The sequence below is a fragment of the Kitasatospora sp. NPDC048298 genome, from assembly GCF_043201465.1.
Classification (GTDB): Bacteria; Actinomycetota; Actinomycetes; order Streptomycetales; family Streptomycetaceae; genus Kitasatospora.
This window is the reverse complement of record NZ_JBICYZ010000039.1, coordinates 1-50,112: the sequence shown is the minus strand read 5'-3', so window position 1 is coordinate 50,112 and position 50,112 is coordinate 1. Positions and strand designations below refer to the sequence as shown.

Here is a 50,112-nt window from a genome sequence, read left to right as displayed (position 1 = left end):
GCGCCCGCATCGCGGGGGGCGCGTCGCGGCGCGCCGTCCCGTTCGCCGCCCGGGCCCGGATCCGGGCCCGGGCGGCGAACGTGACGGATGCCGGTGTCCGGTGCGCTGTCATCGAGTGGGTCATGGAGTATGTTGAACGCGTTCAAATAGAACCGGACGGGCCCGACGGCCCGTCCGGCGAGGCGTCTTGGGGGAAACGCGATGAAGGTGCTCAGGGGTGTGGCGGCGGCGGCCCTGCTGCTCGGGCTCTGCGGCTGCCAGGCGGCCGCGGGGGCGGGGGCGGGCTCCGCCGGGTCGGGATCCTCCGGATCGGACTCCGCGGAATCGATGGCGGAAGCGGTCTCGATCAACCCCCTCGACGGCAGCCGCCTACTGGAGACCGCGACCGAGAACGCGATGGCGGCCGGATCGGTCACGGCCGAGCTCCGGGCCTCGGTGATGGGCCAGCCGGTCACGGGGAGGGTCTCCGTGGACGGCTCCCGCCACTGCGTCGGGTCCCTCGAACTGTCCAAGCTCGGCCCGGTGGACTTCCTCTCCGACGGGACCCACGCCTGGCTGAAGGCCGGCGAACGCCTCTGGGGCGCCGAGCGCGGCGCGGTGATCGGCGACAGGTACGTCACCGGCCCCGAATCCGACGGCGTGTTCCGGTCCCTGACCGTCTTCTGCTCCGCCGCCGACCGGGCCCTCACCGGCGACCTCGGCCTCGGCGAGGTGACCGGGCAGAGCCGTCGGCGGACGGGCGGAACCACCACGGTCACCCTGGTCGACCGCGACGGCGCCCAGGCCGAGGTCAGCGAGACCGGGACGCCGTACGTCACCCGGCTCCGCTCGGGCCGGAACGCGGAGCCGTTCGACTTCACCTACCGCGACTACGGGAAGGCGCTCGCCTTCACCCCTCCCCCGGCCGACGCGGTCGTCGACGTCGCGACCGCGCTGCCGGCCCCCGCCGAGCGGGCCGACGGCTGACCCGGCCGGCGGCGTGACGCGGCGGCAGCGGCAGCGGCGCGCAGGCCCGGGGCCGGGCTCGACAGGACCGGTGTGGCGGTCGTGGTCCGATGCGCGGCCTCCGCCATGGACGCCTGGGCGAGGACGATGACGTCCGCCCCGTCCACGGCGTCGACGGCGGCGGTGATCGCGGACAGGTAGCCGGCGTGGTCACCGCTCTCGAACCAGTCCCAGGCGCCCTCGACCACCGTGGCCGTCACCGTGACCGGCCGGCCGGACCGGGCGGCCTCCTCCTCGACGAGGGCCACCGTCGGGCCCACGGTGCCGGCCAGGGCGGCGATCACCACGACGCGCGTCGTGGTCCGGCCCCCGCCGGGCGCGGCGGCGACGGCGGCCGCCGCCATCGGACGGTCGACGCGCAGCACGGGCACCCCCAGCGCCTCGGCCCGGGCCTCCGCGACCCCGCCGATCGTCGAGCAGGTGCACAACACCGCCGCCGCCCCCTCGGCGACCGCCGAGGCGAGCACCCGGTCGATGTCCCCCGCGACGGACTCGGGCCCGTCGGCCCGGGCCCCGGCCAGCAGTTCCTCGGACACGACGTGCCGCAGGGGCAGCCCGGGGTGGTCGCGGTCGCGCAGCGCGTCGAAGACCGGGACGTGGACGGACGAGGTGTGGAGCAGCGCCAGCATGCGCGCGATGCTAGCCGCCACGGTCGAACGCCCGACCGGCCGGGTGGGGCGGTGTGCGGGTGCAGGCTGCGCACCTGCGGCACGGCCCCCACCCCCACCGCTCCGCCGCTTCCGGCCGGCCCCGCTGGAGCACCTGCGGGACGTTCGGCGAGGGCAGGGCCAGGGGACGGCCCCGGGGGCGGGCGGCGGCGACTCAGGGGGCGGTGAAGAGCCCGGGGAAGGACGGGGCCAGCCAGGGCCGGCGGCCCCAGGCGAGCACCTTGCCGCGGGCGATGGCGCCGGTGGTGGAGTAGCGGCCCAGTGCGAGCAGGAAGAACGCCACCGGTTCGATGAGGATCGTGCAGTCCGGGCGGCGCGGCGGTTCCTGGCCCACCACGACGGTGCCGTCGGTGAAGGTCACCGTGAACCCGCCCTGGCCGCGCAGCCGCAGCCGGTAGCAGGCGCTGTGGCCGGCTGCGGTGCGGGCGTCCGTCACCAGGGGCATGGCCGTGCGCAGGAACGGCATCGTCAGGGCGACGCGTCGCCGGTCGATCGGGTGTGGCCGGCCGAGGGCGACGGCGATGTCGTAGAGGTGGGCCAGCATGTGGGTCAGCAGGTAGGAGCCGAGGGTGTCCAGGTCCATCGGGCCGAGTGGGGTGAGCATCGGTTCGGTGCCGGTGCGCGGGCCGGCCGCCGTGGCGAACTCCCCTGCCTGCCGGGCGATCTGCTCCGCGAGTACGGCGGGGTCGCGTTCGGTCCGCTCGGCCAGTGAGGCGGCGTTCGCCGCGGCCAGCGCGCCCGGGGTGCCGTCGCCGTACGGCCGTTCCTCGCCGGCGGCCAGGGCGGCCATCAGTTCGTTGGCCATCGCCAGGTGGGCGGCTGCCTCGGCGACCGTCCACTGGGCGCCGGGGATCCGGGTGTCGCCGCGGCAGCCGGCGAGCAGGGGGACGGCCTCGTCGCCGACCGCGGTGACCGCCTCGAACAGCGTGGTGCGCACGGCACCGGGAGAGTGCTGGGGGAACGTCATGGTGGTGAAGACTGGTCGAGTTGCGCACCGGTGTCCAGTGAAGTTGACAGGGCCGGGAGAACATGCGTTCCAGCGGCTCCTCCCCGGGCGGGGAGGGGCCGGTTCCGGGGCGAAGGGCCGGGCCGGTTCCGGGCCGGTTCGCGAGTTCGCGTCCGCAGGCAACCCGAACGGCCTCCCATCGCGTCGAGCTGCCGTGAGAGGAAGAACGACACTGCGGCCGGACCGGCCGCCACGGCAGACGGGGACGGCACGGGCACCATGGCGGGGACGACGGCAGGATGACGAACGCGATACCTCCGGACTTCGAGGAGTTCGTCGCCGCCTGCGGGCCGAAGCTGCTGCGGACGGCCTGGTTGCTGACCGGCGACCCGCACCAGGCCGAGGATCTGCTGCAGACGGCGCTCGCCAAGGTCTGGCCCAAGTGGGCGCGCATCGCGCCCGACCGGCCCGAGGCGTACCTGCGGAAGGTCCTGGTGAACTGTCACGTCTCCTGGTGGCGGCGTCGCTGGACCGGGGAGCTGCCGCACGGGGAGATGCCCGAGCCGCAGCCGGAGGAGGACCCGTTCGAGGGGGTGGTGCTCGGCCAGGTGGTGGCCGAGGCGGTACGGTCGCTGCCGCCGCGCCAGCGGGCGGTGGTGGTGCTCCGTTTCTTCGAGGACCTGAGCGTCGAGGAGACCGCCGAGGTGCTGCGCTGCAGCACGGGCACCGTCAAGAGCCAGACGCACCGGGCGCTCGCCGCCCTGCGCGGACGGCTGCCGGCCCGGGAGCTCCTGCTGAACGGGGGACCTCGTGACCGGAACTGACCTGCTCGGCCCGTACGGGCCGGGCGACGGCGGGCACGACGAGGATGAGCTGCGGGTCCTGCTCCACCGGGCCGTCCCGGCCCTGGCCTCTCCGAAGGACCGGGTGGAGCGTGTCCTCGCCCGGGTGGAGCGGTCCAGGCGCCGCCGGCGGGCGGCCGGTCTCGCGGCCGGGCTCACCGTCGGCCTGGCCACGGCCGTCCTGGCCGCGGCGCCCGCGCTCGCGCCGGCCCCGGTGCGGGGGGTGGGGCTGGGGCCCGCGGGCTCCGTGTCCGCCCCGGCGCCCACGGTGCCGCCCGCCCAGGCACCGACGGGAACTCCGTCCGCCCTTCCCGGGCCGCCGGTCTACTTCCCGCAGTTGCCGGAGATGGTCGTCGCCCTGCCGGTGAACTGGCACATCCTGGCCCTGCCGGCCGCCACGCCGAAGGACAAGTTCGGCTACCTCGGCACCCAGCCGCTGGGGCCGTCGTGCACCTCGGGCGCCGCCTACTGTCCGATCTCCGGGCTGCTGCCCGTGGACGGCGCCGTCGTCGGGTTCCGACTGGTGGACGACGGCAGCCGGGGGCTGGCCGAGAAGCTCGCCCCGAGCCCGTCCGGGCTCAACGAGTCGGGCTACCTCGAGCAGGAGTGCGCCACGCTCGGCGGCAACCGCGAGCTGGGCGGCCGGCGCGCCGTCGACCGTGCCGGCTCCCGGGTCGTGGTCGAGGTGACGGCCTGTCTGCGCCAGCCGTCCGAGTCGACGCTGCGGCAGGTGCGGCAGGTGTTCGACACCATCCGGTCCGCTCCGGCCGGCCAGCCGCCGACCACCACCGCCGTGAGCCCGGCGCCGACACCGTAGGGGACGGGCCCGGGGGTAGCCAGGCCGGGCCGGCCTGACTACCCCCGGCGGCGAACCGCCGGGTGTTCGCCGCCCTTCGGGGGTCGTCGGGGGCGGGTTCGGGCAGGCGGGTGCCCGTCCCGGGGCCGCGGTGGGCACAGCGCGCATGGCTGCGCCGCGGCCCGTCCCCCTCGACGGGCCGCGGCGCAGCGGCTTCACCGGGTGTCAGCGCGTACCGGTCACACGGCCTGCCACAGGGCCGGGACGTTCGGCGGCTCCCAGCCGACCTGGGCGGTGTGGCCCTGGAGGCAGCGGTAGCCGACGCCGTTGTAGGTCACGGCGTCGCCGGCCTGGTAGGTGGTGCCGGCGGCCCAGGTGCCGCCGGGGTTGGGGGTGCCCCCGCCGCCGACGGTGAGGCTGTACTGGGCGGTGTGGGTGGTGGTGCCGGCGGTGCCGGTGACGGTGATCTGGTAGGTCCCGCCGGCCGCGGTCGCGGAGGCGGAGAGGGTCAGCGTCGAGGACGAACCGGCATGCACGGAGGAGGGGTTGAAGCTCGCGGTGACGCCGGCGGGCAGGCCGGAGGCGGTCAGGGTGACGCTCTGGGCGGTGCCGGAGGTGACGGCGGTGCCGACGGTCGAGGTGGTGGTGGCGCCGGGCTGGACGGAGCCGGAGGCCGGGCCGAGGGTGAGCGAGAAGTCGTTGCCGCCGTTGCTGCTGCAGGTGGGGTCGCCGGCCTGGGCGGGGACGCTGACGGCGTCCCAGGCGGCCTTGGTCCGGTTGAAGAAGGTGCAGGTGGGGTCGAGGTTCTTGGCGGCGGTCAGGGTGGTGGTGCGGTAGCGCTTGTAGGTCATGCCGCTGGTCTTGAGCAGCATGCCGCCGTAGAAGACCTGGCCGGCCTGCTTGACGCCGATGCCGGTGACGGTGGAGTTGTTGCAGGTGGGGCTGGTGGGCTTGCCGCCGCCGGGGTTGGAGCCGTTGGACAGCAGGTAGAACCAGTGGTTGAGCGGGCCGGCCGCGGCGTGCACCTCGGTGCCGGGGATGGCGGAGGAGTAGCAGTTCGGGTCGTTGTTGACCAGGGACGGCTGGTAGAGGTTGCGGATCGGGCCCTGGCCGACCAGGTTGATCATGCGGCCGACCTGGTAGTCGGGGTAGTCGTAGCGCGCGGGCTCGTTGTTGTACTCCTTGGTGAGCGCGCCGAAGATGTCGCCGGTGCCCTCGCCGAGGCCGTTCTCGTTGTTGGCGCCGCCGGGGGTGTACTGGTCGATGCCGTGGCCGAACTCGTGGCCGACGACGTCCTGGGCGGCGATCCACTCGCCGCTCTGGCTGTGGCCGATGGAGACGGAGCTGCCGTCCCAGTAGGCGTTGACGTCGTTGAGGCCGACCTTGATCGGCCAGCTGCCGCCGTTGCCGTCGTGGCCGTTGCGGCCGAGCCAGTCGCGGAGCATGTCCCATTCCTTCTGGGCCGCCCACATGGCGTCGCCGCAGCCGGTCTCCTTGGTGGAGGGGCTGCCGTTGCCCCAGAAGTCGCTGGACTTGGAGAAGACCTGGCCGGTGCTGTAGTCGGAGCAGCTGAGGCCGGGGCGGTTGGGGTCGCGCAGCGAGTAGGAGCCGCCGGAGTTGGTGGTGCTGATGGTCAGCGGGCCGGGGCCGTTCCACTTGCTGTTGACGGTGCCGGCGCGGGCGTCGTCGTAGCTGTCGACGACTTCGCCGGTGGTGGCGTCGACGAAGACGTGCAGGGTGCTGGGCGCGGCTTCGGTGTGGCCCTTGAGGACGGTCTCCCAGGCGAGGCGGCTGCTGCCGTCCTTGACCCGGACGACCAGGCGGCGGGTGTCGACCGTGTCCACGGCGGCGAGCTTGGTGCGGGCGGTCTTCTCGGCGTGTTCGGCGCTGACCTGCGGGGTGGTCGGGGCGCCGAGGGGGCCGGTGGTGGCGGACTGCTGGGCGCGGACCCTGCCCTGGGCGTCGGCGAGGACGACGGCGTCGCCGCCGACCACGGGCAGGCCGTGGTAGGTGCGTTCGTAGGACACGGAGTAGAGGCCGCCGAGCCAGGGGGTGACGGTCTTGCGCTGGTAGGTCTCGTCGGGGCCCTTGGCCAGGGCGTCGAGGCCGGCGCTCGCGGCCGCGTCGGCGGCGTTGACGGCGGCGGCCGGAGCGCTCGGTGCCGGGGTGGGGGCGGGCGCGGCGGTGGCCGGCCCCGCGGTGGCGGCGATCATGCCGGCCAGCACGGTCAGGGTGGTCGCGGTGGTCAGCAACCGGCCTGCGGTGACTCTGTGTTGCATCGAGGCTCCTCGCGTGTGGGGGTCCTCGACCGCGGACGGCACAGGGGCCGGTGGCGCGCCGCGGGGCCGTGTGTGGGGACGGCCGTGCGGGCCGTCCGCGCTCGGGTGCCCGAACACTCACACGACGTCATGCCCGGGTCAATGCCTGGTGCGGGTGGTGCGCGGGGCTGGCGAATTCCGTCAAGCCGGCGGGTCCGGTTTTGCGCCAGGCTGCGGTTTTCCTGCAGTGGTTGAGACCACATCAGGTGTCGGGCGGCGGCGGGGCGGGGCCGCGGCGGGTGGGCCGGTTCAGCCGTCGCTGCCGATGGAGCAGTTGGCGTCGGGGGCGTGGACGAGGGGCCAGGCGAGGGTGTCCAGGACGGCGTTCCTGGCGGCCGGGTCGAGGTGGACGATGGGCACGGCCTTGTTGTACGGGTTGCCGTACTGGTCGAGGCAGATCCAGCCGCTCGCGCCCTCGACCCGGTTGTCGCCGTGCAGCCGTCGCCAGCTCTGGACGACGTCGTCGGTCGAGGGCACCTTGACGTCCCCGACCGTCTGGTTGCGGATGCCCGCGATGGCGGTGGAGACCGAGTCGTAGGTGATGATCACGCGGCCGTCGCGCAGGTCGGCGGGGCCGATCGCGTCGGGTGCCTTGGTGTCGGGTTCGCCCAGCAGGTCGGCCAGTTCCTTCGAGGCGGCCTTGGAACCGCCGGGGGCCTCGGTGCTCTTCTCCCCGAAGGTGTCGGGGTGGGCGAGGGCGGTGTAGCGCACGGTGATGCCGGCGCCCGTGGTGAGGGCGTCCCACTTGTCGGCGAACTTCGCGTCGACCATCAGGGTGGAGGCGTGCGAGCCGCTGATGACCGTGTAGTGCTTGTTGCACCTCCGGTTGCCCAGTTCGACGAGGAACTGGCGCAGTTGGACCGGGCGGCCGGCGAAGTAGAGGGTCGTGGCGGCGGAGGTGCAGATGCTCGGCACCATCTGGTGGAAGTCGTTGGCGAGGTTGCCCTCGTCGTTGAAGTCGGGCGGCGACTGGTAGGTCTCCGGTGCGTTGAGGGCGCCCTTGGTGAGCTTCTCGAAGGTCTGGCGCAGGGTGGCGAGGTAGTTGTCGTTCTCGCGCGTGTCCTCGATCACCAGGGCCTCTTCGGGCTTGATGGCCGCCCCGTACGAGCCGAGGGCGCCGGCCTGGTCGGAGTTGCCGGGGGCGATGCGCGCCAGTCCCGGGTAGCGGCGCGGGTCGGCGGGGGTGTTCTTGATGTCGTCCGCGGTCATGGGGCCGGCGACGACCGGGATGTGCTTGTCCGCGGTGAGGTAGCGCACGGCCTGTTCGGTCTCGGTGATGCTGATGTTGATGCCGGCGACGGCCCGCAGGTTCTGCTGGTCGTCGGCCGCGGCCCGGGCGAGCTGATCGGCGACGGGGCGCCACTCCTTGTAGCCGCGGCCGGGGTTGGCCAGCACCAGCCGGATCGGGGGCTGCCTCCTGTTCTTGTTCCGCTCGTCGTTGGCCCAGTGCTGGGCCAGGTAGGCGCCCTGCACCTGTTCGACCAGCTCGCGCCGTTCGGCGGGCGCGGCGGAGGTCATGGGGATCATCAGTGCGACGGTGACGGGCGAGCTGCCGGCCACGCGGTCGTTCTCGGCCTTGATGCGGGCGCTGACCTGCTTCAGGTCGTCGGTGAAGACGTAGGCGCCGTCGGTGACGCCGACGCACTCGTGCTGGTCTCCGCGCTGTTCCACACCGGGGGCGCAGGAGGGGTCGTCGACCAGCCATGCCTCGTATCCCAGGTAGCCGCCGGTGGCCAGGACGGCGACGGCCACGGCGGCCGCCAGTGCGCGGTTCAGGGGCCCGTCGGGCAGGAACCTCATGGTCGGGGTCTCCTCAGATCGGGAGGTGGGGGGCCTGGACCCAGCGCCGCAGGAGCTGCGGCCAGGTCTCGTACGCCCGGAAGAACACCGTCTGGTGGGCGGCCCCGGCGTGTTGGGCCAGGGTGAGCAGGTGCAGCCGGACGCTGCCGATCAGCTGCTCGTCGGGTGGTGCGAGCGGGTGCGACTGCCGCCACAGCGCGTCGACGAGGGACGTGACCGCCTGGTGCACGAGGCCGCCGGCGCCGGCGCTCGCGCAGGCCGGGCAGTCCTCGGGCCGGGCGGCGAGGGCGGTCAGGTTCCGGGGCGGGTGCGGCGCGGCGCAGACCAGGTTGAGGGCGGTGAGCCAGGTGGCCGTGGACTGGTCGGCCAGGCGCCGGTGGAGGGTGCGGGCGACGGTGCCGGTGTCGAGGACGGCGAGCGAGTGGTGCAGGAAGCGCTCGTCGGGCGGGTCGGCGTCCGGCGGGGCGTAGCGGTCGCAGAGGGTCTCGTGGATGTCGTGCCACCGGTCGGCCCCGGGGGTCTCGCCGAGCAGGGTGACCAGGTGGTGGCCGAGCAGGGCGCGCAGGGTGGGGTCGCCGACGAACGGTGCTCCGGTGCCCGGCCACGGGCGGGAGCCCCAGTGGTCCTGCGTCAGCAGCTGTCTGGTCGTCTGGACGCGCAGGAGGTCGTTGTCGCCGGGCGGGTGGTGGGCGGCGAGCGCCTGGGCGGCCTCCTCGTCGAGGGCCGGGGAGAAGTGGGCCAGGCGGGCCCGGGCGGTGTCGTCGGGGACCAGCAGGCGCAGCAGCCGCTCGTGCACCCGGGTGTCCGGCTCGTCGTCGGCCGGCAGGTCGAGCAGGGTGCGGGGGTCGGGGCTCTGCCCGAGGCGCACGGCCCGTCGGCCGGCCTGGACCAGGGCGTGGGCGATCCCGGCCCGTCCCGCGCTGAGGCGGTGGATCAGCTGGGCGGTGTCGGGCCCGGGGTGGTCCGTGCCGAACATCCACGTGATCTCGTCGAGGGTCAGCTGGGCCAGGGGCAGCCGCAGGGTCCAGCCGGCCGGCGTCTGCGGCCGGTCCGTACGCCAGAACGGGCCGGCGGCGTTGCGGGTCGTCGGGTCGACGTCCTCCGGCTCGGGGGTGGCCGGTTCCGGTGCCAGGACGGTGACGACCACGCCGGGCCGCGTCCGCACGTCCTCCTCGTGCCAGACCCGGGTCAGCGTGTCCAGGACCGGCCGGCCGAGCGGGGTGTGGGCGTTGTCCAGGAGCAGCAGCGGGCGTGGCAGCCGGTTCTTGCGGCGCGCCCAGGTGTAGTGGTCGTCGATGTCCGCGAGGAGGGCGGCCGTCAGGTGGCGCTCGGCGCGCTCGCGGTCGTGCGGGTTGCCGCGGAAGCCCCGGGCGAGTTCGGAGAGCTGGACGTTCGCCTCGCCCTGGGCGCTGACCCGGCGTTCGGCCCACCAGCGCAGGCCGTTCCTGTTGGCGCGGGCGCCGAGCAGTTCGGTGGCGACGATGTCGGCGAGCGAGGCGACGAGTTCGTTGACCCCGGGGCCCAGCCCCGCCGCGGTGCCGATGTTCGGGGCGACCTGTCTGGTCCAGCCCGCCACCTTGTCCCGGCGCGCCTGGGCGTCGGGCTGGCTCTCGCGCAGCAGGCTCTCCAGGCGCCGGCCGGCGGCCTCCAGTTCGCCGAGCCCGACGGTCTGCCAGCTGGTGACCGCCAGCAGGCCCTGGGTGAGCCGGGGGAAGGACAGGCCCGCGCCGAACCGGTTCGCCTGCCGGCTCAGCTCGTACCGCAGGTGGAAGAGCAGGTCCGAGGTGTGGGAGGCGTTGCTCAGCCGGGGGCCTCGTTCTCGGCGGGCAGGGCCAGGCCCGGCCGGCCGAAGTCCGCGCGCCCGAGGTCCGCGTACGCCTGGGGCAGTCGTTCCGCGTACCGCTCCTCCAGGGTCTTCAGGAGGGTGGTCTTGCCGGTGAGGCGCCCGCCGGCGCACTCGATCAGCAGGGGGATCCCGGCCGGGACGGGCAGCCGGGTGCCGTTCCCGGGAGCGGGCCCCGCCAGTTCGAGGCCGACCAACGAGGGAACGACGGCCCTGAACACAGCCGCTCGTCCGTCCAGAACCACCGCATCCCCCCGTCCTCCGGCGCGGCGGGAGTGCGCCGCGCCGGATGGAGGATAGGGGAGCCGGCCGGTCCGTCACAGGGGTATCGGCGCGCGACCGGGCCTCGGTTGCCGATTCGTGATGTTTTCCTGATAGGTCATCACATCCCGTGTGGGGAACGGACGGTGGGGCCGGTGGCGCCTGTGGGGCCGGTGGTTCCGGTGGGGCCGTGCCCGATCCGGATCCCCTCCCGCGCCGGGCTCCCCCGCGCGGCCGGACGCCGCGGCCGGGCGGATCCGCGCAACGCGCGGGATTCACCCAGGGCAGAACGCCGTGCTCTTCCCCCGGGGCCCGGGGTGCCTAGGCTGAAGGGGTGAGCACTCATGCGTCGAACGAAGCCCGCGTCATCCCCCTGCGTCCGCAGGCCTCGCCGCCCGCGTCCGGCGAGCGGCCCCGCGCCCGGCGGGAGCCGCTGTGGCGCGATGTCGTCGGCGACGTGCTGCGGCGTGAGCGGCTCGCCCAGGAGCGCACGCTGAAGGATGTCGCCGAGGCGGCCCGGATCTCGATGCCGTACCTGTCGGAGTTGGAGCGCGGGCGCAAGGAGGCCTCCTCCGAGGTCCTCGCGGCCGCGGCCCGGGCACTGGGGCTGGGCCTCGGGGACCTGCTCTCGCTCGCCCAGGACGAACTGACCCGATACGCCCCGAGCCCGGCGGGCCGGGTGGGCCAGGCGGGCCGGGGCCGCACCTCGCCCACCGGGCGCTACGACGGCCTCGCCCTGGCCGCCTGACCGGCCCCGGTCGGCTCCGCGGCCGAACGCGGGTCCGGCCGGGTCCGGCGGGTGCGTGCGGGTCAGGCGGGTGCGTACCGCCGGTCCAGCACCTGGTCGGCGGTGAGCACCTTGTCCCGGTCCATGTCCGCGCGCAGCGTCGCCGGGTCGTGGCGGGTGTGCCGGGCGAGGACCTCCTCCACCTGCGCGCGGATGCGGACCATCTCCTTGGCCGCGAGGCTGAGGTCGGAGACCGTGCCCTGCCGACCGCCGCTGGCGGGCTGGCCGAGCAGGACCCGGGCGTGGCGGAGCACGAAGCGCCGCCCCGGGTCCCCGCCGGCCAGCAGCACCGCGGCCGTGGAGGCCGCCTGGCCGACGCAGAAGGTGGAGATCGGCGCCTGCACGAAGTTGACGTCCTCTCGGCCCTAACGGACCGAGACTCCTCCTACGGTCGGCTGACCGTCTCGGTGGGTTCCTGCTTCAACGCGCTGTGCCGGAACGGGTCCGGTCTTACCTGCGCTCTGCGAGGCGTTTAGCCTGTCCGCCCGTCCGGCGGCCAGGATGTTGCGTGCGGCGTTGACGTCGCGGTCGTGGACGGTCCCGCATTCCGGGCAGGCCCATTCCCGGACCCGGAGGGGCTTGGGGCCGTCCTTGACACCGCAGACCGAGCAGACCTGGGAGGTCGGCTCGAAGCGGCCTATACGGGCGAAGTACCGGCCGTGCTTGACGGCCTTGTACTCCAGCATCATGACGAACTGCGACCATCCGGCGTCGTGCACCGACTTGGCCAGGCCGGTCCGCGCGAGGCCCTTCACCGCGAGGTCTTCCACGTACAGCGCTTGGTTGTCGCGCACGAGTCGCGTGGATTCCTTGTGGTGCCAGTCCCGGCGGCGGTCGGCCACGCGGGCGTGCTGCCGCGCGACCTTCTTGCGGGCCTTGGCCCGGTTGTTGCTGCCCTTCGCGCACCGTGAAAGGGTTTTCTGCAGCCGCTTGAGCTTGCGCTCGGCTTGTCGCAGGAACTTCGGCGCGTCGACCTTCTTCCCGTCCGACAGGACGGCGAAGTGCGTGAGTCCGAGGTCGATCCCGGTCTCGGTGTCCAGCGGGCCGCCGAAGTCCAGGTCTTCGATGACCTGCGGTTCGGTGTCCACGACGAAGGACGCCCAATAGCGGTCGGCGGCGTCCTTGGTGACCGTGACGCTGGTGGGTGCGGCCGGGAGCGGCCGGGACCAGCGCACGTCGAGATCCCCGACCTTCGCCACGTACAGGCGCCCGTTGTCGCGCAGGCAGAAGCCGTTGGCGGTGAGCCGGATGCTCTGCCGGTTGTCCCGCTTGGACTTGAAGCGAGGCGGCGCGACCTTCGGTCCCCTGCACTTGCCGGTGACGGAGGAGAAGAAGTTCCGGTAGGCCGCATGCAGGTCCCGAAGGGACTGCACCAGCACCACCGACGACACGTCCGCCAGCCATGCCCGTTCCTCGGTGCGCTTGGCCGCGGTGATGACCCGCTTCTGAAGGTCGGTGTCCTTGATGTACGGCAGCCCGTGCGCGTGGGCCTCCTGACGGGCACGAAGAGCGTCGTTGAAGACCACCCTCGCACACCCGAACGCCCGAGCCAGCGCCATGCGCTGACCGGACGTCGGATACACGCGGAAGTTGTAGCGGAGCTGCACAACCGAGATCGTATCGATTGGTCCGTGGGATCCGAAACCGACTACAGGCCCGGCCGTAAAGTCGTTACGGCAATGCCCGTTCACTTGGCCTTCGGGTCGTCTGACCTCTCCTCGTCGGAGCAGAGTTGCCGTCGACTCCATTGTCGGCCCGGGCAGACGGCGGCCGGTGGGCGCTCAGCCCGGGAGGACGGGGAGGGCCGGCAGAGCCGGGAGGCGGTCCAGTGCGATCCCGAAGTGGGTGCGGTAGGCGGCGAGGGCCTCGTCGTCGGTGAGGGCCTGCTCGGTGCGCCCGCCGGCCGGGGTGGTGGTGATCAGGCGGCTGCCGGTGATGGTCACCCGGCCGCCGTCGTCGGTGGGCAGCGAGCAGGTCGTCGAGCGGGTGAAGTGGGAGTGCGGCGAGGTGGTCTGCCACCAGCAGGTCGGGGCGAAGTCGGCGAGCTCGTACGGGCGCGGGCCCAGGCGGTACTGCGGTGTGCCGTCCCGCAGGACGTCCAGGTCGCCGTGCCCGCCGGTCGGGACGACGGTGAACGCGCCGTCGGGGTCGGCCTGTTCGCCGCGTTCGTCCAGGCGCAGCGGGTGGCGGCTGAAGCGGCCGAAGCCGACGTCGACCAGCCACGGCTCGTCGAGGTCCACCCGCAGGGCGAGGTGGTCGAACGGCGGGCCGAGCCGTTCGCCGTCGAAGACGCGGGCGGCCAGCAGGCTCACCCGGTAGCCGAGTGAGGTGAGCAACTGGGCGAAGGCTCCGTTGAGTTCGTAGCAGAAGCCGCCCCGGCGGCGGGCGACGACCTTCTCCTGCAGGGCGGCGGGTTCGAGGTCGACGTGTTCGCCGAGGTGGATGCTCAGGTTCTCGAACGGGACGGTGCGCAGGTGCGCGCGCTGGAGCCGGGCGAGGGCCTGCGGGGAGGGTGTTCCGGGGTCGGGCAGGGCGATGCGGTCGAGGTAGGCGGAGCGCTGGGCGGCGGTGAGGCCGGCCGGCGGCTGCTCGGGGTGCGGTGCGTGGTTCATCCGGCCATTCCACCGGGGTGCGGGGCGGGTGGGCATCGGCTGTTGGTCCTACGCCCAGCGGGGCGGGTGGCCATCGGCTGTTGGTCCTACGTCTCGCGGGCCGGGCCGGCCGGTGGGGCGCCGACCGGTGCCCCACGGCCTGCCCTTTCGGCCCTCGCGGGGGCCGTGCCGGGGGCGTAGGGTCGGCGTGCCGGGCGGTGACGGAGGAGGGCCGGGAGCATGCGAGAGACCGTGAGGGGCTCGGCGGCGCCGACGCCCGGGGCCGCGCCGAGGAGGCGTGCGGCCCAGGGCCCGGCCCCGGTGCCCGCCGCGCCCGGTCGGGCCCCGCACCCCGCCGAACTCTCCGCCCTCCAGCGGACGGTGGGCAACGCGGCCGTGACGCGGCGGCTGCAGCGCCTGGAGGATCCCGGGGTCAGGGAGCAGGCGAGAGCGCACGCCGCCGACCCCGTCTCGCACGGCGAGTGGGGCACGTTCCGCGAGGACATGGCCCAGGCGGGATTCTCCCGGGACGTCACGGAGATCGCCTGGCAGCTCGTCCTCGGCGGCATCGCCGAACAGGGGCAGCTCAACGACGAGGCCATGGCGCGGTTCACCGAGCGCCAGGCCCAGCGCGACCACCGCGCGTCGAACAGCTGGTACCAGGAGCTGGTGAAGGTCGTCGGCGACTACCTGGAGATCGACACGCCGACGCTGGCCCTGTGGTCGGGCGGCCGGGAACTCAGCGACTACGCCCGCGGCAAGGGCCACACCCCGCTGGAGGCCACCGCCTTCGGCGCGGTGGTCGACAGGCTGGCCCTGACCCCGGACTGGATGCTCAAGACGCCGATGTGGAACGTCCTGTCCAAGGCCTTCGTGAGCCGCGCCCGCGGCCCCGTCCACATCTTCCTGCGGGCGTACAACCCGGAGAGCGTCCTGATCGCGCAGGAGGTGCCGCAGCTGCGCGTGGTCATGGCGCTCGACCCCGCGGTGCGACTCGTCTGGCACCCGGTGTACGCCACGGAGGACGGGAGCCTGATGGAGATCACCGGGCGTCTCGGCCTGGCCCCCGACGCGCCCTGCTCCGGCCGGGACGAGTGCGTGCGGATCCTCTACGACTACCTGCGCCTCGTCCACGACCCGGCCAACCCCCACTCCCAGCGCGCCCACGCGGAGATGAGCGCCCACCTCGCCGCCAACGGCACTCCGCAGTAAGGGCCGTGGGCTTCGGGGACAAGTCAGTAGGGTGGGTCGGATTCGGTACCGGAGTGGGGAGAGCGATGACCGACCCGAGGGAACACCGCGGCTGGATAGGCCGGTTGCTCGGCGGCCGCCGTGCGCGCGCCGGGCAGGGCGCGCCCGTGCGGCCCGTCGACGAGGACCCCAGGGCGTGGGCGCGCCCCGGGGAGCTGGTGGACCTGTCCTCCCTGCCCCCGCGGGTGGCCGAGGGCCTGGTCGAGGTCGCGGCGGCGATCGACGCGGCCGACCGGGCGCGCTTCGACGGCGACCGGGCCGAGGCCCACCGGCTGCTGCGCGGCGCCGTCACCACGGAGATCGAGCCCTACCGCCAGCTCGCCGAGGAGCGGCTCGGGGTGATGGTGAGCGAGGACGGCGACGTCCGGGAGGCCGTGGAGCTGTGGCTGCGCGCCGCCCGGGGCCCGGATCCCGAGCTGCGCCGTTCCGTCGCGGTCTACCTGGGCTCCATCCCCTTCGCCGACGGCGCGTTCCTGGTGAACGCCGATCCGGCGACCGTGCTGGCCCTGCTCCCCGAGGCGTGGGGCTTCGGGCGGGTGGGCGCCGCGGTGTACGAGGCCTCCTCCCACCGCCACCGGGAGGCCGGCCCCGCGGTGCGCCGCCAGCTGCTGGCGCTCGACGCCCTCCGGTACCGGGACGGCAAGCTGGCCGCGCGGATCGAGGCCGTCCCGGTGGCGGACGAGCGCTTCCCGCGCCGGCGAGCCGAGTGGGCCAGCGGCGCCCAACTGGGCGGCTGCCGCTGGAGCGTGGCCGGCCACCGGGACGGGGTGTCGGCACTCGCCGCCGTCCCGGTGCCGGTGGACGGCCGCGAGGTCGTGGTCACCGGCGGGGACGACGGCACCGTGCGCCTGTGGGACCTGGCCACCGGCGAGGCGGTCGGCGAGCCGATGGCCGACCACGTCGGGCAGGTGCGCGCCGTGGCCGCGGCCGAGCTGGACGGCCGGGCGGTGGCGGTGTCGGTCGGGACCGACGAGGCGGTACGGGTCTGGGACCTGACGACGCGCCGGCTGCTGTACCCGCCGCTGGCCGGGCACTTCGACTGGGTGACCGGCGTGGACACGGCGGTGGTGCGCGGCCGCCCGGTGGCCGTCACCTGCGGCGACGACCTCAGCGTGCGGGTCTGGGACCTGGCCACCGGCCAGCCGGTCGGCAAGCCGATGCGCGACCCGGCCGCCCCCGCCGACCGCCGGACGGGCCGGCCGACGGCCCTGGTGACGACGGTGGTGCTGCGCCGGCCGGTGGCGGTGGTCGGCGACTTCCAGGGGGTCGTACGGGTGTGGGACCTCGCGAAGGGGCGTGAGTTCCTGGCGCCGGTGAAGACCGGGGGCGGCGCGGTGCAGGCGCTGGCCGTGGTGGACGTCGACGGCCGCCCGGCCGTGGCCGTCGGCGCCTGGGACGGCGCGACCAGCCTGTGGGACCTGGCGAGGGCCCGCCCGGTGGGCGAGCGCCTCGTCGCCGCGCACGAATGGCCGCAGGAGGTCGCGGCGGTGGCCACCGGGGCCGGGGCGGCGCTCGCCGTCAGCGACGACTCCGGCATGGTGCGGCTGCGGGACCTGGTCGGCGGGCGGCAGTTCGCCCAGGCCTTCGCCGGGCCCCACGGCCGGACCCGGGCGCTGGCCTCGACCGTGACGCCGGACGGGCGGCCGGTGGTGCTCGTCGGCACCGACGACGGCCGGGTGCACCGCTGGGACCCGGCCGTCGACAGCGGCTCCGTGGGCGACCCGCGACCCGGGCACGGCGACGAGGTGACCGCCGCGGCGACGGTCGAACTCGACGGCAGGGCGCTGGTGGTCAGCACCGCCCTGGACGGCTCGGTGCGCCTGTGGGACCTGGCCACCGGCACCGAGGCGGACACGCCCTTCGCCGAGTCCGGGGAACCGGTGGAGGCGGTGGCGACGGCGGTGGTCGGGGGCCGGCCCGTGGTGCTCACCGTCGAGCCGTACGACAAGGCGGTCCGGCGGTGGGATCCGGCCACCGGGGAGTCGGCGGGCTCGCCGCTGGCCCACGACGACACCGTGGGCGCCGTGGCGACGACGGTGCTGGACGGCCGGCCGCTCGCCGTCACCGGGAGCGCCGACGGCCTCGTCCGGGTCTGGGACCTCACCGCCGGGAAGGTCCTCCACGGGCCCCTGGCCGGGCACGAGTCCGAGGTGACCGCGGTGGCCACGGCGGTGCTGGACGGCCGGCCGGTCGCCGTCACCGCGGACGAGGTGAAGCTGCGGGTGTGGGAGCTCGCCACCGGCGCCGCGCTCGGCGAGCCGATCGACCTCCCGGGCGCCTCGCCGCGCGGCGGGGACGAGGCGGAGGACGAGGACGACGAGGCGGACTGGGACGAGGCGTCGGCCCCGGACGAGGCGGACGGCGAGGAGGACTGGGACGACGACGAGGACGAGGACGAGGACGACGAGGGCGACGGATCGGTCGTCGAGGCGCTGGCCACGGCGGTGGTCGACGGCCGCCCGGTCGTGGCGGCGGCCTGCGACGACGGCCTGGTGCACGTCTGGGACCTGGCCACCCGCACCCTGCTCGGCCCGCCCCTGCGCGCCTCCGACGACGACACCCCCGCGCTGACCACCGCCCGGGTCGCGGGCCGCCCGGTCCTCGTCACCGGCGGCGACGACGGCACTGTCCGGACCTGGGACCTGACCACCCTCGCCCCGGTCGGCCCCGACCTGGTGCTGCCGCTGCCGGTCGGCGCGCTGGCCACGGCCGCGGCGGACCGGCTGGTGGTCGGGTTCGGCTGGGAGGTCGGGGTGTTCCGCCTCGTGGAGTCCGCCGAACCCGCCGAACCCGCGGAGTCCGCCGGGTCGGCCGGCGCCGCCGGGTGAGCGCGAAGGTCCGGCCCCGCGGGGCCGGACCCTCCTGCGGCGCGGGGGGCGTCAGGCGGCGAGGTGCTCCAGCGTGAACAGGGTCGCCCGGTAGGAGTACTGGGCGATGACCGAACCCGCGGCGCCGTTCGGGTCGGAGACCGCGGCGAAGGACCCGCTGTGCCCCACCCGGAGGATCACCTGGTTCGAGCCGGGCGCGACGGGGTGGATCCGGAACTGCTGGTTGCCCACGATCCACCCCGAGCACTCGGACGCGGAGAAGTTGGCGCCGTCGGCCAGCCCCTCGTTCGGGTCGTTCGGGTCCTGCTTCCAGATGCCCAGGCAGGAGTTCTCGTTCGACCGGTTGCGGAAGATGAAGAGATCGGCGTCGTTCTCGTAGTGGCACATCTTCCACTGCTGGTTGTAGCCGCCGGTGTCGGGGTTCTGGACTGCCTGGCTCCAGGCGCTGAGCAGGTTCCGCTCCACGAGCTGTCCGTACGGCGTCTTGATCCGGTAGTAGCCGTCGTCGCAGATGTAGTGGTGCCAGGCGGTCGAGGACAGGCCCTGGGGCGCGGCCGACGCGGGGGCCACGAACAGGGTGAGGCCGGCCAGCGGGGCGAGGGCGGCGGCACCGAGGGCGCGCAGTGCCGTGCCCCGGCGGGTGGTCGCGCGGCGCAGCGGGTTCGTCACGGGTTCCTCCGTCGTCGTCGGGTCGGTGGGCACGGTCAGCAGCTGCTGATGAGGAGTTGGGCGGCCCGGCGCACGGTGCCGGCCGGCTGGGCGGGCGCGCAGCCGACGGAGCCGATCTCCGGGGACTCGTAGGTGGTGAACGTCCCGGGGGTCGGCGAGGAGGTGACCCAGATGCCGGTGGTGGGGCCGGTCTGGGCGCAGACGCGGTTGACGTACTGGCCGGTGACGACGCGGGTGCCCCGGTAGAGGCCGTACCGCCCGGGGTCGTTGAGGTTCCAGACGTCGCTCACGGTCTGGCTGGTGGTGCTGGAGGTGGTCTTCTGGACCGAGAAGCCGACCTTGGCCTCGACCTTGAGCCACAGCGGGCCCGCCGAGGCGGAGATCTCGGTCCTGTTGTCGACGGTGGTGGTCACCGAGCTGATCTTGGTCAGGGTGTCGCTGTGCTGTCCGGTGGTGCCCGGGGCGACGTTGACGATGAGGAAGTCGGTGACCGTCGGGGTGACCTGGACGTTGAAGGGTTCCTTCGCGGTCTGGTCGACGGCCGGGTTGCAGAACGTCGGGAGGGTGTCGGCGTGGGCGGCCGGGGCGGCGCCGAGGACTGACAGGCCCAGGGCGACGGCGGCGGTGGCCGAGGCGGCGAGGGTCCGCCGGCGCGTCCTGTGGACAGGGGTCATCTGTTCTCCTCCGTGGTCTGGCGGACGGTCCGCACTCCTGCGACCGGAACCGCGCGGGTGCGGGCGGGCGCGGTGGCGCGATCCGTCGTGCGGCGGACGCCGCCCGGCCCGGTGACGATCCTGCGCAAGGCCGTCACGATTTCCTCACGACCGGCTCACGGTGCGGGCGGGTTCGGGCATGCCGGACCGCCCGGCCACCATGGCGGCGCCGGTGGCGGGCGGTGCGGCCGGGGCGTCAGGCGGGGAGGTGGGAGGCGACCAGGGCGGCGAACTCCTCGGGGGTGAGGATGCGGATGCCGAGTTCCTCGGCCTTGGCGCGCTTGGAGCCGGCCTTCTCGCCGGCGACCAGGAGGGTGGTGCGCTTGGAGACGGAGGAGGAGGCCTTGCCGCCGGCGCTTTCGATCAGTTCGTTCATCTGGTTGCGGGAGAGGTCGGCGAGGGCGCCGGTCATGCTGCCGGTGACGACGACGGCTTCGCCGGCCAGCGGGCCCGCCTCGGTGGTGCCGCTCTCCCCCGCCGCCGCGGCGGGGGCCGTCGGGGCGGTGACGGCGGTGCCCACGCCGAGGTCGGCGAGGCGGTCCAGCAGCGGGGCGAGGTCGGCGAGTTCGGCGGCGACGACGCGGGCCTTCTCGGTGCCGATGCCGTCGACGCCGGCCAGGGTTTCGGCGTCGGCGGCCCGGATCGCCGTCATGCTGCCGAAGTGCGCGGCGATCCGGCGGGACATGGTCCGTCCGGTGCCGCGGATGCCGAGGGCGCAGAAGACCCGGTTGAGCGGCTGGGTGCGGGCGGTGGCGATCGCGGCGAGCAGGTTGTCGGCGCTGGTCTCCCCCATCCGGTCCAGGGTGAGCAGCTGCTCGCGGGTGAGGGTGAACAGGTCGGCGAGGTCGGCGACGAGGCCGGCTTCGACGAGTTGGACGGCGCGGGTGCCGCCGAGGCCCTCGATGTCGAGCTGGTCGCGGCCGGCCGCGTAGAGGACGGAGGCGACGGCCTGGCAGTTGCGGCCGCGTATGCAGCGCCAGCGCTGTTCGGTGGTGTCGATGGCGTCGCCGCAGCGCGGGCAGGCCTCGGGGAAGGCGATCGGCTGCTCGTCGCCGGTGCGGGCGTCGAGGACGGGGGCCTCGACCCGGGGGATGACGTCGCCGGGTATCGCTGCACAAGGCGTGTCCCGCAGCGGCTATGTCTCGTTGAGTGGCAGCTCTCTGAGCCAGAAGCAGAACGTTGGCCTTCCTGCCCGTGTCGCATTCTAACCGGGTACTCGCACTGACTGAGTGTCCGAGATCACATGCCTGCGATTCGCCAGGGCTTCGACCGGCAGCCGGTCGAGGCGCGGCTGGCAGGCCAGGACGGGACGGCGGGTGGGCGGGGCGCCGGTAAGGTTCCGGTGCGGCACGTCCACGGTGGAGGGTGGGGGCATATGGGGTCCGGCGGCGAGCAGCGGTTACCCGTTGAGGACTTGAAGGAACAGCTTCGCCGGGCGCGGGCCGAACGCGGTCTGTCGATGGACTCGCTGAGCCGCCGGGCAGACCTGGGCCGGACCACCGTCAGCCAGGCCCTCAACGGGCCCACACTGCCAAGCGAAGCCACCGTGGTCCGGGTCGCCCGTGCCCTGGGGATCACCGCCGATCCACTGCTGGCCCTGCGCGGGCATGCCCTGGCGACGGCGCCAGCAGTCGCACCCGCCCCAGCGCCTGAGCGGCCGGAGAGCGAGTCTGCACCCGATGCGGCCTTCGAGCAGCGGTACCGCCACTACGTGGCCGAGCGGCACGCCCGGCTCTCGGTGGTCGGCCTGGACCTCTCCCAGCCCGAGTACGCCTGCTGGCCGTTGGACACCGCCTACCTCAGCCTGGAGTTCTCCGCACCGAGCGCCGACCCGCTCACGGTGGCTCTCGAGGGTCCGGTACACGCGGCCCCGGTGGCAGCCGTGAATCGGGCCGAGCAGGCGCTGGCCGACCTACGACGGACCCTGGTGCGGGGCCTGGCCGGCAGCGGAAAGACCACGCTGCTGCAGTGGTTGGCGGTCTCCGCCGCGCGCGGCGTGCTGCCCGCCCCGATGGCGGAGCTGAACCGGTGTGTGCCCTTCGTCCTGCCGCTGCGCTCGCTCGTCCGCCGCGGGCAGCTGCCCGGTCCCGAGGAGTTGCTTACCTCGGTGGGCTGTCAGCTGGCATCCGCCCAACCGGCGGGCTGGGCCGACCGCGTGCTGCACGGCGGGCGGGCGCTGCTGCTGGTCGATGGGCTGGACGAGGTGCCACAGGCGCAGCGGGCACGGACCCGGGACTGGCTGAGCGAGCTGCTGGCCGCCTACCCGCGAGTCCGCGTGCTGGCAACCACCCGTCCCTCGGCAGTCCCGGAGGGCTGGCTTGCCGACCACGGGTTCGACGACCTGACGGTCCATCCGATGAGTACCCGGGACGTCGGGGTCTTCGTCGGCCGCTGGCACGCCGCGGCGGCGGAGGCCGGCGCACGCACCGGCCACGAGCGGTCCCAGCTGGCTGGGTTGGGCGAGGCGCTCACGGACACCGTGCGTTCCCAGCGTCCGCTGGCCCAGCTCACCACCACCCCGCTGCTGTGCGCCCTGGTCTGTGCACTGCACCGGGACCGGCGCGGCCACCTTCCCCAGGGGCGGATGGAGTTGTACGCGGCCGCGCTATCGATGCTTCTGGTTCGCCGCGACCGGGAGCGGGGCATCGAGCACCCCGAGGGCGTCGTACTGTCCGAGCAGCAGAGCATCCAGCTGCTGCAGCGGCTGGCTTACTGGCTGGTCGTCAACCGGCAGACCGAGATGGACCGCGACACGGCGCTCGCCCAGATCGCCAACCTCTTGTCAGCCATGCCCGAGGTCGCGGCACAGGGCGACGCCGCCACGGTTCTGGATCACCTGGTGGGCCGCAGCGGCCTGCTGCGCACGCCGGACCCGGACACGGTCGACTTCGTGCACCGTACCTTCCAGGACTACCTGGGTGCCAAGGCGGCGATCGAGGCGATGGACCTCCCGTTGCTGGTACGCAACGCCCATGACGACCAGTGGGAGGACGTCATCCGGATGGCGGTCGGCCACGCCCGTCCGCAGGAGCGTGCCAAGTTGCTGCGTCGGTTGGTCGCCCGCGGGGTACGCAGCCAGCGCCACCGGGTCCGGCTGCACCTGCTGGCGATGGCCTGCCTGGAGAACGCCACCGAGCTGGACCCTGAGGTACGGCAGGAGGTGACAGAGCACGCGGCGGCTCTCCTGCCGCCGAGGAACGGCGAGGAGGCCGCAGTGCTCGCTGCGGCGGGGCCGGTCATTCTTGATCTGCTCCCCGGTCCCGACGGGCTGGACGAGGACGAGGCGGCCGCGGTGGTGCATACCGCTGGCCTGATCGGCGGCGAGGCAGCGATGGGGGTGATGAAGCGGTTCCGGCTAACCACTGAGGATCGGGTGGCTTGGGAACTCCAGTCCGCCTGGGCCCGGTTCGACGCCGCTGACTACGCCGAGAAGGTCCTCCGGTATGGGCCAAACCGTCGTCTAACGACGGTCACCACGGCCGAACAGTTCGCTCTCCTCCGGTCGATGGAAACGACGCCCGAGGTGATTGTCAGCGGCTCCTTCACGGGTAGTGAGATAGCTAACGCTCTCGCCCCAGAAAGGCTGGAGTACCTCAATATTCAAAACAACCCGACCTTGCGCGAGGTCGGGTTTCTCTCCGCATTCACCGAGATGGCCACCCTCAGCCTGCTCGGCTGCACCTCTGTCCGCGACCTCGCAGGACTGGCCGACTCCGCCGTCACAAACCTGACCCTCGACATCCCTACTCAGGCACTCGACAGCCTCGCGGCGCTCACCCGATTGCGGCGGCTGGACCTCTTCATGCCGCTCGGTCTCCGAAATATCGAAGCCCTGCCCACCACGGCCGACCTGACGAGCCTAGTCCTCTCCTCCACGGCAGCCGCTGGGCTGTCACTGACCGGAATTACTCGTTGGCCGCGGCTCGACACCCTGCAAGTCAACGGAAAGGTGCGGGACCTTTCTGCCATCGAGGCGCTCACCGAGCTGCGCCTCCTTATATTGTTCGACGCTGCCCCCGCATCTTTGTACGACGAAGGGCTGCCAGCCTTGCCTCAGGTGACATCCCTCAACCTCGATTGCCTCTCTTACTGGGGCCCGGAGAACCCGCTGGTTACGGTGCCATCCGTCTTCCCGCGCCTGAAGCAGATCGCCCTCTTCTGCCAGGCCAAGGGCGACCGCAGGGTGGACCTCTCGCCCCTCGCCGACCTTGTCGATCTCACCAAGATCCGCCTCTACAGCGCCCGCGAGGTGGCTGGCGCCGAGCTCTTCCCCGAGGGGACGGTCTTCGGCCTCCCCCGCCCCCGCTCTTGACCTGCGCCCTCATACCACCAGCGCGGCCGCCGCGCCGGTCAGCGCGGCGACCAGGGTCAGGGTGGCGGCGAAGGCAGTGGCGCCCCTGGTCACGGCCGCCGGGTAGGTCGCGCCGTCCAGCCTCGCCAGGTAGGCGGCGGCGGAACCCGCCAGGACGGCGACAAGCACGGCCACGACGAACGCGAGGGCGAGCAGGGCAGTAGTGGTCATAGTCAGGTGCATCGGGCGCTCCCTCGTCAGGTGGTTGATGGTGACGAAGTAAGCCTGCCTGCCGGGCTGTTCACCGGCGTTCGGCTGAACGAAGATGAACAACTTCGGTTGGAGCGGCTGATAGCCACGGACGTGCTCGATGTGTCTCGGGTGATCGTTGATTCGGCACACGTACGCGCCTGCACCCGATCCTGCCGCGGGGAGACGACCCGATTACCACGTCGGACACACCGTTAGCGGTAGCCCCTGCCGATCCGAGCGTCGGCCAACGCGTTGGCGGCTCGCTGAGCCTTGTCTGCTGCCAGGGCTAGAGCCTTGGCCTGACCTTCAAGGCTCCCCAACTTGTTGGCAGCGGAGTACAGCGTGGTCGCACTGTCCTCGAGGTTGGAGAACGCGCGCGCTGACTTGTGCAGCATCAAGATCCCGTCCTCGGAGATGCCGAAGCCGTGGACCCGCGGGTCTGCCAGCTCGTAAGTGAGAACCTTGAGTAGGGAGGCGAGTTCGGGGGCGGTCTTACTGAACTCTTCCAGTGCGGGTCCGAGGCGGTCCAGGAGTTCGCCTTGGGCGGTGGCGATCATCGCGCTGAGCCTGTCCTCCGTGAGGTGGCTCAGGCCCTCCAGGGCGTCCAGGCCATCAGCCTCGCGCGCAGACTTCCAACCCAGAAGGACCCCCACCGGGTACTTGTCACTGCCGGCGCCATCGACGACCTTGTGATGGGCGGTGCACAGCAGGATCAGGTTCGCAAAGGTGTTGCGTTCCTCCTCCGACCACTCCGGGTCGAATCGCTTGCCACCCTTCTCGAAGGCCCGGATGTGGGCGATCTCCAGGTTGAGCACAGGAGCGCCATTGATCATACGAATGGTAGGGACGTCGCAGCCGGGCGCGTAGCAACCCCCTCGGGCCAGAGTCATGAGCGCGGCGATGGTGGCATTGCTGTAGCTACGACGCGGCCTCTTATCCATGGGATCGCTCCTTGTCTGACTGGAAGTCATCAAGACAGTACCGGCAGCTACTGACGACACGACAGACAAGTCCGATACCTGGCCGGGACGTTGGGTGCAATCATGCGCATATGACCTCGAACATGGCGCCTCCTGCCGCTCTGGTGAGAGCAACAGTTCGAGGTCAGGCCCACCGCTAAGCGTCAGCGGGTCCCATACTGGCCAGGTGAATCCTCTCGGTGGGCGCAAGACCAACACGACGTACTCAGCTCCGGTGGGGTCGATCGACCTCTTGGCCACCACGAGGATGGGACGCCGTACGAGATCTGGCCGTGTCACGACTGCCTGCCTTGGCATGCGGAGGTCGTCCGCGACGACGACGAGATCTTCGTCCGGGAGTGGCATGCTGTGGACTGCCCGGCGTTCCAGGAACTGCTAAGCGGGCAGCCGGACTAGCGTCTATAGCGGCAGGCCGGCCGCTACAGGTGCCTAATCAGCCTCAGTAGGTCCAGGTGGAACCGGTGCCACGGTACTCCTCAACAGGGATTGGCTGGATGCCGGAGCGCATGCGGTCGGTGTAGAGCAGGCCGTCGAGGTGGTCGATCTCGTGCGCGATCAATCGTGCGAGGCCGAACTCGTACGGCACCGTGGTCTCGGTGCCGTCGAGGGCTGTGGAGGTGACGTCCATCCGCAGGGGCCGCGGGACCATGCCGCGGACGTCGAAGAAGCTGAGGCAGCCTTCGTATTGCTCGTCGGCCTCGTCAGAGACAGCGATGACCTTTGGGTTGAGCAGGATGATCGGCTCCGCATCGGGGGCGGGCGGCAGCACGATCGCGGCGGCGCGGGGGATGCCGATCTGCGGGGCGGCGAGGCCCATGCCCTTGGCGAAGGAGTGGACACGGCCGATCCGGTCGATGGCGGCGAACAGCTCGCCGATCACCGCCTGGGCCGGGGCGCCCTCGGCCGGCAGATCGAATGGCTCTGCCTGGCGGTTGAGGATGGGGGTGCCCTGCTGGACGACGCCGAGGGACTGCATCTGCTGGCTGGGCCGCACCTCGATCACCTGGTCTCCTTGGTCTGCTGCTGGTCGGGACTGGCGCGGAAGCGCCATTCGAGGCGGAAGCGTGCGTGCAGCGGCGGGTCGTCGGTGGCCCAGGCGAAACGCCGGCGGTCGCCAACATTCTGCCGGTCGACGGCGGTTCGAAGCGGGGCGGCCTCGGCGGTCATCGAAGTCTCGGTGCCCCACACCACCGGGTCGAGGTCGGCGGGGAAGTCGAGGCGGACTACAAGGTGCTCAGTGGGCAGCCGTACGGCTCGCTGGAACCAGTGGCCCCACTTGTCGGCGCCCACCGAGTAGGCGTACTCGATCCACGTCGCCTCGCCCGGGTACAGCGGGAAGCGGCCCTGCTCGTTGTCGAACAGGAGCCAGACCTCCTTGAAGGCGTCCCGGTCGTGCTTGGCCTGCCACCGCATCTCCTCGCCCTGGCATGAGGCCGTGAGCGCCAACTCGTCCCAGGTGAGAGGGTGTTCGCGGTAGTGGGCGTTGGACCGCCTCGGCTCGCCCGGGTAGCGGTCGACGGCGATGCGGATCAGATACCGCGTGATCGGCTCGGTCCCGGTGTTCCTCAGCCTTCGGCGCATCGTCAGCCGGTAGGCCTTGCCGTCGAATTCGAGGACGGCCTCGTCGTGCTCGACCAGGATCGCGGAACCGGAAGCGTACGGCTGGTCGGGTCGGCGCGGGACGGGTGACCCTGCCTGTGGGCGGCTCCGCGCGCGGGCTCCCTCGTATTCGGTCCAGCGCCTCCAGATGGCCTTGCCTGCGTTCAGCGCCCTGTCGGCCCGGCGGGCGAAGTCCTCCGTCGGCTTGTGGCGACCGGATTCGACATGGCTGACGTAGGAGGGGTCGAAGCCCATCTGGCGGGCCAGCGCGCGCTTGGACAGTCCACGCACTTCCCGCCAGTGGGCGACCTCGGCGGCGAACGCTTCCGCCGTCGGGTCGGCCACGTCGTCGTCGGCCTGCGTCTCCATCCGCTCCGCCCCCAGGTGAGTGATGAATGAACCGTGAGTGACCTTAGCTCACCATCCCGTCACGGTCCCGTCTGCGGCTGTCATTACCCCATCAGCCGTGGATCCCAAGCGTCCGAGCTGCAAGAACTCTCCATCTGCCCTCCCGAAGCGAGGAGTTCGCCGTGCCCGAGTCCGCCAGCCGCCACCGGGGAAGCATCACGACCCCCGTCGGGACGGCGCTCGGTGCGGTCTGGGTACTTGGCGCGCTCAACAGTGCTGTGAGGCCTGGGATGCCTGATCACGCTTGCACTGCTCGGGATTGCCGCCGGTCACCAGCTGAGCACCAATCATCCGGTCGCGGCACCGTCCACACGGCCTTCCCGATCACGACCCGGCCGCCTAAAGCGCGAGCCCGCGTTCCCGCGACGGCCTGCATCGAAGCCAGCGCCCGCCTGACGACTTGGAGGACAAGCACCGTGCCACACCTGCAAGAACCACAGCCACTCCCGCGAGATCCGGCGGCCGCGACCGTACCCCGCGCCTTCGCCCACCGTACCGCCGTCGTCACCGGTGCCGCCGGGTTCATCGGCTCGCACCTGTGCGAGCGCCTGCTGGACCTCGGGGCGGAAGTGGTTGGCGTCGACAACCTGCTGACCGGCTGCCTCGACAACCTCTCGCACCTGTGCTCGGTCGGCGGCTTCCGCTTCCAGACCGACGACGTGACCCGTCCGTTCACTGTCGCCGGCCCGGTGGACTTCGTCTTCCACCTCGCCTCGCCCGCCTCGCCGCTGGACTACGCCCGTCACCCGCTGGCCACGCTGAAGGTCGGCGCGATGGGCACGCTCAACGCCCTCGAGTTGGCCGACGCCAAGCACGCCCGCTTCCTGCTCGCCTCGACCTCCGAGGTGTATGGCGACCCGCTCGTGCACCCACAGCCCGAGCAGTACTGGGGCAACGTCAACCCGGTCGGGCCTCGCAGCGTCTATGACGAGGCCAAGCGGTACGCCGAGGCGCTGACCTCCTGCTTCCAGCGCTCCGGCGGCACCCGCACCCGGATCGTGCGGATCTTCAACACCTACGGCCCGAGGATGCGCGCCGACGACGGCCGCGCGGTGCCCGCCTTCATCCAGCAGGCGCTGGCGGGCGAGCCGATCACGGTTGCCGGCGACGGCAGCCAGACCCGCTCGCTGTGCTTCGTGGCCGACACCGTCGCCGGCCTGCTCGCCGCCGCCACGGCGGAGCACGCCGACCCGGTGAACCTGGGCAACCCGCACGAGATCACCATGCTGCAGCTCGCCGAGGAGATCCGGGCGATGACCGGCTCCGCCTCCGCGATCACCTTCGTCCCGCTACCCGCCGACGACCCCAAGCGCCGCTGCCCCGACATCACCGCCGCCCGCGCCCACCTCGGCTGGGAGCCCACCACCCACCTGCGCGACGGCCTGCGCCAGACCCTCGACTGGGCCCAGCAGCACTTCCCCCGCCAGGCCAGCGCCACCACCGGAAGGAGCGCTTCGTGAACACCATCTCGCGCCCGCTGCCCGCGATCGTCTGCGGAGTCGACGACGGATACGCCCGCCCGCTGCGGACGCTGATGCACTCGATCGCCGCCGCCCACCCTGGAACCGTCGGCGAGCTTCGCCTGATCGTCCTCGACCAGCAGATCAGCGACGTCAACCGGAACGCGATCCTGCGGGACGCTGCCCGCACCGGCCTGCGTACCGAGCTGCGGCCGGCACCGATGACCGACCCGCGGTACCCGGTCTCCGACTGGGTCAGCGGCGCCGTGTACGTGCGCCTGGCCATCCCGGAGGTCATCCCCGACGAGCGACGGGTGCTCTACCTGGATGCCGACACCATGGTGCTCGGCGACCTCCGGCCGCTGCTGCGGCAGTCCCTCGACGGGCGCCCGATCGGCGCGGTGCGCGACCCACAGAACCCGGTCATCGGCCGCGGCATCCAGCTGCCCGGCTGGGACGAGCTCGGCGTCCCGTACGGCCGGGACTACTTCAACAGCGGCGTCATGCTCATCGACCTCGAGCGCTGCCAGCGGCTCGGCGTCTTCGACCGCTCCCGGCAGTTCCTGTCCGAGCACCCCGACAAGGTCCGGTTCTGGGACCAGGACGCCCTGAACTGGGCCGTCGACGACAACTGGCAGCGGCTGGACCGGCGGTGGAACACCTTCGCCATGTCGCCGCAGGCCGCCCAGCCCGGCTTCATCCACTACGCCGAGGCCGACAGCCCGCTCGCCCAGCTCCTGAAGGACGAGGAGATCGCCGCCCTCGTGCACTTCGCCGGCCCCGACAAGCCCTGGCAGGACACCTACCCGGTGGGCCAACTCCGGGACACCTACCGCCTGTTCCACGACTACGTCGCTGGCGGCAGCGAGTGAACACAAAACGGCGCAAGCCGCTGTGGCGAAGCACGGCCTGGTGGATCGCCGCCGCCGTGGCCGCGCGCAACGTCAACGGGCTGCGGCAAGTCTGCCGGACGCTGGCCTGGGCCGACCAGCCCGCGCTGGCCGGGAACCGGAGAGCGGTGGAGCCGATGGTGCTGCACGTCATCATCCCGGTGCTGCGGGAGCAACAGCAGATCACCGCCGCACTGGCCTGGTTCGTCCCCCTCCTGCGCGACCTCCCCGGCTCGACGCTGACACTGGTGACCACCGCCCGTGAGGAGGCTGAGCGGCAGCACCTGGCCGCCCGGCTGGCGGGGGCGACGGCGGCCGACCTCACGGTGGAGCGCTTCCCGCAGCTGACCGGCGACGAGCTGGCCTCCCTCGGCAAGGCCCTGACCGGCACCGGCGAAGGCTCTCTGGCCGGGGCCGTGGCCGCCGAGGTGCTGTCCGGCTTCCCCACCACGGCGGACGTCATCACGGCGGAACTTGCACGCCTGCCGGAGCCCGACCCGGTGGTCCGGCACGTCCACTACCGGGGCGACGGGCGCAAAGCCGCGCAGGTGAATGCCGCCGTCGAACAACTCGCCACCGCCGACGCGGACCAGGAGTACATCGCCGTCTACGACGTGGACTCCCGCCCGAACCGCGAGCTGCTGGAGCGGACCGCCGAGTTCCTGACCCGCCGTCGGGCCGACGACGGCGAACTCCCGTGCGTCGTCCAGCAGTCCGCCCGCTTCGCCACCCAGGGTGCGGCCGGCACAGGATGGGAGCGGAGCCTGGGCCGGGGCGCCGCCCGCGCCCAGACCCTGTGGACCATCCGCCGCGAGATCCCCAACCTCCGCCGGTACGCCGACACCGCCCGCCGCCCGCACACCGCCCCCGGTCTGCCGGGGCTGGCCCAGACCGTCGGCCACGGCCTCCTCGTGCGTACGGACGTCTTCCGGCGGGTCGGCGGACTGCCGACCTTCACCGTCCTCGACGACGTCGCCTTCGGCTACCGGCTCACCCTGGACCGCGTCCCGGTGGACAGCCTGCCCTTCACCACCACCGTGCCGGCGGCCGAGTACGTGAGCGAGCTGCTGGCCCAGAGCGAGCGCTGGTTCCAGAGCTACCTCGACTACCCGCAGTGCGCCGCCCGCTGGCACGCCGAAGGCCACGGCAGCCGAGCCGACCATGCGGCGGCCCTGACCATCGGCGCCTACCGGGGCATCGCCTGGCTGCTGGTCTCACCCGCAACCGCGCTCTGCCTGACCCTCGCGCTCTCACCGCGTACGCGCCTGCCCGTCCGGGCGGCGGCCGCGACGCTCAAGAGCGTCGGCCCGCTGACCGCGCTTGGCCGCTGGGCGGTCACCGGCACCCGGCATACCGCGCTCGCCCCCAAGAGCAACCGCCGCACCGCCCAATCCACCACCACGGACAGGGAGTTCGCGTGATCCTCGGCATCGAGGGCGTCAGCTGCGTCGGCAAGACCACGCTGGCCGCCCAGCTCGCCCTCCACCTGAACCGGCCCGCCGTCATCCCCTGCTACTACCACGCCAGCCCCGACCCCACCCGGCTGCCGGCCCCCGAGCCGTTCACGGCCGAGCACCAGCTGGCCAACATCGCCCAGTTTCTCAACGTCGAGGACCTGCGGCTCGCCCGGGCCAGGCAGGCCCACATCGAGGGCCGGGACGTGATCCTGGACCGCACCGTGGACACCCTCCTCGCCCACGCCCACGCCGTCGGCCGGATGAACGGCTTCGACTGCGACGACCAGGCCAGGCGCCTGGTCACCAGCCGGCCGGTGGCGATGCCCGACCTGACGATCGTGCTCACCGCCGACCCGGACGTGCTCGCCCGCCGGGCCCGCCTGCGCAAGGGCATGCCGACGATCTTCTACGACCGGCACTTCAGCGAGCACTTCAACGCCTACCTCACCCACCCGCTCGCCCCGGCCGTCGCCCTGCTCGACGCCGACTGCGGCTCGCTCGACGACCTCACCGCTTGTGCCCTCGACCACGTCCACCGCCACCAGGCCGCCCAGCACCGGCCCAGCCCGGTCCTGGGGAAGCACCCGCTCAAGGAGGCGTCGTGAAGGCCGCGATCATCGGCTGCGGCGCCATCGCCAGCCGCTGGGTCCGCTCCCTGCTCGCCGACGGCCGCATCGAGATCACAGCCCTCGTCGACCCCGACCAGCAGGCGGCACAGGTGCTCGCCGCCCGCTACGGGCTGAGCCCGGCCGTCGCCACGACGCTTCCCAAGGCCCTCGACCAGGCCGAGGCCGACGTCGTCGTCAACCTCACCCCGCCCGAACTCCACTACCCCGTGAGCCGCTCTGCGCTCGCCCAGGGCTTGCACGTCCTGACGGAGAAGCCGCTGGCCCTGAACCTGCCTGACGCCCTCGACCTCGTCCACCTCGCCCGCGAGCGCGGCCTGCTGCTGGCCGTCATGCACAACCGGGGCGCCGACCCGGACTTCCTCGCCTTCGCCGACACGGTCCGCTCCGGCGGCCGGCCACCGTTCGCCGTCACCGCCGACACCCTGGTCACCCTGCCCGGCCCGGGCTTCCGCAGCGGCCAGCACCCGCCCGTCACCACGGACCTCGCCGTGCACGCCTTCGACCAGGTCCGCGCGCTGATCACCGCGCCGCCCATCGAAGTGACCTGCACCGAGACGATGACCAGCTTCCTCGCGGCCCACAGCTCGATCGCCGCGATCACCGTCCACTTCGCCGACGGCTCCCTGTTCACCTACCGAGGCGGGTACATCGTCGACCCGGCCCTACGGACCGACGCGAACGGCGACTGGCGAGTAGAGGGCCGGGGCTTCGCCGCCCGGTGGGCCCCGGCCCCCAACCGTCAACGGGACGCGCCCGAGGCCGGGCCTCCGGCCTACCAGCGGTGCATCACCGCGATGGTCGACGCCCTCCACCAGGACGGCCGCCTGCCGGTGCCCGCCGCCGACAACCTCGCCTCCATCGCCCTGCTAGACGCTGCCCTGGCCTCCGCCACCAGCCGCCGCCCCGTCCCCGTGCCGGAGGTGCCCGATGCCCGCCCCTGACGTGATCAGCCGACCGCACCCGCTGCTGGTCGACGCTCTCGCCGCGGCGGGCTTCGACACCGCCGACGCGCACTTCGCCCCGCTCAAGTCCGGCACCGACAGCCTCCCCTTCGCGGCCACCACCCGCGACGGCCACCAGCTGGTCGTCAAGGTCCGCCGGTCAGGCAGCCGCTCCCGCTACCCGGCCGCCGCCTGGGCCTCGGCCCGCATGCGCGAAGCCGGCATCCCGGCCGCCGAGATCCTCTGGCACAGCCGGGAAGCGTGCGTGGAGACCCGTTGCCCCGGCCGCCCTCTCGAAGCCGAACCGCCCACGCCGCAGGACCTGGACGCGGCGAGGTGCGCGGGCGAGGTGCTCCGGCGCCTGCACACCATCGAGGTCGGCAGCTTCGGCCAGCTCGACGGCCACGGCATCGGCCAGCACGCCACCATCCAAGGCTGGTTCCTCAGCCTCGCGTCCCGCGGTATCCCGGACATCGACGGCCTCGACCCGCCCCGGCTGCTGCACCGGACCCGCTTCATCCTGGACGTCGGATCGGGCCGCCTGCCCCGCAGCACGCCCCGGCTCCTTCACGGCGACTGGGTCGGCCGGCACCTGTTCACCGACGACCGGCAGATCACCGGCGTCGTCGACCTGGAGAGTGTGCGCGGCGGCGACCCGCTGGCCGAACTCGCCGGCTGGTCGCTGCGCGAACCCGCCCCGATGACCGAGGCCCTGCTCGACGGCTACTTCGACGGCCCGATCCCCACCGACCGCCTACTGCCGCTGGTCCTGTTCCGCCTTCGCATTTCCTACTCGCTGCTGCACTTCCACGCCGCCTGCGACGAGCCGGACATGGTCCGGCTACGGGCCGCCCAGCTCCAAGCCGACCTCGACGACCTCGGCCACGGCCACCTCGCCGCCGTCCCGCGGATCACCCCCGACGCCGGCTCCAACGCGCGCCGCCGCCCGTAACCCCGCCCAGCCTCCCGCTCACCGCACCGCCAGAAAGGACACCCGTGAACGACCCCACCGTCACCCTCCCGTTCCCCCGCGAGCCCAAGTACGGGCAGGCCGAGAAGGACGCCGTCCTCAAGCTCCTCGACAACGGCCACCTCTCCGAGATCAACCGCGGCCCGGCCACCAACGCCCTCGAAGCCGCCTTCGCCCGCCTCACCGGCACCCGCCACACGCTGTCGTTCAACTCCGGCACCGCCTCCCTGCACGCCGCCCTCCACGCGGTCGGCGCCGACCCGGAGGCCGGTGTCGCCGTCTCCCCGATGACCTGGGTCTCCGCCCTCACCGCCGTCTTCCAGGCCGGCAGCTACCCCGTCTTCTGCGACATCGAGCCGGACAGCCCGAACATCGCCGCCACCGCCGTCGCCGAGGCGGCAGGCACCTGCTCGGCGGTCCTGGCCACCCACACCTGGGGCATCCCCGCCCGAATGGACCAGCTCGCGGGCGCCACCGAGCTGCCGATCGTCGAGGATTGCTCGCATGCGCACGGAGCCGTCTACCAGGGCCGCGCGGTCGGCTCCTGGGGTGCGGCCGGATGCTTCAGCCTCCAGGAGTCCAAGTCCGTATCCGGCGGCGAGGGCGGCGTCCTGACCACCATGGACCGGGGGATCTACGAGCGGGCCCTCACCCTCGGCCACCACCCCGCCCAGCTGGCCGCCGAACTCACCCTGCCCGAGCTGCAGCCGCTGGCCGCCACCGGCGCCGCCTACAAGTACCGGATGCCCGCCCTGTCGGCTGTCATCGCCCGCCAGCAGCTGCGATCGCTGCCCGCCCGGATGCTGGCCGCCGAACAGAACCTCGCCACCCTCCGCAAGGCACTGGAGGAGTACGACGTGCCCGTCGCCTGGCCCGCGATCGGCGAACTGTCCGTGCGCGGCTGGTACGGCACCCCGCTGACGATCAGCGTCCGCGTGCCGGACCCGGCAGAGCTGAGCAGGCGGTGCAAGGCCGCCGGCGTCCCCGTCCGCTCCCTGTACGAGGACTGGACGCAGGCCCCGCTCTTCCAGCGCCCGGACCTGGCCGCCCGCTTCTGGCCGCACCTGGCCCATAGCCCCTACCGGCCGCCGACCATGGACGAACTGCCCAACTTCCACAAGGCGATGCGGCAGATGATCGTCCTCAAAGTGCCGCAGATCCCCGCGCCGGACTACATGGAGCAGGTCGCCGAGGCCCTCGCTACCGTGCTGGTCCGCACGGTGGTCACGGCATAGCCGCGAACGCCGCCTGCACGTCCTCGCGCCGCCCGGTCCACCAGGACAGAAAGCGCTCGGCGGGCAGGAACAGGTGGTCGCAGGAGTGGTCGTCGCGGTCGTAGTGGAAGACCAGCTGCCAGTAGTCGGACATGCGCTTCCACCACAGCCGCTCCACCGCGTCCGCCAGGGCCGACACCGGGATCGGCACCACCGACCGGTAGCCGGCCACGAACGCGGCAGTCCGCTCCAGGTCGAGGAACCCGTCCTCGCCGCCGAACTGCACCGTGGCGGTACGGGCGACCTCCTCGCCGAACGGTCGCACGCGGATGCGATCCCAGTCGATCACCCCGGCGATCTTGCCGTCGCGCCACAGGACGTTGCGGTGCTGCACGTCACCGTGTGTCCAGCCCGTCGGGCCGGGCGCCACCTCGGTGGCGGGGCGCTCGGCGGCGTACTTGTCGAGCAGCACCTTGCGTGAGCCCAGTGCCTGGGCCGCGTCGGCGTCGAAGGCCGTCTGGTTCTCCAGGGCGGCGATCAGCGCGAGGAAGCGGTCCGCCTCGGCGTGTGCCGCAGCTGGAGTCGTCACCGGGGCGGTCGCGGGCTGCGGACCTGGCGGCAGCAGACGGGCGGCCTGGTCGCCGTTCAGGGTCTGGTGGATCTGACCGAGCAGGACACCGAGGTCCGCTGCCTGGTCCAGGGTGAGCACCGTCCCCGGATGATGCCCGCCCTCCGTCCAGGGGATCAGGCAGTATCCGCGGCCCGCGATCTCCGCTACCGTCTCCCCGGTGGAGGTGGCCAGTGGCCGCCCGACAGGGACTCCGGCGTCGGCCAGCTCTTCCATGACTGCCAGGTTCCGGCGCGCGAGCGGCAGCGGTACGTCCATAATCCGCTTCAGCGCGAACATGCCCTCGGCCGTCGCCAGCCGCCAGTTGCCGTTCATGAGGCCGTTGGGCAGGAAGCGGTGCTCCTGGATCTCGCCAAGCCCAAAGGACTCGCCGAGGACCACCAGGTCCTCGGCGATTTTGCTGTAGCGCGAGCCACACGCGGCGTCGTCCATCGCTTCCGTCACCCAAAGCAGGCTAGCGGAGCGCAGGCCCCGGCGATGCCGGATCGGCCATCGCACCCCCGCTTCCGGGTCTGGCTTCCCGGCCCTTCAGGGGAACGCCGGAGCAGGACGCGCAGGGCACCCGTCCGGCCGGTGATGACCGGCCGGACGGCGGCCGGTTAGTTGCTCGTGCCGCCGGCGGCGGTGCGACTGCCGGGCCCGGGCAGCCGCCGCACGTTCGTGGTGGCGGCGGCCTGCTTCCGCAGCCGGGTGATCTCGGCGTGCTGGGCGACGAGGCGGGACAGCGCGAGGGTCTGGAACTCCACCAGCTCCGCGATCCGGTTGTCCCGGCGAACGACGCGTTCGCGAAGATTGGCGTTCTCGGCCTTGAGACGGGCAATCTGCCCCTCTCGCGGGTCGACGATATCCCCGGCGTCCCGCAGCACGGCAAGACGCCGCTCGAACTCCTCGGCAAGGTGCTGGTAGGGGCCGGGCCGGGTGGTGCCGTCGCGGTTCTTCTTCGGGTAGAAGCCGGTGCGTGTCACCCCGGCCTCGGCGGCCAGGGTCTTGAGGTCGGTCTTGCCGCCGGGCGGCAGGTCTCCGCGCAGGAGCCGGTCCATCGCCGCGCGGATGGCCTGCTCGTTGCGGGCGCGGGTTTCGTCGCTGATCCTGGCCATCTCAATCCCCTCGGCCAGCCGCGTTGGCGGCGATGATCTCGTCTACCACCCGCTGGGCCCGCTCCAGCTCCGGCATCAGCCGGGTCTTCTCGCCCTTTGGGAAGCGCGGGTTGGCCAGGAACACCTTGTGGTTGGCGGCCTGACTCTGCCATATCGGCAGGTGGCAGGGGTGGTGAGTGGCCTGCGCGCATCGTGCGGAGTCGCACATTCCCGCCAGCGGCCGGTCTGCTCCAGGTGTCCCGGCCAGCTTGAGACACAGGGCCTTGGAGGGGTCGCGGAACCAGCAGTAGTTCGCCGCCTGGACGTGCAGGTGCTTGGCCTGCTGGCGCAACAGATTCTCCAGTCGGCGGTCGGAGTCGAGCACCGATGCCGGGCCGGGGGAGGTTTCTGCCAGTTCCTTGTCGATGTGCTCGAAGGCGGCGATGAGCTCCCGTGCGCCAGTGCCGGCTGGCAGACGGCCCTGCTGGTAGTCACGGTAGGCGGCGGCTGTCAGCTCTGTGTGGTGGTCGGCCTCGGCCTTCTTCATCTCGGCGAGCAGAGTGCCCTGGGAGCCACCCGGACGGGCCGCGTAGCCCTCCGTGGTGACCACAGAGACGTGCTTGAGCTGGATCTTTGCAGCCAGCAGGCCGCCCGGCCGTTGGGCCAGTAGCAGAGCGATCGTGCGGCGGATCATCCTGCCAGTGACCGGCCCAGCCGGAATATGGGCCAGGCCGAGGCGTTGCCCGGCCGGGCTGTTGACCCAGTCCCGCAGCCGCCGGTAGGCGTAGTCCATCCCGCTGGTGGAGAACACGCTTTCACCAGCCGTGGCCCGCGTGAGCCGCGCGGCCAGCTGGACCGCCCGGTAAGCGGGCTCCAGCACGACCCACTGCTCGTCGACACCCCCGAGCTCCTGGCCCTTGATCAGCTTGCCGCCCAGGCGGAATCGCTGGGTGCCACCCGCCACCGTCGTGGGCGGCAGCGGCGAGTCGGCGGTGAGCTCGACCAGTTCGCTCGCGCGCATGCCGCTGAGCGCTGCCACCACCACTCGGCAGGCCCCCAGGACGACGGCGTGCAGGTCGCGGATGTCATGCCGTGACAGAGGTGCCGTCCAGGCAACCAGCTCGTGCGGATCATCCGCGCGGGGTACCGAGGCCGCGTCGCGGGCGTACTCCTCCTCGATCCCCGCCGCCGCCACCGCGGCTTCCCAGCTCGGCCGCACCTGGTTCAGCAACAACGTTGGGAGGTGTTCAGCCCCGATCGACTGCTGGAGAACCCGTCGGATATTCACCTCCAGCAGCGGGTCCTGCGGCGACCACCCGCGGGTGAGCCGCCCCTTGATGTACTTCACTTCCACCCGGGGGAAGGGGATCTTCTCGCGCACGTGGTGGTCCAGTGCATCGAGCAAACGCTGCCTGCGCTCGGCCGACCAGTTGTTGATGCCCGATGCCACCGTACCCTCGTCCTGACTGCGAGCCAGGTCGACCAGGTCGGCCACCAAAGGCCCCAGGGCCTCCACCACGTAGAGAGCGGCGGCGACCGCCGGCTGGAACACCTCGTCCGGGACGGGTGGAGTGTTGTTCACCGGCGACCACACCTTGCCGACGACCTCGGAAACCGGAGTCTTGCCCCAGGGCACGAACCCGTCCCGGTAGCCGTCGGCCGTGAACAGTGCCGAGTACCAGCCCAGGAACTTCACCGGGGTGATCACATGGCCCAGTGAGCCGGGCTGGAGCTTTCGATGGCTCTGGCTCGCGTGCCGCGAGTGGTAGGACCGGACCTCCTTCCAGGCATCGCAGTGCTCCTGCAGCACGTCCTGCAGGGATTCCAGGCCCTGGTCGGTCAGGAAGTTGAGCCAGCGAACCAGCTCCATCACCAACCCGTAGCAGGACTGCGGCTTGAGGGGGTCCCGGGGTGCATCCGGCAGGGCCAGCACGGCTTCGTGCTGCGGGACGACCGCAGCGAACAGGTACTCCTTCGCGGTCAGCCTCCACCGGGGATTGACGATCCGGGTGAAGTCCCAGATCTTCACACTCTCCAGCATCGACTTCGGCGCGTCCGCGAGGCCACGAATGTCCCAGACATCATCGTCGAACACGGTCCGGTGGCTGCCCGCGCGAAGCTCCCAGCCGGCCTCGGCGCAGACGTCCTTCCCCGCGAAAGGAGACCGGGTGGCCAGCGCGGCCGGGATCGGCCCGGTGGGAACGTGGACGGTGACGCGGGCGGGAGAGCTCATTCGCTTCCTTCCTCAGGACGCAGCGGAAGTTCACTGTCGGTGTCGTGTACGTCGCTCGCAGCGGCCTCCAGCAGGCCTGCGGGGAAGCGCGGCAGGATGTCGCGGTCCAAACGGTCCGCGTAGGGTCCGAACACGGCCAGGAACTGGTCGGTCGTCATCCGCCGGGACTGGCGTGCGAAGTAGGCGCGCAATCGCAACAGGTTGGGCAGGTGCCTGGGCAGGAACACCGCCAGCGGACACAGCAAGCAGACCCAGGGCCGAGCCGGACACGGCTTGCCCGCCGGGCCGTGCTCGCCCGCGAGCTGGTTCGAGCACGCGGCTGTGAAGACGTCCATCTCGCCGCCCAGTAGCTCGGCCACGGCCCCCTCGTCCAGTCCCAGGCGGGCGACCTCAGCGGGATGCGCGGCGGCGAACGCGACGGTCTCCTCGTCGGTCAGCACCAGCGCTGGCCTGGCCCGGCGCAGGAGATCAGCCTGGGCGTCCTCGATGATCGCCTCCACCGCATCGGTCTGAGCGGGGGTCAGCGTGGAGACGTAGTGATCACCCTCAACCCTGGCCGAGTGGTTCGGGTCGATGGTCGTGCGGCCGGTCCAACCCTTGCGCGAAAGCGCGTTGTGGTAGGTGGTGCGGACCCGGGCGCCATGTACCAGCAGGGGTTCGCCCCCGTCTGTGAGTAGGCCCAGCCGCTTCGCCAGTCGGGCCCTGGGCTTGTTGCCGCTGCCGGGCAGGTCGCTGGCAGCGACGATGGGGAAGAACTCGCTGGTGCCCTTCGGGCCCTCCCCGCGGAAGGTCCGGAAGATCCACAGGGAATCGGCCGTCTCAGGCTGGGCATAGCGGCGTATCGGTTCGGACACCTCCAGCCAGGCCTCCAGCAGGCGCACAGCCCGCGAGGCCAGATTCACCGACTCGATTCCGCGCCGGTGCTTGTCGTAGGCCATCAGCACAGTACGGCTGCCCGCCCAGGTCACGTCCTGCATCCGGACGTCGCGGATGCCGTCCGGTACGACGCCCGAGTAGACGCCAAACAGCATCCTGAACGCGAAGACCTCGTGGACCGTGGGATAGAGCGCGTTGCGCAGTGGCAGCAGGTCGGTCTTGGACGCATTGAGGACGGCACCGGAGATGCCCAGATGCCCGGCCATCCCGGCGACGGCGAGGGGGCCGTGTTCGAGGAGCAGGTGAGCGAGGTTCTGCCGGTTCATACCCCGGTCGCTGGGGTCTGGCCCCAACTTGGCCAGGGCGACGGTCTCGCGGTGGGTCGCTATCCAGGCCCGAACCTCTTCGCGCAGCCCCGACTCAAGGTTCTTCCACTCGCGCTCGCTGTAGGGCTGCAGCGGTTTCGTCGGCGAGCGCCGCTTGACCGCCCGCCCCTCTACGTAGGCCCGCAGCGCGGCGTCCACCTGGTCCCCGCAGCTCTTCAGCAGCATCTTGCTTTTGGCCACGTGCTCGCCGGAAGCCGACATCCAGTAGGCCAGCATGTGGCTCTTGCGTAGATCAGCGACCCCCTCCCGGAACCCGGCCTCGGCCAGGGCCGCGATCATGCGACGGGCGGCCACGCAGTAGAAGATTGCTGTGTGACGTCGCTTGACGCCCCCGAGGGGGTGGACCAACTGCACGAGCCCGTGGGCCAGATCACGGGCGAGGACCGGGTTCGGGGTCTGGCTCAGGTCGCCTGTCCACCGGGTGGAGTCGGGGAATCTGAACTCGATCCGCAGCGGATCGCTCTCGACGCGGGTCACCACGCGGCATCACTCTCTTCGTCGAACTCCGAGGCGGCCTCGGCCGGCATCAGACCGCTGGTCGCACCGGCCTCGCGGTAGAAATCTCCGTAGATCCGCTGCACGTCCAAACGCGCGACGTAGATTTCCGTCGTTGTCACGCTGGTGTGTCCCATCAGGTCACGCAGCACCAGCAGCGGGTCGTGTTTGGTCAGGTAGAGGGCCAGGGCAGCGTCGGCGTGTGTGTCCGCGACCAGCGCGGCGGCGCGCTGGTAGTAGCCCTTGACCAGCTTCTCCAAAGTCCTCATGGCGAACGTGTGCCTCAGCGTGTGAGGGGTCACGATCGGGAAGCGAGGCTCGAAGTCCCGGCGGATTCGTTCCGAGGTCCGCCGGAAGACCGTCCCCCAGTCCGTGAACGGCTTCCCGTCCGCCTGCAGCGCGAGTACCGCAGGCGTGCCCTCGGGCGTCACCAGACGGAGCCGTTCCTCCAATGTCAACTTCCGCCACGACCGGCGATGGCCGTTGATCCGACCGCCCTCCCAGTCCGGCTCGGTGACGTGCAGCGGTTCGCGCGGCCGGTAGACCTTGCCGTGGCAGGCCGCCGCCCGGTCCAGGTCCACGTACTGCCACATCTCAGCAGCGGCGTCCACGTCGACCCACGTCTCCCGCGCCTTCTTGCCTTTGGTGATCTGGGCTGACAGCGGGAACGGCAGCGGCAACGTCGTCTGCCGGGTCGGCAGAGTCGGCAACTCGTAGTTGAGTAGATGCGTGAACTCCTGTGCGCGCAGCCCACTGGACACCACCAGCTTCGCCATCGCGGCGTTGCGCCCCACCTGGCGGCCCCGGAAGGTGTCCGGTACGCCGCCGGGCCCCAGACCCGCCAGAGCCCAAAGGAACAACTGAAGGAAGTCGTCCTCCAGGTACGACAACGTCACGTGCGGCTTCGGGGCCCGCAGCGTCGCCATGTTGCGGCGGGTCTCCACGGGGCCAGCCTCAGTAGAACGCCGGACCAGGGCGTACGTGAACGGCACCGCCGTGCAGAAGCCCTCCTCGACAGCCCACTGGTAGAACCGCGCCACTGTGTTCACGTTCTGGTTCCACGTGCTCACGTCCCAACGGGCCGAGAGCGGACCGGAAAGGCGGTACTCGGAGAAGCTGCTGAGGGCCACACGCAGGGTCTCGCGGTCCGCGAACGGATGGACCCCGACCTCAGCCAGGTGCTCCAGCCAGGGCTTCATCGCTTGCGCATAGGTCTTCCAGGTCTTCTGGGCCGGGGCGCCATCCAGCGGGAGGTTCTGCAACCACAGGTTCACCGCCACCGTGGGACGGGCCACACCGGCTTCCTCGAACAGCAGGTCATCGTCGATGAGTACGGGCATGCCCTCACGTACGAGCGGCTTCGAAGACAGACCCCAGCTCTCCCAGCCTTCGCGGGAGAAGTAGATCAGGTGCATGGGTGGCACCGTAGGAGTGCGACGCAGCAGAGTGCAAGAACTATTGACAATCCCAGGAGTGCTGAGGCAGATTCAATGAGACATGCCAACTAAGCAGAGATAACGCCGGCGCGGTAGACGAAGACCTGGTCGCCGATCATCAGCCCGCGCCGTTCGATGTCGGCGGGGTTGTGCAGGGTGGCGAAGGTGACGGTGACGCCGTCGATGACGACCGGTTCGAGGACGGCGCGCGGGGCGATGATGCCGGTGCGGCCGACGTTCCACTCGACCTCGAGCAGCCGGGTGACCTTGTGCTGGGCGGCCAGTTTGCGGGCCACCGCCCAGCGCGGCGCGCGCGAGCCGGAGCCGGCCTCGGCGCGGTCGGCGGCCAGGTCGGCCTTGACGACGACGCCGTCGATCCCGAAGGGCAGTTCGGCGCGCAGGGCGGCGATCTCGTCGATGCGCCGCTGGACGTCGGCGATGTCCGCGCAGTGCCGCGGCGCGGCCGCGGTGGCGGCGGCGGTGTGGGCGCCGAGGGCGGCGAGGTGCTCCAGCAGGGCGCTGTGGGCGAGGTCGCCGGGGCCGACGGCGTCGTAGGCGAAGAAGGTCAGCTCGATCCGGTAGGGGCGGTCCTTGGCGCGCAGGGTGCCGGCGGCGCCGCTGCGGGGGTGGGCGAAGGGGGTGGCGCCGTGGTCGGCGCGCACCCGGTTGGCGTGCTCGAACTGGCTCTGGGTGAGCAGGACTTCGCCGCGCAGTTCGATGTCGGCGGGCTCGGTCAGTTCGGCGGGCAGGCCGAGGATGGCGTCGGCGGCGTGGGTGACGTCCTCGCCGGCCAGGCCGTCGCCGCGGGTGATCACCTGCTGCAGGCGCCCGGCGCGGTAGCGGGCGGCGACGGCGAGGCCGTCGAGCTTGGGCTCCACGCACCAGGCGGCGACGGGCCGGCCCAGGCGCCGCTCCAGGCCGGCGACCCAGGACTCCAGCTCCTCGGCGGAGAACACGTTGTCCAGGGAGAGCATCGGCACGCTGTGCGGGACGTCGCCGGTGGCGGCGCCGCCGGCCACCTTGCCGGTCGGCGACTCGGGCAGCACCTCGCCGGGGTGGGCGCTCTCGTACGCGGCGATGTCGCGCAGCAGGGCGTCGTACTCGTCGTCCCCGAGCGGGGTGGAGCCGTCGGCGTAGTACGCGGCGGCGGCCTGCACGGCGGTGGCGACGGCGTCGGCGTACGCGGACGGCGAGGTGAGCGGGGCGGCGGTCTCGGTCATGGGGGAATCATGGCGGCCGACACTGACAACGGCACCGGGGCGGGGTCATACCTGTCGGGCGGTGATGGTGGTGTCGGCGCCGACCCGGCGGGCGTCGCGGTCGCCCGGACGGACAGCGGCGGACGGGTCCAGGTTCAGTGGATCTTCGACCGCGCCGACTACACCTTCCTCGGCGAGCACACCGTCGCCCTCACCGACGGCACGACCGTCAGGAAGGGCGACGTCACCGGCCAGATGGCCGTCCTCACCCGAGCCATCGTCTCCCGATCCGGCACCCGCCCGTAACGGCCTCAGATCGGCTGAGGCCGCCCACGCAGGGCCGCGCGTGCACGGGCCACGCCCCCGGGGGTGGCCCGGGCCCCGCTGCCGACCGCGACGGTTCTCGTGCCGAGGCCCGCGCAGGCGCGGCAGATGCCGGGCTGGGGCACCGGGTCGTGGCAGCGGCCGCATTCGGCGTAGGAGGCGGGCGGGGCTTCGGGGCGTTCCGGCGGCAGCTTGCGTCGCAGGCGGTCCCGGAGGATCGCCGCCGGGGAGTGCATCGGCTGCGGCAGTCCGGGGATCAGGGCGTTCGCCAACTCGGCCTCAGTGCTTCCCCGTTCCAGCCACTGGGTGACGAGCGGAGCCAGCGCCTGCGCCTCGGCCTCGCCGAGACGCAGGCGGGGCTCGGGCCGGATCACCCGGAACAGGGTGGCCACGGCCGCCCGCGTCCGTTCATCCGGGAGGGTGGGTTCTTCTCCCGGGTCCTTTACGGGAGGGGCGACAGCGCCGCCGGTGCCCCCTTCACCGGCGTCCGGACGGGGGGCAGCCGGTGCGGGCTGAGGGGTGTCGAAGACGTGGGCCTCGGAGCGGACGGTGCCGTCGGCCAGCCGGACCGTGTCGACCCGGTAGTACCCGGCGTCCTTCAGTTCCTTGAGCGCCCGCCGGACGGCGCCCCGCCCCTGCGGACTGCTGTCCGCCATCTGCCGCCCGTCCTCCCGCCAGCCGTCGGGGCGGGAGAGGAGGTCCGCGAGCAGGCCGCGGGCGGTGTAGGAGAGTCGGCGATCCTGCAACAGGCCGTTGGGAAGGACGGTGAACGCGCGCGTGTGCGCGCTACGATGAATCTGCATCTGGAGTTACAGCTCCTGGTGCCCGACCCCGGGGTGTTCCATCACCGCCGGGGTCTCCTATGTTCTGTTGATGATGCGGAAAGTAGCACACCGGCTACGCGGAGTGCGAGCCGTTTTCATCTCTCCGCCAGGCGGACGAGCTGTGCCCGTAGTACTCCCTCCAGTTCGAGGTTGTCGCCTCGGGTAACTGTCTGCAGCAGTTCGGTGATGACCACGAGTTCTGCGAACCTCCCGGCGGGAGTATCGAGGATGTGGCCGAGGCGACGCCGGATCTCGTCGGCAGTGTCGGGAACGAGAAGACTGTAGGCGTGGAGGAGTGCCGCGTCGTACCCGGCGGGCGCGGCGCCCCAGCCTTCCCAGTCGAGGACGGTGAGGGTCGGGCCTGTGAGGTTGGCCCAGTGCAGGTCGCCGTGCGCGGTCGTCCAGGCGGGCGCTTTGGTGTCGATCGGGATGCCCAGGTACTGGGGCATGGCACGGTCCAGGTACTCCTGCCGGACCGCAACTCGGCTGCTGGGGACGGCGGCGATGCCATCGAGTGCGGTGCTGAGCCCGTCCCACCAGGCGTCGTCCAGGTCCGGAGTCTCCCGAAGGATCGGCTCGTGGGTGGTGATGGTGGAGGCTGTGATCTTGTCGTACAGCTCTGCCAAGTAGCCGTGCTCGCCCTCGGTCCAGGTGCGCCGCTCTCGCAGGCGCGGCCTGGGTACCGCAGGAGGCATGAGTCGTTCTGCCTCCTGCGGTCCATCCCAGAGCTTTCCGCCGGCCTTGTCGGCCGGGGCGGACACCAAGCGGAGCCAGCCCTCGCCGGATGAGGTGGCGACCGGACGACTGAGGGTCCGTCCGCGCCAGCCCCACGCTTCGCGGGAGCCGGTAGGCGTCGCGTTGAGCGCCGCTGCTGCTGTGGCGTGCATCCCTCGCATCCGCCTGGCGGTGTCCGGCTCAGGTTCCGAGTACATCAACGACCCTTCGAAGTACATCCGGAGACAGCGACGGCCGGCCGACGGCTTCGGCGGCCTGCCCCCAGTGTTCCGGGTTCCCCGTCGACAGGAGCACGCGCTTCACCCCTGGGGCTGAAGCAACGACGGCGAGGGCGGTCTCGGCAGGGGTCTTGCCAGGGTTGATCAGCTCGGACAGTTCCGAGGTCACCATGCCGGGGATCTCGCCGCCGTGGAGCGGGGCGGAGGCGAACACCTCCAGTCCCGCATCCAGGGCATCAGTCAACGGGCCGTATCCGTCGAGAGCCTGGGCGACGGGCGCAAGGTGGACGAGGGAGAGCGGGAGCTGGATGGCCCACAGGTGATGATTCGGCCCGCCGGCCTTGGCCGCGAGTTCGATCAGCGTGGGCACGTCGAAGAGGCCGCTACTGAAGCCGCGCCAGGTCGCCACTCCGTAGGCACTGATGATCTGTTGGCTGCACGCTTCCTCCAGAGCCTGGAAGGCGTTGAAGAGCCGATCGGTGATCTCGCCTTCCGGGCAGTCGTGTTCGGGGTTGTGTACGAACACCAGGTCGGGCACCCGGTCGAGCATGAGCCTGGTGCGCGCGAGCTGCCAGGCGATGTAGTCCGGGGCGAGGCAGTGCCCGCGTTCGGCGTCCGCTGCGGACAGGGCGCCGGCTCGCACACCGATGTGCCTGGCGCTGGCCGGGACGAAGCCCACCTTGGTGGAGACGCGCAGATCCGGGTAGGCAGCCAGAACCACGGCGAGCCACGTCTCCGCCCGGCCGCCTGCGTAGTTGGGCGCGGTGTCCACCCAGTCGGCACCTCGGGAGGCGGCCATCAGCGCGGCCTCGGCCACATCGGGGCAGCGGTAGGTACCGAGGCCCAGCCTGGCCGTCATCGCGCACCTCCGATCGCGGCGGCCTGGCCGTCGACCAGCTCCGTCACGACACCGGCCGCCTGCCCGAGAGTGATGCCTGCGGCCTGTGCGAGATCGGCCAGCCGGTGAGGCTCCCCGTCCGCGAGGAGCGCGAGCATCGGCTCGGCCTTGGCGGCGAACGTCCACTCCTCACCGCCGGCGGTCAGCCGGACGGTGCCGTCGGACACGGCCGTGAGCGCGGGCCGCGTGGTGACCAGGCGCACCTGGAGGTCGGTGTCCGGTGGGGCCGCCGTGATGTGGGGCAGCGACGGTGCGAGCCGGGCTCGCTCGGTGGCGTCACGCGCGGAGGAGAAGCGGGCGATCAGGTCGTCGCTTTCCAACTCGGCCGTGATGAGCTTGCCGATCGTGTTGAGGAAGGCGTGCTGCTCCTCGGCGGTCCCGAAGTGCGGGAGGTCCGCTCGGACCGCCTCGTGGGTGCGCAACGTCTCCGACAGCCAGGTGATCAGATCGGCGCCCGTCGTGCTCTGCAGCCCGCACGTGACGTGCAGCGAGTGCTGGCCCTCGGAGGCGGCGACGGCGTGCCACCAGCCCCGGGGCAGATAGAGCACATCTCCGGCGGTGAGGACCAGATCGGCGACGGGCTCCTCGGGCGGCGGTTCGGGCATCTCGACGTCGCGGTGCATCGGCACCGTGCGGGTGGGGCCGTAGATGCGCCAGCGCTTCGCGCCGTCAAGCTGGACGACAACCACGTCGTGATCGTCCCAGTGGACACCGAAGCCTTCGATGTCGGTCCAGGAGCCGTACAGGTTGACCTGTACGCCGGTTCGCAGCCAGCGCTCAAGTTGGCCGGCCAGAGCACCGATTCCGGGGTGCAGCTCGTCGACGGCGTCCAGCACCAGCGTGGCGCCCTCAGCCAGACGCCGGTGCAACTCGGAGGGCTGGAGCTGGTGCCAGACGGTGCTCCGCCGGGTGACGATCGGCCGGGAGTACGTGTGCGCGGGCAACTGCTCCCCGTTGGTGGCGAGTCGGAAGCGAGGGGGTTCGAACCGGTGGCGGGTCAGGATGGCGTTGAGGTCATCCCAGCTCATGAGTCCGGCGAGTGACGCGGCTTCACCGCGTGCGACCTTGAAGCTGCGGCCGAGCGTCCGGGCGAGGAAGTCATCCCCGCCCAGACGCTCGACCACCGAGAAGTGCTCGGCGGTCATCGTGATGCAGCCGTCAGTCGTTGGTGTCGGTTCGGCCGGTGGAGCCGCCGTCCGACGACTGCTCGCCGCGCGATCGGGCCGCGGCGACCTTCGCGCGGGCGACCAGCAGGCCGTCGCCCTCCAGCTCGGTGTTGTTCGTCAGGTTCTCGGGCATGAAGCACTCCTTCGGAGTCATGGGGCAGGCCGACTGCCCGGCCCCGTCGTGGGTGAAGCGATGGATCCGTTGCCGGGGCAAGCCGCCGGCAAGGAACCTCAGGTGCTTACGCCGCGTGGCTGTTGACCAGTGCGGGCACCCGTATCCCCCCAAACCCGTGTCGGGGCTGGAGGAAGTCTTGTCAGACGCTGGTCGGCACGACGTCCCGTGGCCGATTCGCGCCGGGATTCACCCGGCAGGTATCTACAGAACCGCCTCCAACGCCGGTGAATCAGAGCAGAATTGAAGCGGCAATGAGGCATCCGTGCTGCAAACCCGGGAATGACCTGGCCTGTTATGGCTACGGACGAACTGACGTACCTCTGGAGGACGCGGGATGGCATCCAGGAGGTCCCGGCTGATCCAGCGCAGGGAGGCTGTCGGCCACACCCAGGAATCCCTGGCTGAAGCCCTCGACGTGGATCGTACGACTGTGGGGCGATGGGAGAGCGGTAGGGGTGCCCCGCAGCCCTGGATGCGGCCGAAGCTCGCTCGCGCCCTGGGACTCTCGGTCGATCAGTTGGCCGACCTGCTGGCAGCACCCCCTGCAGTCGCCGAAGCAGTTCCGCCACCCAGCAGCATCTGCGATGCCTCGCCTCCCGTGCCTACCCGGCGCACAGACCACGACAACGATCTCGTAGTGGCCGTGGCAGCTGACTCGGCGGAGTCCGCGCTCTTCCTCCGCTTCGCGAGCGCGTCCAACGTGGACGACACTCTGCTCGAACAGATCGACGCGGACATTGCGAGGCTGGCAGGGGACTACGTGAGCAAGCCGGTGTCCGAGCTCTTCCACGACATCGGAACCCTCCGGCGAGGAGTGTTCGACTTACTCCGAGGCCGCCAACACCCCCACCAGACAAGCCGTCTCTACGTGCAGGCCGGACGCCTCTGCGGCCTGGCCACCCATGTCGCCCTCGACCTCGGCCAGTACACAGCTGCGGCTACGCATTCGCGAACGGCCTGGCGCTGCGCGGAGTCAGCCGGCCACAACGGTCTCCGGGCGTGGATCCGATCCGTCCAGTCCCTGATCGCCTACTGGCAGCAGGACCACCGCCAGGCCGCCGAGTTGGCCAGAGCCGGGCTGCCGTACGCGGACAGCGGGACGATCGCAGCTCGTCTGTTCAGCCTCGAAGCACGGGCCACCGCGGCGCTCGGCGACAGCGCGAACGCGCTACGAGCCGTGGCAGCGGCCGAGGCGGGGCGGAGCGGAGCAGCCGCTGTGGATCTTCCCGGCGTATTCACGTTTCCCGAGGCCAAGCAGTGGACCTACGCCGGCACCGCCCTCCTTGCCCTGGACAGCCGGCGTCACGTGAACCGTGCCATCGAGGCGTCCTCCAGGGCCATCGCCCTGTACGAGGCCGCACCGCAGAAGGAACAGTCCTCCGGCGACCTGCTGGCTGCCCGCCTTGACCTCGCCAACGCCCACCTTGCCCACGGCGACCTCGACGGCGTGCAGGAGAAGCTCTCGGTGGTGCTGGACGCCGCACCGGACCGGCGAACAGCGAGCATCTCCACCCGTCTTCAGGCTCTGAGCGCTCGTCTCGCTGAGCCCGCCTACGCAGGCTCCCCGCTCGTCCTGAGTCTCCGTGAGAATGTCAGAGAAGCCTGCTCTCGACCCGCACTCACGAACCCTCCGGAGCTGCCCCAGTGACGAGCAACACTGCACAGCAGGACGCCGCAGTCACCGACAAAGCGATCCTCGCGAACAGCGCCTACGCCGACGGACGCCACCTGGCCGCCCGCCAGTCCATCTACCAGTGGCAGCAGCCGCAGTACGACCTGCCCGGGATCGTCATCGAAGAGCTGGCCGGAGCAAGCGGGATCATCCTCGACGTCGGTTGCGGCAACGGCAAGTTCGTCAACCGCCTGAACAGGGACCGACCGGACCTCCAGGTCGTGGGAGTGGACATCTCGGCAGGCATCCTCGCCGATGTCCCGAAGCCGGTCCTGGTAGCCGACGCCCAAGCCCTGCCGTTCGGCGACGGCAGCGCCGACGCGGTGCTGGCCCTGCACATGCTGTACCACGTAGGCGACATCGAGGCCACGATCAAGGAACTGGCCCGGATCCTCCGGCCTGGCGGCGTGCTCATCGCCTCGACCAACAGCGACACGGACAAGCAGGAGCTGGACCGGCTCTGGGCCAGGGCCGCAGGGGACGTCCTTGGGCTTCCCGAGGGGCCGGCGAGGGTCTCCCTCAGCTCGCGATTCTCGTTGGAGAAGGCCCCCGGTTACCTCGGTACAGCGTTCGAGGACATCAGGGTGCGGGAACTGCCCGGTGTCATCGAGGTTCCCGACCCTGCGCCGATCGTCGCCCACCTGGCCTCGTACGAGGCGTGGGCTGACCGTTGTGGTGTCCCGTTCCACGAGACGGTAAGCCGAGCAGCGGAGATCGTTACTGAGGTGATCGCCACTGAGGGGGTCTTCGAGATCGCCTGCCTCGGCGGCATCCTGATCTGCCGCCGTTGAGGGGCAGGTCGGTTGTGTGCCCGGCGGCCCCGGCCACGAGTGGCCGGGGAAGGCCTTCACTCTGGTGATTCCTCATATTCGTAAAGCCCGCTGCCTCTACCTCAGGTGGTCGTTTGGGGCGGGCCGCGTTTTCAGCGCAGCCCCGCCGTCGGCCTTGACGTAGCTCGTCCGCTGTCTGCACAGGAAATCGGACTGGTGACTCTGCTGGCGAAGTAGTTGCGACACCGCGCCGTCAGCGGGGCGGCGCGGCATGGGCCTCGGACCGGACGGTGCAGCACACCGACTACAGGGAGTGCGAGCCGTTTGCGACTTGCCAACCACCAGCGCTCCGCCGGGATCAGGTACGAGCTGCGGCCACCGCGTCCGTGTACAGCTCCGTTGTCAGGTCGGCCTCGTTGATCCCCAGGTCGGCCAGTACGGCCCGCACGGCGTCGAGCGCCGTCCAGGCCCGCCATCGATGCAGCAGCACCGGTGGCTACTGACATCGGCTCGTCAGGGTGAACCTTGGTGAAGTTCCTGATGGGTCTGGAGCAGTGGCTGTATCCGGTGCTGTGTGAGATATGCGGATGGG

The 50,112-nt window shown here is 71.8% G+C and carries 41 protein-coding genes and 5 pseudogenes; 17 read left to right on the top strand and 29 right to left on the bottom strand.

All coding sequences use genetic code 11. The annotated features are described in order from the left end of the window. Positions 1–201 precede the first annotated feature (201 nt). The gene (locus ACGF0D_RS26515) at positions 202–966 is read left to right on the top strand and encodes a hypothetical protein (RefSeq protein ID WP_392883278.1); all 765 of its coding nucleotides are present in this window, start codon (positions 202–204) and stop codon (positions 964–966) included. Here ACGF0D_RS26515 and ACGF0D_RS26510 read toward each other — a convergent pair. Both ACGF0D_RS26510 and ACGF0D_RS26505 read right to left on the bottom strand, forming a co-directional pair. Beyond that, on the bottom strand, positions 870–1,634 hold the full coding sequence (locus tag ACGF0D_RS26510; RefSeq protein ID WP_392883279.1) for an aspartate/glutamate racemase family protein: 765 nt from the start codon (positions 1,632–1,634) through the stop codon (positions 870–872). The two genes, ACGF0D_RS26515 and ACGF0D_RS26510, sit on opposite strands and share 97 nt — an antisense overlap. A 193-nt stretch (positions 1,635–1,827) precedes the next feature. Next, a complete protein-coding gene (locus tag ACGF0D_RS26505) occupies positions 1,828–2,640 on the bottom strand; it encodes a maleylpyruvate isomerase family mycothiol-dependent enzyme (protein ID WP_392883281.1) in 813 nt (270 codons plus the stop codon). A 278-nt stretch (positions 2,641–2,918) separates the two neighbouring features. Here ACGF0D_RS26505 and ACGF0D_RS26500 point away from each other — a divergent pair, with 278 nt between their 5' ends. Together ACGF0D_RS26500 and ACGF0D_RS26495 are read left to right on the top strand one after the other, a co-directional pair. Next, positions 2,919–3,443 carry a SigE family RNA polymerase sigma factor gene (locus ACGF0D_RS26500; protein ID WP_392883283.1) on the top strand — a complete coding sequence of 175 codons (525 nt, stop codon included), beginning with the start codon at positions 2,919–2,921 and terminating at the stop codon, positions 3,441–3,443. Next, positions 3,430–4,278, top strand: coding sequence for a hypothetical protein (locus tag ACGF0D_RS26495; RefSeq protein WP_392883284.1), 849 nt, complete (start codon positions 3,430–3,432; stop codon positions 4,276–4,278). Before ACGF0D_RS26500 ends, ACGF0D_RS26495 begins: the two co-directional genes overlap by 14 nt. A 218-nt stretch (positions 4,279–4,496) precedes the next feature. Here ACGF0D_RS26495 and ACGF0D_RS26490 read toward each other — a convergent pair. The 5 genes and pseudogenes from ACGF0D_RS26490 to ACGF0D_RS26470 all read right to left on the bottom strand — a co-directional run. Next, positions 4,497–4,622, bottom strand: a pseudogene (locus tag ACGF0D_RS26490) (carbohydrate-binding protein); the annotation flags it as partial. Between the two features lie 12 nt (positions 4,623–4,634). Further along, positions 4,635–6,506: pseudogene (locus ACGF0D_RS26485) on the bottom strand (M4 family metallopeptidase); the annotation flags it as partial. A gap of 318 nt (positions 6,507–6,824) precedes the next feature. Then, positions 6,825–8,375, bottom strand: a complete 1,551-nt coding sequence (locus ACGF0D_RS26480; protein ID WP_392920332.1) for a hypothetical protein — start codon at positions 8,373–8,375, stop codon at positions 6,825–6,827. A 13-nt stretch (positions 8,376–8,388) separates the two neighbouring features. Then, positions 8,389–9,951, bottom strand: coding sequence for a hypothetical protein (locus tag ACGF0D_RS26475; RefSeq protein WP_392920329.1), 1,563 nt, complete (start codon positions 9,949–9,951; stop codon positions 8,389–8,391). Between the two features lie 224 nt (positions 9,952–10,175). Then, on the bottom strand, positions 10,176–10,439 hold the full coding sequence (locus tag ACGF0D_RS26470; RefSeq protein ID WP_392920326.1) for a hypothetical protein: 264 nt from the start codon (positions 10,437–10,439) through the stop codon (positions 10,176–10,178). Between the two features lie 374 nt (positions 10,440–10,813). On the opposite strand from ACGF0D_RS26470, the gene ACGF0D_RS26465 reads away from it, so the two are divergent. Then, the gene (locus ACGF0D_RS26465) at positions 10,814–11,227 is read left to right on the top strand and encodes a helix-turn-helix domain-containing protein (protein ID WP_392920324.1); all 414 of its coding nucleotides are present in this window, start codon (positions 10,814–10,816) and stop codon (positions 11,225–11,227) included. Between the two features lie 62 nt (positions 11,228–11,289). Here ACGF0D_RS26465 and ACGF0D_RS26460 read toward each other — a convergent pair. From ACGF0D_RS26460 to ACGF0D_RS26450, 3 genes and pseudogenes are all read right to left on the bottom strand, one after another. Continuing rightward, a pseudogene (locus tag ACGF0D_RS26460) lies at positions 11,290–11,625 on the bottom strand (ClpP family protease); the annotation flags it as partial. 6 nt (positions 11,626–11,631) lie between these two features. Next, positions 11,632–12,873 carry an RNA-guided endonuclease InsQ/TnpB family protein gene (locus tag ACGF0D_RS26455; protein WP_392920321.1) on the bottom strand — a complete coding sequence of 414 codons (1,242 nt, stop codon included), beginning with the start codon at positions 12,871–12,873 and terminating at the stop codon, positions 11,632–11,634. 174 nt (positions 12,874–13,047) lie between these two features. Beyond that, positions 13,048–13,878 carry an arylamine N-acetyltransferase gene (locus tag ACGF0D_RS26450; protein ID WP_392920318.1) on the bottom strand — a complete coding sequence of 277 codons (831 nt, stop codon included), beginning with the start codon at positions 13,876–13,878 and terminating at the stop codon, positions 13,048–13,050. 219 nt (positions 13,879–14,097) lie between these two features. On the opposite strand from ACGF0D_RS26450, the gene ACGF0D_RS26445 reads away from it, so the two are divergent. Further along, complete coding sequence (locus tag ACGF0D_RS26445; RefSeq protein ID WP_392920315.1) at positions 14,098–15,069, top strand: hypothetical protein; 972 nt, start codon at positions 14,098–14,100, stop codon at positions 15,067–15,069. 65 nt (positions 15,070–15,134) lie between these two features. Continuing rightward, positions 15,135–17,936, top strand: coding sequence for a WD40 repeat domain-containing protein (locus ACGF0D_RS26440; protein ID WP_392920312.1), 2,802 nt, complete (start codon positions 15,135–15,137; stop codon positions 17,934–17,936). 51 nt (positions 17,937–17,987) lie between these two features. Here ACGF0D_RS26440 and ACGF0D_RS26435 read toward each other — a convergent pair whose 3' ends face one another. From ACGF0D_RS26435 to ACGF0D_RS26425, 3 genes and pseudogenes are all read right to left on the bottom strand, one after another. Further along, positions 17,988–18,605, bottom strand: a complete 618-nt coding sequence (locus ACGF0D_RS26435) for an RICIN domain-containing protein (RefSeq protein WP_392883295.1) — start codon at positions 18,603–18,605, stop codon at positions 17,988–17,990. Positions 18,606–18,640: 35 nt separating this feature from the next. Next, on the bottom strand, positions 18,641–19,279 hold the full coding sequence (locus ACGF0D_RS26430) for a hypothetical protein (protein WP_392920310.1): 639 nt from the start codon (positions 19,277–19,279) through the stop codon (positions 18,641–18,643). A 235-nt stretch (positions 19,280–19,514) separates the two neighbouring features. Then, positions 19,515–20,420 (bottom strand): annotated as a pseudogene (locus ACGF0D_RS26425) (helix-hairpin-helix domain-containing protein); the annotation flags it as partial. Between the two features lie 312 nt (positions 20,421–20,732). Here ACGF0D_RS26425 and ACGF0D_RS26420 point away from each other — a divergent pair. Further along, positions 20,733–23,630, top strand: a complete 2,898-nt coding sequence (locus ACGF0D_RS26420) for an NACHT domain-containing protein (RefSeq protein WP_392920307.1) — start codon at positions 20,733–20,735, stop codon at positions 23,628–23,630. Positions 23,631–23,639: 9 nt separating this feature from the next. On the opposite strand, the gene ACGF0D_RS26415 is transcribed toward ACGF0D_RS26420, so the two are convergent. The 4 genes from ACGF0D_RS26415 to ACGF0D_RS26400 form a co-directional block, all read right to left on the bottom strand. Continuing rightward, positions 23,640–23,852: a hypothetical protein gene (locus ACGF0D_RS26415; protein ID WP_392920305.1), complete on the bottom strand. Its 213-nt coding sequence runs from the start codon at positions 23,850–23,852 to the stop codon at positions 23,640–23,642. 221 nt (positions 23,853–24,073) lie between these two features. Continuing rightward, positions 24,074–24,802: a hypothetical protein gene (locus ACGF0D_RS26410; RefSeq protein WP_392920302.1), complete on the bottom strand. Its 729-nt coding sequence runs from the start codon at positions 24,800–24,802 to the stop codon at positions 24,074–24,076. A 478-nt stretch (positions 24,803–25,280) separates the two neighbouring features. Further along, on the bottom strand, positions 25,281–25,844 hold the full coding sequence (locus ACGF0D_RS26405; RefSeq protein WP_392920299.1) for a peptide deformylase: 564 nt from the start codon (positions 25,842–25,844) through the stop codon (positions 25,281–25,283). After that, positions 25,841–26,809 (bottom strand): multiprotein-bridging factor 1 family protein, encoded by a 969-nt coding sequence (locus ACGF0D_RS26400; RefSeq protein WP_392920297.1) that lies wholly within the window; start codon positions 26,807–26,809, stop codon positions 25,841–25,843. Before ACGF0D_RS26400 ends, ACGF0D_RS26405 begins: the two co-directional genes overlap by 4 nt. Positions 26,810–27,273: 464 nt before the next feature. On the opposite strand from ACGF0D_RS26400, the gene ACGF0D_RS26395 reads away from it, so the two are divergent. Genes ACGF0D_RS26395 through ACGF0D_RS26365 form a run of 7 tightly spaced genes read left to right on the top strand, consistent with a single transcriptional unit; the run spans position 27,274 to position 34,430 of the window. After that, the gene (locus ACGF0D_RS26395) at positions 27,274–28,308 is read left to right on the top strand and encodes a UDP-glucuronic acid decarboxylase family protein (protein ID WP_392920403.1); all 1,035 of its coding nucleotides are present in this window, start codon (positions 27,274–27,276) and stop codon (positions 28,306–28,308) included. Next, positions 28,305–29,180, top strand: a complete 876-nt coding sequence (locus tag ACGF0D_RS26390) for a glycosyltransferase family 8 protein (protein WP_392920294.1) — start codon at positions 28,305–28,307, stop codon at positions 29,178–29,180. The genes ACGF0D_RS26395 and ACGF0D_RS26390 overlap by 4 nt, the downstream gene beginning before the upstream one ends. After that, positions 29,177–30,619 (top strand): glycosyltransferase family 2 protein, encoded by a 1,443-nt coding sequence (locus ACGF0D_RS26385; protein WP_392920292.1) that lies wholly within the window; start codon positions 29,177–29,179, stop codon positions 30,617–30,619. The genes ACGF0D_RS26390 and ACGF0D_RS26385 overlap by 4 nt, the downstream gene beginning before the upstream one ends. Then, a complete protein-coding gene (locus tag ACGF0D_RS26380) occupies positions 30,616–31,260 on the top strand; it encodes a hypothetical protein (protein ID WP_392920289.1) in 645 nt (214 codons plus the stop codon). The genes ACGF0D_RS26385 and ACGF0D_RS26380 overlap by 4 nt, the downstream gene beginning before the upstream one ends. After that, positions 31,257–32,225, top strand: coding sequence for a Gfo/Idh/MocA family protein (locus ACGF0D_RS26375; RefSeq protein WP_392920287.1), 969 nt, complete (start codon positions 31,257–31,259; stop codon positions 32,223–32,225). Before ACGF0D_RS26380 ends, ACGF0D_RS26375 begins: the two co-directional genes overlap by 4 nt. Beyond that, a complete protein-coding gene (locus ACGF0D_RS26370) occupies positions 32,212–33,177 on the top strand; it encodes a phosphotransferase family protein (RefSeq protein ID WP_392920284.1) in 966 nt (321 codons plus the stop codon). Before ACGF0D_RS26375 ends, ACGF0D_RS26370 begins: the two co-directional genes overlap by 14 nt. Before the next feature lie 44 nt (positions 33,178–33,221). Further along, the gene (locus ACGF0D_RS26365) at positions 33,222–34,430 is read left to right on the top strand and encodes a DegT/DnrJ/EryC1/StrS family aminotransferase (RefSeq protein ID WP_392920282.1); all 1,209 of its coding nucleotides are present in this window, start codon (positions 33,222–33,224) and stop codon (positions 34,428–34,430) included. Here ACGF0D_RS26365 and ACGF0D_RS26360 read toward each other — a convergent pair. The 6 genes and pseudogenes from ACGF0D_RS26360 to ACGF0D_RS26335 form a co-directional block, all read right to left on the bottom strand. After that, on the bottom strand, positions 34,420–35,481 hold the full coding sequence (locus tag ACGF0D_RS26360) for a homoserine kinase (protein ID WP_392920280.1): 1,062 nt from the start codon (positions 35,479–35,481) through the stop codon (positions 34,420–34,422). The two genes, ACGF0D_RS26365 and ACGF0D_RS26360, sit on opposite strands and share 11 nt — an antisense overlap. A 155-nt stretch (positions 35,482–35,636) precedes the next feature. Then, positions 35,637–36,134, bottom strand: a complete 498-nt coding sequence (locus tag ACGF0D_RS26355) for a hypothetical protein (RefSeq protein WP_392920278.1) — start codon at positions 36,132–36,134, stop codon at positions 35,637–35,639. Position 36,135: 1 nt separating this feature from the next. Then, the gene (locus ACGF0D_RS26350; RefSeq protein WP_392920275.1) at positions 36,136–38,346 is read right to left on the bottom strand and encodes a hypothetical protein; all 2,211 of its coding nucleotides are present in this window, start codon (positions 38,344–38,346) and stop codon (positions 36,136–36,138) included. Then, on the bottom strand, positions 38,343–40,088 hold the full coding sequence (locus ACGF0D_RS26345) for a hypothetical protein (protein ID WP_392920272.1): 1,746 nt from the start codon (positions 40,086–40,088) through the stop codon (positions 38,343–38,345). Before ACGF0D_RS26345 ends, ACGF0D_RS26350 begins: the two co-directional genes overlap by 4 nt. After that, the gene (locus tag ACGF0D_RS26340) at positions 40,082–41,518 is read right to left on the bottom strand and encodes a tyrosine-type recombinase/integrase (protein WP_392920269.1); all 1,437 of its coding nucleotides are present in this window, start codon (positions 41,516–41,518) and stop codon (positions 40,082–40,084) included. The genes ACGF0D_RS26345 and ACGF0D_RS26340 overlap by 7 nt, the downstream gene beginning before the upstream one ends. Before the next feature lie 98 nt (positions 41,519–41,616). Next, positions 41,617–42,759, bottom strand: a pseudogene (locus ACGF0D_RS26335) (NAD-dependent DNA ligase LigA); the annotation flags it as partial. A 9-nt stretch (positions 42,760–42,768) separates the two neighbouring features. Here ACGF0D_RS26335 and ACGF0D_RS26330 point away from each other — a divergent pair. Next, positions 42,769–43,044, top strand: a complete 276-nt coding sequence (locus tag ACGF0D_RS26330; RefSeq protein WP_392920266.1) for a hypothetical protein — start codon at positions 42,769–42,771, stop codon at positions 43,042–43,044. A gap of 5 nt (positions 43,045–43,049) precedes the next feature. On the opposite strand, the gene ACGF0D_RS26325 is transcribed toward ACGF0D_RS26330, so the two are convergent. From ACGF0D_RS26325 to ACGF0D_RS26305, 5 genes are all read right to left on the bottom strand, one after another. Next, a complete protein-coding gene (locus tag ACGF0D_RS26325) occupies positions 43,050–43,865 on the bottom strand; it encodes a hypothetical protein (protein ID WP_392920264.1) in 816 nt (271 codons plus the stop codon). A gap of 116 nt (positions 43,866–43,981) precedes the next feature. Beyond that, positions 43,982–44,581, bottom strand: a complete 600-nt coding sequence (locus tag ACGF0D_RS26320) for a hypothetical protein (protein ID WP_392920261.1) — start codon at positions 44,579–44,581, stop codon at positions 43,982–43,984. Between the two features lie 220 nt (positions 44,582–44,801). Continuing rightward, positions 44,802–45,698, bottom strand: a complete 897-nt coding sequence (locus ACGF0D_RS26315; protein WP_392920259.1) for an aldo/keto reductase — start codon at positions 45,696–45,698, stop codon at positions 44,802–44,804. Continuing rightward, entirely contained in the window at positions 45,695–46,882 is a 1,188-nt protein-coding gene (locus ACGF0D_RS26310) for a cupin domain-containing protein (RefSeq protein ID WP_392883306.1), read from the bottom strand. The genes ACGF0D_RS26315 and ACGF0D_RS26310 overlap by 4 nt, the downstream gene beginning before the upstream one ends. 13 nt (positions 46,883–46,895) lie before the next feature. Continuing rightward, the gene (locus ACGF0D_RS26305; RefSeq protein ID WP_360430406.1) at positions 46,896–47,036 is read right to left on the bottom strand and encodes a hypothetical protein; all 141 of its coding nucleotides are present in this window, start codon (positions 47,034–47,036) and stop codon (positions 46,896–46,898) included. 376 nt (positions 47,037–47,412) lie between these two features. Here ACGF0D_RS26305 and ACGF0D_RS26300 point away from each other — a divergent pair, with 376 nt between their 5' ends. After that, complete coding sequence (locus ACGF0D_RS26300) at positions 47,413–48,726, top strand: helix-turn-helix transcriptional regulator (RefSeq protein WP_392920256.1); 1,314 nt, start codon at positions 47,413–47,415, stop codon at positions 48,724–48,726. Continuing rightward, a complete protein-coding gene (locus ACGF0D_RS26295; protein ID WP_392920253.1) occupies positions 48,723–49,541 on the top strand; it encodes a class I SAM-dependent methyltransferase in 819 nt (272 codons plus the stop codon). Before ACGF0D_RS26300 ends, ACGF0D_RS26295 begins: the two co-directional genes overlap by 4 nt. A 337-nt stretch (positions 49,542–49,878) precedes the next feature. Here ACGF0D_RS26295 and ACGF0D_RS26290 read toward each other — a convergent pair whose 3' ends face one another. Next, positions 49,879–50,010: a hypothetical protein gene (locus tag ACGF0D_RS26290; RefSeq protein ID WP_392883311.1), complete on the bottom strand. Its 132-nt coding sequence runs from the start codon at positions 50,008–50,010 to the stop codon at positions 49,879–49,881. Positions 50,011–50,112: the final 102 nt, after the last annotated feature.

Coding starts and splice junctions, on each gene's coding strand:
- ACGF0D_RS26515 (WP_392883278.1), top strand. CDS start 202: ATGAAGGTGCTCAGGGGTGTGGCGGCGGCGGCCCTGCTGCTCGGGCTC.
- ACGF0D_RS26510 (WP_392883279.1), bottom strand. CDS start 1,634: ATGCTGGCGCTGCTCCACACCTCGTCCGTCCACGTCCCGGTCTTCGAC.
- ACGF0D_RS26505 (WP_392883281.1), bottom strand. CDS start 2,640: ATGACGTTCCCCCAGCACTCTCCCGGTGCCGTGCGCACCACGCTGTTC.
- ACGF0D_RS26500 (WP_392883283.1), top strand. CDS start 2,919: ATGACGAACGCGATACCTCCGGACTTCGAGGAGTTCGTCGCCGCCTGC.
- ACGF0D_RS26480 (WP_392920332.1), bottom strand. CDS start 8,375: ATGAGGTTCCTGCCCGACGGGCCCCTGAACCGCGCACTGGCGGCCGCC.
- ACGF0D_RS26450 (WP_392920318.1), bottom strand. CDS start 13,878: ATGAACCACGCACCGCACCCCGAGCAGCCGCCGGCCGGCCTCACCGCC.
- ACGF0D_RS26445 (WP_392920315.1), top strand. CDS start 14,098: ATGCGAGAGACCGTGAGGGGCTCGGCGGCGCCGACGCCCGGGGCCGCG.
- ACGF0D_RS26440 (WP_392920312.1), top strand. CDS start 15,135: ATGACCGACCCGAGGGAACACCGCGGCTGGATAGGCCGGTTGCTCGGC.
- ACGF0D_RS26430 (WP_392920310.1), bottom strand. CDS start 19,279: ATGACCCCTGTCCACAGGACGCGCCGGCGGACCCTCGCCGCCTCGGCC.
- ACGF0D_RS26415 (WP_392920305.1), bottom strand. CDS start 23,852: ATGCACCTGACTATGACCACTACTGCCCTGCTCGCCCTCGCGTTCGTC.
- ACGF0D_RS26410 (WP_392920302.1), bottom strand. CDS start 24,802: ATGGATAAGAGGCCGCGTCGTAGCTACAGCAATGCCACCATCGCCGCG.
- ACGF0D_RS26400 (WP_392920297.1), bottom strand. CDS start 26,809: ATGGAGACGCAGGCCGACGACGACGTGGCCGACCCGACGGCGGAAGCG.
- ACGF0D_RS26370 (WP_392920284.1), top strand. CDS start 32,212: ATGCCCGCCCCTGACGTGATCAGCCGACCGCACCCGCTGCTGGTCGAC.
- ACGF0D_RS26355 (WP_392920278.1), bottom strand. CDS start 36,134: ATGGCCAGGATCAGCGACGAAACCCGCGCCCGCAACGAGCAGGCCATC.
- ACGF0D_RS26350 (WP_392920275.1), bottom strand. CDS start 38,346: ATGAGCTCTCCCGCCCGCGTCACCGTCCACGTTCCCACCGGGCCGATC.
- ACGF0D_RS26340 (WP_392920269.1), bottom strand. CDS start 41,518: ATGCACCTGATCTACTTCTCCCGCGAAGGCTGGGAGAGCTGGGGTCTG.
- ACGF0D_RS26330 (WP_392920266.1), top strand. CDS start 42,769: ATGGCGGCCGACACTGACAACGGCACCGGGGCGGGGTCATACCTGTCG.
- ACGF0D_RS26325 (WP_392920264.1), bottom strand. CDS start 43,865: ATGCAGATTCATCGTAGCGCGCACACGCGCGCGTTCACCGTCCTTCCC.
- ACGF0D_RS26320 (WP_392920261.1), bottom strand. CDS start 44,581: ATGCCTCCTGCGGTACCCAGGCCGCGCCTGCGAGAGCGGCGCACCTGG.
- ACGF0D_RS26315 (WP_392920259.1), bottom strand. CDS start 45,698: ATGACGGCCAGGCTGGGCCTCGGTACCTACCGCTGCCCCGATGTGGCC.
- ACGF0D_RS26310 (WP_392883306.1), bottom strand. CDS start 46,882: ATGACCGCCGAGCACTTCTCGGTGGTCGAGCGTCTGGGCGGGGATGAC.
- ACGF0D_RS26305 (WP_360430406.1), bottom strand. CDS start 47,036: ATGCCCGAGAACCTGACGAACAACACCGAGCTGGAGGGCGACGGCCTG.
- ACGF0D_RS26300 (WP_392920256.1), top strand. CDS start 47,413: ATGGCATCCAGGAGGTCCCGGCTGATCCAGCGCAGGGAGGCTGTCGGC.